Source organism: Terrabacter lapilli (assembly GCF_039531305.1).
In the GTDB taxonomy this organism is placed as follows: Bacteria; Actinomycetota; Actinomycetes; order Actinomycetales; family Dermatophilaceae; genus Terrabacter; species Terrabacter lapilli.
The window spans coordinates 468,782-526,452 of sequence record NZ_BAAAPU010000003.1 but is presented as its reverse complement, the minus strand read 5'-3'; the positions used below and the strand labels follow the sequence as shown (position 1 = coordinate 526,452).

General features: G+C 72.6%; 52 protein-coding genes (1 of these 52 cut by a window edge). 13 read left to right on the top strand and 39 right to left on the bottom strand.

The genetic code is table 11. The annotated features are described in order from the left end of the window. Together ABD241_RS03805 and mctP are read left to right on the top strand one after the other, a co-directional pair. Positions 1-105, top strand: the 3' end of a protein-coding gene (locus tag ABD241_RS03805) for a DUF3311 domain-containing protein (protein WP_344058578.1). Its footprint begins 207 nt before the window's first position; 105 of the gene's 312 nt are visible here — the last part of the coding sequence; its start codon lies beyond the left edge, outside the window; the stop codon is at positions 103-105. Continuing rightward, on the top strand, positions 102-1,790 hold the full coding sequence (mctP, locus tag ABD241_RS03800) for a monocarboxylate uptake permease MctP (RefSeq protein ID WP_344058576.1): 1,689 nt from the start codon (positions 102-104) through the stop codon (positions 1,788-1,790). Before ABD241_RS03805 ends, mctP begins: the two co-directional genes overlap by 4 nt. A gap of 89 nt (positions 1,791-1,879) precedes the next feature. Here the strand turns inward: mctP and ABD241_RS03795 are convergent, their stop codons facing one another. The 11 genes from ABD241_RS03795 to ileS all read right to left on the bottom strand — a co-directional run bounded on the left by ABD241_RS03795 (position 1,880) and on the right by ileS (position 14,177). Next, positions 1,880-3,016 carry an FUSC family protein gene (locus tag ABD241_RS03795; RefSeq protein ID WP_344058574.1) on the bottom strand — a complete coding sequence of 379 codons (1,137 nt, stop codon included), beginning with the start codon at positions 3,014-3,016 and terminating at the stop codon, positions 1,880-1,882. Between the two features lie 69 nt (positions 3,017-3,085). Beyond that, positions 3,086-5,068, bottom strand: a complete 1,983-nt coding sequence (gene mrdA / locus ABD241_RS03790; RefSeq protein WP_344058572.1) for a penicillin-binding protein 2 — start codon at positions 5,066-5,068, stop codon at positions 3,086-3,088. A 56-nt stretch (positions 5,069-5,124) separates the two neighbouring features. Then, a complete protein-coding gene (locus ABD241_RS03785; protein WP_344058570.1) occupies positions 5,125-5,625 on the bottom strand; it encodes a rod shape-determining protein MreD in 501 nt (166 codons plus the stop codon). After that, positions 5,622-6,452, bottom strand: coding sequence for a rod shape-determining protein MreC (gene mreC, locus ABD241_RS03780; RefSeq protein ID WP_344058567.1), 831 nt, complete (start codon positions 6,450-6,452; stop codon positions 5,622-5,624). The genes ABD241_RS03785 and mreC overlap by 4 nt, the downstream gene beginning before the upstream one ends. A gap of 4 nt (positions 6,453-6,456) precedes the next feature. Then, positions 6,457-7,491 carry a rod shape-determining protein gene (gene mreB, locus ABD241_RS03775; RefSeq protein ID WP_425580668.1) on the bottom strand — a complete coding sequence of 345 codons (1,035 nt, stop codon included), beginning with the start codon at positions 7,489-7,491 and terminating at the stop codon, positions 6,457-6,459. Positions 7,492-7,509: 18 nt separating this feature from the next. Continuing rightward, the gene (gene ndk, locus ABD241_RS03770) at positions 7,510-7,938 is read right to left on the bottom strand and encodes a nucleoside-diphosphate kinase (protein ID WP_344058565.1); all 429 of its coding nucleotides are present in this window, start codon (positions 7,936-7,938) and stop codon (positions 7,510-7,512) included. Further along, the gene (locus ABD241_RS03765; protein WP_344058563.1) at positions 7,935-8,354 is read right to left on the bottom strand and encodes a DUF4233 domain-containing protein; all 420 of its coding nucleotides are present in this window, start codon (positions 8,352-8,354) and stop codon (positions 7,935-7,937) included. Before ABD241_RS03765 ends, ndk begins: the two co-directional genes overlap by 4 nt. A 13-nt stretch (positions 8,355-8,367) precedes the next feature. Then, complete coding sequence (locus tag ABD241_RS03760) at positions 8,368-8,814, bottom strand: hypothetical protein (RefSeq protein WP_344058561.1); 447 nt, start codon at positions 8,812-8,814, stop codon at positions 8,368-8,370. 100 nt (positions 8,815-8,914) lie between these two features. Beyond that, a complete protein-coding gene (locus ABD241_RS03755) occupies positions 8,915-10,306 on the bottom strand; it encodes a bifunctional folylpolyglutamate synthase/dihydrofolate synthase (protein WP_344058559.1) in 1,392 nt (463 codons plus the stop codon). Further along, on the bottom strand, positions 10,303-10,890 hold the full coding sequence (locus tag ABD241_RS03750; protein ID WP_344058557.1) for a GNAT family N-acetyltransferase: 588 nt from the start codon (positions 10,888-10,890) through the stop codon (positions 10,303-10,305). The genes ABD241_RS03755 and ABD241_RS03750 overlap by 4 nt, the downstream gene beginning before the upstream one ends. Beyond that, the gene (gene ileS, locus ABD241_RS03745) at positions 10,887-14,177 is read right to left on the bottom strand and encodes an isoleucine--tRNA ligase (RefSeq protein WP_344058555.1); all 3,291 of its coding nucleotides are present in this window, start codon (positions 14,175-14,177) and stop codon (positions 10,887-10,889) included. Before ileS ends, ABD241_RS03750 begins: the two co-directional genes overlap by 4 nt. Positions 14,178-14,562: 385 nt before the next feature. On the opposite strand from ileS, the gene ABD241_RS03740 reads away from it, so the two are divergent. Beyond that, complete coding sequence (locus tag ABD241_RS03740; protein WP_344058553.1) at positions 14,563-15,096, top strand: NUDIX hydrolase family protein; 534 nt, start codon at positions 14,563-14,565, stop codon at positions 15,094-15,096. Between the two features lie 82 nt (positions 15,097-15,178). On the opposite strand, the gene ABD241_RS03735 is transcribed toward ABD241_RS03740, so the two are convergent. The 10 genes from ABD241_RS03735 to ABD241_RS03690 all read right to left on the bottom strand — a co-directional run bounded on the left by ABD241_RS03735 (position 15,179) and on the right by ABD241_RS03690 (position 28,318). Then, positions 15,179-17,170, bottom strand: coding sequence for a TIGR03960 family B12-binding radical SAM protein (locus tag ABD241_RS03735; protein WP_344058551.1), 1,992 nt, complete (start codon positions 17,168-17,170; stop codon positions 15,179-15,181). A 165-nt stretch (positions 17,171-17,335) separates the two neighbouring features. Next, positions 17,336-19,192 (bottom strand): AMP-dependent synthetase/ligase, encoded by a 1,857-nt coding sequence (locus tag ABD241_RS03730; RefSeq protein WP_344058549.1) that lies wholly within the window; start codon positions 19,190-19,192, stop codon positions 17,336-17,338. Between the two features lie 184 nt (positions 19,193-19,376). Continuing rightward, positions 19,377-20,573 (bottom strand): rod shape-determining protein RodA, encoded by a 1,197-nt coding sequence (gene rodA / locus ABD241_RS03725; protein ID WP_344058547.1) that lies wholly within the window; start codon positions 20,571-20,573, stop codon positions 19,377-19,379. A gap of 13 nt (positions 20,574-20,586) precedes the next feature. Then, entirely contained in the window at positions 20,587-21,558 is a 972-nt protein-coding gene (locus ABD241_RS03720) for a bifunctional riboflavin kinase/FAD synthetase (RefSeq protein ID WP_344058545.1), read from the bottom strand. 56 nt (positions 21,559-21,614) lie between these two features. Beyond that, positions 21,615-22,565, bottom strand: coding sequence for a tRNA pseudouridine(55) synthase TruB (truB, locus tag ABD241_RS03715; protein WP_344058543.1), 951 nt, complete (start codon positions 22,563-22,565; stop codon positions 21,615-21,617). Continuing rightward, positions 22,562-23,065: a 30S ribosome-binding factor RbfA gene (rbfA, locus tag ABD241_RS03710; RefSeq protein ID WP_344058541.1), complete on the bottom strand. Its 504-nt coding sequence runs from the start codon at positions 23,063-23,065 to the stop codon at positions 22,562-22,564. The genes truB and rbfA overlap by 4 nt, the downstream gene beginning before the upstream one ends. Positions 23,066-23,241: 176 nt before the next feature. Then, a complete protein-coding gene (infB, locus tag ABD241_RS03705; protein WP_344058539.1) occupies positions 23,242-26,145 on the bottom strand; it encodes a translation initiation factor IF-2 in 2,904 nt (967 codons plus the stop codon). Between the two features lie 102 nt (positions 26,146-26,247). After that, entirely contained in the window at positions 26,248-26,586 is a 339-nt protein-coding gene (locus ABD241_RS03700; RefSeq protein WP_344059512.1) for a YlxR family protein, read from the bottom strand. A gap of 104 nt (positions 26,587-26,690) precedes the next feature. Next, positions 26,691-27,737 (bottom strand): transcription termination factor NusA, encoded by a 1,047-nt coding sequence (gene nusA, locus ABD241_RS03695; RefSeq protein WP_344058537.1) that lies wholly within the window; start codon positions 27,735-27,737, stop codon positions 26,691-26,693. Beyond that, positions 27,737-28,318 (bottom strand): ribosome maturation factor RimP, encoded by a 582-nt coding sequence (locus tag ABD241_RS03690; protein WP_344058535.1) that lies wholly within the window; start codon positions 28,316-28,318, stop codon positions 27,737-27,739. The genes nusA and ABD241_RS03690 overlap by 1 nt, the downstream gene beginning before the upstream one ends. 132 nt (positions 28,319-28,450) lie before the next feature. Between ABD241_RS03690 and ABD241_RS03685 the strand changes: the two genes are divergently transcribed. From ABD241_RS03685 to ABD241_RS03660, 6 genes are all read left to right on the top strand, one after another. Then, complete coding sequence (locus ABD241_RS03685) at positions 28,451-29,473, top strand: hypothetical protein (RefSeq protein WP_344058533.1); 1,023 nt, start codon at positions 28,451-28,453, stop codon at positions 29,471-29,473. Then, positions 29,470-30,435, top strand: coding sequence for an aminoglycoside phosphotransferase family protein (locus tag ABD241_RS03680; protein WP_344058531.1), 966 nt, complete (start codon positions 29,470-29,472; stop codon positions 30,433-30,435). Before ABD241_RS03685 ends, ABD241_RS03680 begins: the two co-directional genes overlap by 4 nt. Before the next feature lie 114 nt (positions 30,436-30,549). Next, entirely contained in the window at positions 30,550-31,962 is a 1,413-nt protein-coding gene (locus tag ABD241_RS03675) for an MATE family efflux transporter (RefSeq protein ID WP_344058529.1), read from the top strand. A gap of 80 nt (positions 31,963-32,042) precedes the next feature. Further along, positions 32,043-32,891: an archaetidylserine decarboxylase gene (gene asd / locus ABD241_RS03670; RefSeq protein ID WP_344058527.1), complete on the top strand. Its 849-nt coding sequence runs from the start codon at positions 32,043-32,045 to the stop codon at positions 32,889-32,891. A 69-nt stretch (positions 32,892-32,960) separates the two neighbouring features. After that, a complete protein-coding gene (locus ABD241_RS03665) occupies positions 32,961-34,931 on the top strand; it encodes a thioredoxin domain-containing protein (RefSeq protein WP_344058524.1) in 1,971 nt (656 codons plus the stop codon). Between the two features lie 89 nt (positions 34,932-35,020). After that, the gene (locus ABD241_RS03660) at positions 35,021-35,839 is read left to right on the top strand and encodes a response regulator transcription factor (RefSeq protein WP_344058522.1); all 819 of its coding nucleotides are present in this window, start codon (positions 35,021-35,023) and stop codon (positions 35,837-35,839) included. A 60-nt stretch (positions 35,840-35,899) separates the two neighbouring features. Here ABD241_RS03660 and ABD241_RS03655 read toward each other — a convergent pair whose 3' ends face one another. The 7 genes from ABD241_RS03655 to ABD241_RS03625 all read right to left on the bottom strand — a co-directional run bounded on the left by ABD241_RS03655 (position 35,900) and on the right by ABD241_RS03625 (position 43,242). Continuing rightward, positions 35,900-36,352: a hypothetical protein gene (locus tag ABD241_RS03655; protein WP_344058520.1), complete on the bottom strand. Its 453-nt coding sequence runs from the start codon at positions 36,350-36,352 to the stop codon at positions 35,900-35,902. 458 nt (positions 36,353-36,810) lie between these two features. After that, the gene (locus tag ABD241_RS03650; RefSeq protein ID WP_344058518.1) at positions 36,811-37,614 is read right to left on the bottom strand and encodes an FAD:protein FMN transferase; all 804 of its coding nucleotides are present in this window, start codon (positions 37,612-37,614) and stop codon (positions 36,811-36,813) included. Between the two features lie 42 nt (positions 37,615-37,656). After that, positions 37,657-38,199: an FMN-binding protein gene (locus tag ABD241_RS03645; protein ID WP_344058516.1), complete on the bottom strand. Its 543-nt coding sequence runs from the start codon at positions 38,197-38,199 to the stop codon at positions 37,657-37,659. A 51-nt stretch (positions 38,200-38,250) separates the two neighbouring features. Then, positions 38,251-39,672 (bottom strand): ferredoxin reductase family protein, encoded by a 1,422-nt coding sequence (locus tag ABD241_RS03640; RefSeq protein WP_344058514.1) that lies wholly within the window; start codon positions 39,670-39,672, stop codon positions 38,251-38,253. A gap of 167 nt (positions 39,673-39,839) precedes the next feature. Next, entirely contained in the window at positions 39,840-40,622 is a 783-nt protein-coding gene (locus ABD241_RS03635) for a TSUP family transporter (RefSeq protein ID WP_344058512.1), read from the bottom strand. After that, the gene (locus tag ABD241_RS03630; RefSeq protein WP_344058510.1) at positions 40,619-41,467 is read right to left on the bottom strand and encodes an HAD family hydrolase; all 849 of its coding nucleotides are present in this window, start codon (positions 41,465-41,467) and stop codon (positions 40,619-40,621) included. Before ABD241_RS03630 ends, ABD241_RS03635 begins: the two co-directional genes overlap by 4 nt. Then, positions 41,464-43,242 (bottom strand): proline--tRNA ligase, encoded by a 1,779-nt coding sequence (locus tag ABD241_RS03625; protein ID WP_344058508.1) that lies wholly within the window; start codon positions 43,240-43,242, stop codon positions 41,464-41,466. Before ABD241_RS03625 ends, ABD241_RS03630 begins: the two co-directional genes overlap by 4 nt. A gap of 173 nt (positions 43,243-43,415) precedes the next feature. Here ABD241_RS03625 and ABD241_RS03620 point away from each other — a divergent pair, with 173 nt between their 5' ends. Continuing rightward, positions 43,416-44,219 (top strand): methyltransferase domain-containing protein, encoded by an 804-nt coding sequence (locus ABD241_RS03620; RefSeq protein ID WP_344058506.1) that lies wholly within the window; start codon positions 43,416-43,418, stop codon positions 44,217-44,219. A 58-nt stretch (positions 44,220-44,277) separates the two neighbouring features. Continuing rightward, a complete protein-coding gene (locus ABD241_RS03615; protein WP_344058504.1) occupies positions 44,278-45,126 on the top strand; it encodes a GNAT family N-acetyltransferase in 849 nt (282 codons plus the stop codon). Here ABD241_RS03615 and ABD241_RS03610 read toward each other — a convergent pair. The 8 genes from ABD241_RS03610 to ABD241_RS03575 all read right to left on the bottom strand — a co-directional run bounded on the left by ABD241_RS03610 (position 45,110) and on the right by ABD241_RS03575 (position 52,933). After that, the gene (locus ABD241_RS03610) at positions 45,110-45,526 is read right to left on the bottom strand and encodes a DoxX family protein (RefSeq protein ID WP_344058502.1); all 417 of its coding nucleotides are present in this window, start codon (positions 45,524-45,526) and stop codon (positions 45,110-45,112) included. The two genes, ABD241_RS03615 and ABD241_RS03610, sit on opposite strands and share 17 nt — an antisense overlap. Before the next feature lie 25 nt (positions 45,527-45,551). Beyond that, complete coding sequence (locus ABD241_RS03605; RefSeq protein WP_344058500.1) at positions 45,552-46,397, bottom strand: GNAT family N-acetyltransferase; 846 nt, start codon at positions 46,395-46,397, stop codon at positions 45,552-45,554. A gap of 69 nt (positions 46,398-46,466) precedes the next feature. After that, the gene (locus tag ABD241_RS03600; protein WP_344058498.1) at positions 46,467-47,192 is read right to left on the bottom strand and encodes a nucleoside/nucleotide kinase family protein; all 726 of its coding nucleotides are present in this window, start codon (positions 47,190-47,192) and stop codon (positions 46,467-46,469) included. A gap of 1 nt (position 47,193) precedes the next feature. Beyond that, positions 47,194-48,354, bottom strand: coding sequence for a flavodoxin-dependent (E)-4-hydroxy-3-methylbut-2-enyl-diphosphate synthase (gene ispG, locus ABD241_RS03595; RefSeq protein WP_344058496.1), 1,161 nt, complete (start codon positions 48,352-48,354; stop codon positions 47,194-47,196). Between the two features lie 59 nt (positions 48,355-48,413). Continuing rightward, positions 48,414-49,760, bottom strand: a complete 1,347-nt coding sequence (locus ABD241_RS03590) for a M50 family metallopeptidase (protein WP_344058494.1) — start codon at positions 49,758-49,760, stop codon at positions 48,414-48,416. A 64-nt stretch (positions 49,761-49,824) separates the two neighbouring features. Then, positions 49,825-51,030 (bottom strand): 1-deoxy-D-xylulose-5-phosphate reductoisomerase, encoded by a 1,206-nt coding sequence (gene dxr / locus ABD241_RS03585; RefSeq protein WP_425580667.1) that lies wholly within the window; start codon positions 51,028-51,030, stop codon positions 49,825-49,827. Between the two features lie 19 nt (positions 51,031-51,049). Beyond that, on the bottom strand, positions 51,050-51,571 hold the full coding sequence (locus ABD241_RS03580) for a pyridoxamine 5'-phosphate oxidase family protein (protein WP_344058490.1): 522 nt from the start codon (positions 51,569-51,571) through the stop codon (positions 51,050-51,052). A gap of 81 nt (positions 51,572-51,652) precedes the next feature. Continuing rightward, positions 51,653-52,933, bottom strand: coding sequence for a hypothetical protein (locus ABD241_RS03575; protein ID WP_344058488.1), 1,281 nt, complete (start codon positions 52,931-52,933; stop codon positions 51,653-51,655). Between the two features lie 75 nt (positions 52,934-53,008). Here ABD241_RS03575 and ABD241_RS03570 point away from each other — a divergent pair, with 75 nt between their 5' ends. Next, entirely contained in the window at positions 53,009-53,491 is a 483-nt protein-coding gene (locus tag ABD241_RS03570; protein WP_344058486.1) for a guanyl-specific ribonuclease, read from the top strand. Continuing rightward, a complete protein-coding gene (locus ABD241_RS03565) occupies positions 53,488-53,835 on the top strand; it encodes a barstar family protein (protein ID WP_344058484.1) in 348 nt (115 codons plus the stop codon). The genes ABD241_RS03570 and ABD241_RS03565 overlap by 4 nt, the downstream gene beginning before the upstream one ends. 96 nt (positions 53,836-53,931) lie before the next feature. Here ABD241_RS03565 and ABD241_RS03560 read toward each other — a convergent pair whose 3' ends face one another. The 3 genes from ABD241_RS03560 to ABD241_RS03550 all read right to left on the bottom strand — a co-directional run. Next, positions 53,932-54,948, bottom strand: coding sequence for a DnaB-like helicase C-terminal domain-containing protein (locus ABD241_RS03560; RefSeq protein ID WP_344058482.1), 1,017 nt, complete (start codon positions 54,946-54,948; stop codon positions 53,932-53,934). 71 nt (positions 54,949-55,019) lie between these two features. Continuing rightward, positions 55,020-56,483, bottom strand: coding sequence for an NAD-dependent succinate-semialdehyde dehydrogenase (locus ABD241_RS03555; RefSeq protein WP_344058480.1), 1,464 nt, complete (start codon positions 56,481-56,483; stop codon positions 55,020-55,022). An 86-nt stretch (positions 56,484-56,569) separates the two neighbouring features. After that, positions 56,570-57,671: saccharopine dehydrogenase family protein (locus ABD241_RS03550; RefSeq protein WP_344058478.1), on the bottom strand; the 1,102-nt coding region annotated here is incomplete at its 5' end.

The window sequence follows — 57,671 nt, the reverse complement described above, 5'->3', positions numbered from 1 at the left end:
TACCGCATCGTCCTCAAGGCCCGGCCGCACGTGCCGATGAACCCCGAGGGTGACGAGTTCCTCGACGACGACCGCGTCGACCCGCGAGAGGACGGCCTCCGATGAGCGCACTCGTCCCGGCCCTGGGCCCGGCCGCCTCCGGCAACACCGGCGGCGTCAACGTCGTGGCGCTCAGCGTCCTCGTCTTCTTCTTCGTCGTCGTCGCCGGAGCCGGCTTCTGGGCCGCCCGCTGGCGTCGCCCGGCCAGCATGGAGAGCCTCGAGGAGTGGGGCCTCGGCGGACGCTCCTTCGGCACGTGGATCACGTGGTTCCTGCTCGGCGGTGACCTCTACACGGCCTACACGTTCGTCGCGGTGCCCGCGGCGATGTTCTCGGCCGGCGCCGTCAGCGGCTTCTTCGCCGTGCCGTACACGATCGTCCTCTACCCCATCATCTTCGTCTTCATGTCGCGGATGTGGTCGGTCTCGCACCGGCACGGCTACGTGACCCCGGCCGACTTCGTCCAGGGACGCTCCGGCTCGCGCAGCCTCACGCTGGCCGTCGCGGTCACCGGCTTCATCGCGACGATGCCCTACATCGCGCTGCAGCTCGTCGGCATCCAGGCGGTGCTCGAGGTGGCCGGTGTCGGTGGCGGCGGCAACTGGCTGGCCAACGACCTGCCGCTCTTCATCGCCTTCCTCGTCCTCGCGCTCTACACCTACACCTCAGGGCTGCGCGCGCCGGCGATCATCGCCTTCGTCAAGGACATCCTCATCTACCTCGTCATCATCGTGGCGGTCATCTACCTGCCCTCGAAGGTCGGCGGGTGGGGCCACGTCTTCGACGCGGCGCAGGGCAAGATGGCCAAGACCAACCCGGCGACGGGCAAGCCTGCCGGCGTCTTCATCCCGAACGCCAGCCAGTACTGGGCGTACGCGACCCTCGCCCTCGGCTCGGCGATGGCGCTGTTCATGTACCCGCACTCGATCACGGCGACCCTCTCGGCCAAGAACCGCAACACGATCCGCAAGAACGCCTCGATCCTGCCGGCCTACTCCTTCCTGCTCGGGCTGCTGGCGCTGCTCGGCTGGGTGGCCATCGCCGCCGGCACCAAGCCGATCGGCCTCAACGGCAAGCCCAACCCGCAGCTCGTCGTGCCGCAGCTCTTCGAGGACTTCTTCCCCTCGTGGTTCGCCGGCGTCGCCTTCGCCGCGATCGCGATCGGCGCGCTCGTGCCCGCCGCGATCATGTCGATCGCCGCGGCCAACACCTTCACGCGCAACATCTACAAGGCGTGGATCAAGCCGGACGCGACGGTGCAGCAGGAGGCGAAGGTCAGCAAGCTCACCTCGCTGGTCGTCAAGGCCTTCGCGCTTATCTTCGTCCTGACGCTCGACAAGCAGAACGCCATCAACTTCCAGCTCCTCGGTGGCATCTGGATCCTCCAGACGTTCCCGTCGGTGGTGTTCTACCTCTACACGCGCTGGTTCCACCGCCGCGCCCTGCTCGTCGGCTGGGCCGTCGGCATGATCTACGGCACGTGGACGGCATACGGCGTGGCGAGCCCGCAGACTCCGCACTTCGGCGGCTCCATCGCCAACATGCCGGTCGTCGGGCAGCTCGGCTACATCGCGGTGACGGCCTTCGCCATCAACGTCGTGGTGGCCGCGGTGCTGACGCTCGTCTTCCGCGCCGTCAAGGCCGACGAGGGCCGGGACGAGACCATCCCTGCCGACTACTTCGCCGACGCCGGTGACCCCCGTGTCGAGAAGGTCGCCGTCGGCCCGCACGAGTACACGCCCTCCGCGTAGTCGGGGTTCCCACCGGAGAGCACGTATGCCGCAGGGCCGGGTCCGCACGGACCCGGCCCTGCGTGCGTCTCCCCGCCGGCCCGACGAGGTCAGGGGCGGCGCTCACGCTCCGGAGGGAGGGCGGCGATGGCGGCGTCGACGTCGAGGCCCGTGACCTGGAGCAGGTCGACGACGGTCGACCGGATCTGGGCCAGCACCGTCTCGGTCGCGAGGCTCGGCGTGCGCGGCACCTCCCCCGTCGCCGCGGCGACCTCGAGCAGCGCGGAGCGCCCGACGTCGGGCGAGGCGTTCTCCGACAGGGCCCGCCCCATGACGTCCGTGGCCGAGGCGAGGTCGAGGAGGAGCTGGTCGTAGCCGGGAGGCATCGACTCGCCACGGCCCACCGCGATCGTCACGCGACGCACCAGGACGCGGGTGCTGCGCATCGCACGGTCGAGGGGCTCGACGAGGTCGACCATCTTGCGGACGCCGGGCGCGTGGTGGCGCTTGAACGGTGACGAGGTCAGCACGGAGAGTCCCTCGTCCGCTGCGGTCCGCAGCTCGCGCAGCAGCGACTCGGTGCCCCGCGCCGATGCCAGCACCTCCGCGGCGCCCTCGACGTCACCCTCGCGGGCACTCTCCGCCGCGCGCCGGAGCAGCTCCCCGATCTTGCGCACCACCTGCGCCGCTGCGACGCGCGGGCGTCGCAGCGGAGCCTGCGGGACGACGCTGGCCGCGACGAGGGCGACGGCGCCACCGATGAGGGCGTCGGTCCACCGGCCCAGGGCCTGGCCGGGGCTGGCCACGAGGGCGACGATCACGGCGCTCTGCACCGCCGACTGCGTGACGATGACCGGACTGCCGTCGAGCAGGGTCGAGATCGCCATGGCGACGAGGACGACCGCGGTGATCTGCCACGGTCCGCTGCCGGCGTAGTGGACGAAGAGGTCGGCGGTGAAGACGCCGACCGCGACGCCGACGCCGACCTCGAACACGCGGCGCAGCCGCTGCCCGTAGGACATCCCGAGGCACACCACGGCCACGACGGGCGCGAAGAACGCCGTCCGGTGGCCGAAGACGTCGGTCGCGAGCCACCAGGCCACGCCGGCGGCGACCGCGGACTGGACGATGAGGAACCGTCGGGAACGCAGCCGGTCGAGCCGGTTGCGGGCGCTGAGCCGGCTGCGGTCCCAGGCGCGGTCGAGCGCCTCGATGACGGGTGCGTCGCTTCGCAGGTAGTCGTCCACCTCACGCCTCTCGGTCCGTGCTGCCGCGTCCCGTGGAGGCGGTCGGGTCGGCCAGCAGGTGGTGTGGGCTCACAGCCCCAGGGCAAGGATCGCATCGAAGATCTGCCGGACGGCAGGGGCTGCCACCTTCGAGCCCGAGCCGCCCTGCCCGACGACGACCACGACGGCATACCTCGGCTTCGTGGTCGGGCCGTAGCCGGCGAACCACGCGGTGGCCTTCTTGCCGAAGACCTCACCCGTGCCGGTCTTGCCCGCGACGGGGTAGCGCTCCATCGGGAAACCCTGGAAGGCGGTGCCCGCCGAGCCGCCCGGTCGCGTGACGTCTGCCAGGGCAGAACGGACGTATGCGGCGACGTCGGGCCTCAGCGGGACGGTGGCCACCCGCTTCGGCGGGATCGGGGTCGTCGCTCCGCCGGCCGTGCGGAAGGCTGCGGCCACCTGCGGCTGCCAGATCGTGCCGCCGTTGGCGATGGCGGCATAGACGCCCGCCATCTGCAGGATCGTCACGGCCGTGTCGCCCTGGCCGATCGAGAAGTTCACGGCGTCGCCCGCCCGGTACTGGTAGCCGGCCGTGCAGTTCTCCACCGCCAGCCGCTTCAGGTAGTCGGCCCTCGCCCGGTCGCCGCTGGCGACCTCCGGGTAGCCGGTCTTCGCCCGCCTGCACGTCTCGTCCCGGGTGGCGAGCCAGTACTGCTCCTTCCACGCCCGGTCGGGCACCCGCCCGGCGGCCTCCCCCGGCAGGTCGACCCCGGTCCGACGACCGAGGCCGAAGGCCCTGGCCATCGCGACGAACGGGTCCGAGGCCGAGACGGGAGCGGCCAGGCCGCCCTGAGCCAGCCACGCGGCATACGCGAGGCGGTAGAAGACGGTGTCGCACGAGACGACGAGGGTCTTGTGCAGGTCGATGGGGCCGTAGCCCCGCGACTCGTAGTTGTTGAAGACGTGGCCGCCGATCGTCACGCTCGGTGAGCAGTCGAAGGTGCCGTGCAGGTCGGCCCCGGCGTTGACCGCCGCCGGCACCGACACGACCTTGAAGGTCGACGCGGGCGGGAACGTCTCGCTGGTCAGCCGCGACCGCAGCGGCGTGCCGCGACGGTCGTCGGTCAGGCCGGCCAGGTCGCTGCTGCTGATGCCGCCGGCGAAGAGCGACGGGTCGTAGGTGGGATAGCTGGCGGCGGCGAGGACGGCCCCGCTCGTCACGTCGACCACGACGGCAGCGCCGGAGTCAGCCGGCAGCTTCTGCGCGCGGGCCGAGCCCACCGCCCGGGCGAGGGCCGCCTCGGTGCGCGCCTGGAGCCGGGCGTCGAGGTGCGTCACGACGTCGCGGCCCGGGACCGCCGGGGTCGTGCTCACCGTGCGCGTGACGATGCCGCGCGGGTCGATGGCCACGACCGTGGCGCCGTTGGCGCCTCGCAGGACGGCGTCGTACTGGGCCTCGAGGCCGGCACGCCCCACGACGTCCTCCGCGTCGATCCTCCCCCTGCCCGCCGCCACCTGGTCGGCGGAGGCCGGGCCGACCCAGCCGAGCAGGTGCGGAGCGAGGGCGCCCTCGGGCTCGGGATAGTCGCGGGCGGGCTCGCTCGTGACTCCGACGCCGGGGAACTTCTCGGGCTGCTCGAGCAGGGTCAGGGCACGTCGGGGGTCGACGCCGGTCGCGAGCGGGATCGGGACGTAGGGCGAGCCGTTGAAGCAGGCGGGCGCGGGCGGCGCGCCCGCGGTGCCGCACAGTGCGGTCTTGCCCCAGAGCCGCTCGAAGGGCAGGCCGAGGGCTGCTGCGACGCGGGTGACGAGGCCGCGGCCACCGTCCTTCGCGTCGACGAGCACCGACCGCTGCACCGTCACGGCGGTCTCGAACGCGTTGGCGACGAGCGGGCGCCCGGTCCGGTCGAGGATGCGCCCACGGAGGGCGTGGTCGGTGACGGTTCGGGTGTTGACGGTCGTGGCCGCGCGGGCGAGCTGCGGGCCCTGCACGAGCTGCAGCTGCCCCAGGCGCCCGAGGAGCAACCCGAACAGCGTGACGAGCAGGACCAGCACGACGCCCGTGACACCCACCGAGGGCCGCGCTACCCGGCGACGCCGACGAGGCGCCCGGCTGCGCAGGGTGCCCCTCACCCGAGCCTCCGCCGTACGAGCCCGCAGTCCACGGAGAGCAGCGCCGGCAGGAGCACCGCCCCCGCGACCATGGTGGCCACGAGCCGTCGCGCGGTCCCGAGCAGCTCCACGTCGCCGTCGGCGAGCACCGCGGCGGCCACGTGGGCGACCACCGTGGCCAGCGCTGCGACGAGCAGCGCGGCCAGCGGCCTCAGGGGCGAGCGCGACGACGGGCTCCTGAAGAGCCCGGCGGCCAGGCCGGCGGCCATGAGCACCAGCGCCGTCAGCCCGAGCGGCCTGCCGCCGGGCGGCACGAGCTCGACGACCCAGCCGGCGAGCAGGCCCACCAGCGCACCGTGGACCGGACCGCGCAGGACCGCCGTCGCGACGACGCCGACCAGCACGAGGTCGGGCACCAGGGGCGCCGCCACGCCGAGCCTGGGCAGCACGGTGGCCACGAGCAGCGCCGCGACGAGGACGTATGCCGTCCGCAGAAGTCCCAGCAGCGTCGGCCTCACCGAGCGCCTCCGGCTGTCGGGGCGGGCCGGGGCGCCGAGCGCGTGGAGGGGAGGATGACGGCGACGACGTCGATGGCGTCGGGGTCGACGGCCGGACGGACCGTCGCCGTTCTGGAGCCCTCGCCCCGGTCCGGGTCGACGTCGGTCACGGTGCCGACGACGATGCCCGCGGCATACGGCGTGTCGTCGACGCTCCCGAGCGTGCGCACGAGGTCACCGACGACCGGTGCGGCGGGCTGCACGAAGGACAGGCGCAGCGTCCCCCGCGGGCGCGCCTGCGAGTCCCCGGGTGCCGGCGCGGCGACGGTGCCCAGGGTGCCGGCCGCCCCGACGCGCACCGCCACGACCGAGCCCGCGCTGCCGAGCACCTGCACGTCGCTCGTCCAGGGCGAGACCTCGACCACCCGACCGACCAGGCCGTCCGCCGCCACCACGGTGGAGTCGGCGCGCACGCCGTCCCGTGAGCCGACGTCGAGGGTCACGCTGCGGCCCCCGAGCTGGCCCACCTTGGTGGCCACGACCAGGGCCGCCACGACGGCGTGCCCGGCGGCCGACCTCGACCCGAGGAGCTTCTCGAGCCGGCCGAGCTCGTCGAGGCGGTGCTGCTGATCGGCCACGAGGGCGGTCAGGCGGGCGTTGTCACGCTCGGCTGTGGCCTGGTCGGCGCCCGGGGCCGCCGAGAGGAGTCGCTGGACCGGCCCGAGGGCGAGGCCGCCCACGCGGCGGACTGCGTCGACACCGCCCCAGCCGGCCAGGTCGGCGACGAGGAGCACGAGGGTCAGCGAGGCGAGCACGACGAGGAGGCGGCGGCGGGACGTGGAGGTCATGCGACTAGAGGCGGTGGTCCCCGACGAGGAGGCGCTCGAGGCCGGCGAAGTCGTCGACGCACCGCCCGGCGCCGTGGGCGACGGCACGGAGCGGGTCCTGCGCGACCTGGACGGGCACGCCGAGCTCGTGCCGCATCCGCTCGTCGAGGCCGCGCAGCAGTGCTCCCCCGCCGGTGAGGGTGATGCCCCGGTCGAGGATGTCGCCGGCCAGCTCTGGCGGGCAGACGTCGAGCGTGGCGCGGACGAGCTCGATGATCTGCAGGACCGGCCCCTCGATGGCGCGGCGTACCTCGGCGGAGCCCACCTGCACGGTCTTCGGCAGCCCGGTGACGAGGTCGCGGCCGCGCAGCCGAGTGGTCAGCTCCTCACGCAGGGGGAAGACCGAGCCGACCGCCACCTTCAGGTCCTCGGCGCTGCGCTCGCCGAGCAGCAGGGAGTACTCGCTCTTGACGTGGCTGACCAGCGCCTCGTCGATCTCGTCACCGGCGACGCGCAGGGAGCTCGACGTCACGATGCCGCCGAGGCTGATGACCGCGACGTCGGTGCTGCCGCCGCCGATGTCGACCACCATGCTCGCGGCCGTCTCGTGCACGGGCAGGCCGGCGCCGATGGCGGCCGCCATGGGCTCCTCCACCATGTAGACGCGGCGCGCACCGCACCGGGTCGCGGCGTCCTCCAGCGCGCGGCGTTCGACGCCCGTCACCTCGCTCGGGACGCACAGCACCATGCGGGGACGCACGAGCCGCGAGGCGCCGACCAGGTCGATGAACCAGCGCAGCATGCGCTCGGTCTCGTCGGCGTCGGAGACGACGCCGTCACGCAGCGGGCGCACGGCCCGGATGGTCCCCGGCGCGCGTCCGAGCATCTCCTTGGCGCGCGTGCCGGCGGCGACCAGGCGTCCGGAGCCGACGTCCACCGCGACGACGGAGGGCTCCTCCACGACGACACCCTGACCACGGACGTGGATCAGGGTGTTGGCGGTGCCGAGGTCGATCCCCAGGTCACGCCCGAGCGGGCGCAGCCGGGGTCGGGAGGTCATGCCCAGATTGTGCCCCGATCAGCCCGCCAGATCGGGGAACCAGATGCCGATCTCGCGTGTGGCGGACTCGTGGGAGTCGGAGCCGTGCACGATGTTCTGCTGCACCTTGGTGCCCCAGTCGCGCCCGAGGTCCCCGCGGATCGTGCCGGGCGCCGCGTCGGTGGGGTTGGTCGCGCCGGCCAGGCTGCGGAAGCCCTTGACGCAGTCCTGGCCCTCGATGACGACCGCGGCCACCGGGCCGGAGCTCATGAACTCGACGAGCGGCTCGTAGAACGGCTTGCCCTCGTGCTCGGCGTAGTGGGCGGCCAGCTGCTCACGTGAGGGGGTCAGCACCGACAACGCGGCGAGGCGGTAGCCCTTGCCCTCGATGCGGCGCAGGACCTCTCCGGTGAGGCCGCGCGAGAAACCGTCGGGCTTGACGAGGACGAGGGAGCGTTCGGTGGTCACCCGTCCACCCTATCGGCCGGGTCAGGAGGCCCCGCCGCGGCTTCGCGACGGGCCATCTCGGCGTCGATGGGGGCGCCCTTGACGAGGCAGGTGACCCACAGCGCGAGGAAGAAGAGGCCGACGACCAACATCATCGGCACGACGAGCGCGCTGAGCAGGGTGAGGGCCTGGACGACCCATCCCAGCGTCACGCCCCACGGGCGTCGCATGAGTCCCGCGGCGACGATGCACAGCGCGCCGAGGCCGAAGCCCACGACCAGGTATGCCGTGCCGGCGCCGTTCGCCTGGTCGGTCGCCGCGACGGCGCGCGCCACGAGGGCACCGAGGAGGATGCAGATGGACTGGCCACCGAGGACGGTCGCCAGCATCCGGAAGGTGAACTTGCCGGTGCGGCCGTAGAAGATGATCGATCGCATGTGATGGTCTGCCTCAGTAGTCCTGGGCGGTGTCCCAGGTGCGGATGATCGCCTGCGCCTCGGTCCCGCTGGCACCGGTCGCCTCGGCGTAGAGGCTCATCGCGTCGGACCGTCGCCCGGCCAGGATGAGCTCGCTGATGCGGTCCCGGGCCTCCTTGGTGAGGCGCCCCTCGGTGAACGAGGCGGCGGCGTCGCGCACGCCCGGGCCCTGCCCCGGCACGAACCAGCCGTCGACGGCGCGCTTGGCGTCGGCCAGCGGCGCGCCGGTGGCCTCGCGGTAGATCTTGATGGCGTTGATCTTGTGCCCGGCACTCAGCTCGCGGCTCACCTTCGCCCGGACGGTGTCGGTCAGGCCCACCAGCTCGCGGTCCGGGTCCTTGCGCCCCATGACACGTCCCCAGACGACGACGGCCACCACGACGACGACGAGGATGAGCACGAGCTTCACCAGGGGGTGCATGCAGGCCAGCCTACGGGCGCTGCCCGTGGCGCCGGACCACGCCCGTGGCCCGGCGCCCACCCGGGCGCCGTGGCCGGCAGCCCCCCGATCCGGCCCGCCCTCAGACGTCGGTGAGGCCGAGCAGCATGCGCACCTCGGCGGCGGTGATCACCGACCCGGTGGCGATGACGCCGGCGCCCATGCCGTCGGACTCGGCGAGCGTCACGGCCTGCTCGAGCGCGTCGGGCAGGTTACGCACGACGGTCACGCGCGACTCGCCGAAGAGCTCGACCGCCAGGGCGCCCAGCTGCTCGGGCCGCATGGCCCGCGGCGACGAGCTGCGGGTGATGACGACGTGGTCGAGCACGGGCTCGAGCACCTCGAGCATCCCCGTCGCGTCCTTGTCGGCGACGATGCCGACGAGGCCCACCAGGCGGGTGAAGGCGAAGGACTCCTCGAGGGCCGCCACGAGCGAGCGGGCGCCGTGCGGGTTGTGCGCGGCGTCGACGAGCACCGTCGGCGACCGGCGGACGATCTCGAGCCTGCCGGGCGAGGTCATCGCGGCACAGGCGGCGGTGAGGACCTCCGCGTCGATCGGCTGCTCGCCGCCCCCGAGGAACGACTCGACAGCGGCGACGGCGGTGGCGAGGTTGCTGGCCTGGTGCGCGCCGTGGAGCGGGAGGAACAGGTCGGCATACTCCCCCGCGAGCCCGCGGAGGGAGACCTGCTGGCCCCCGATGGCCACCTCGCGGGCGAGGACACCGAAGTCGTTGCCCTCGAAGACGATCCGCGAGCCGCCGACCTCCTCGACCCGGTCGAGCAGGACCCGCGCGACATCCTCGTCCTGGACGCCCGAGACGGTGACGGAGTCGGCCTTGATGATGCCGCTCTTCTCCTCCGCGATCGACACGACGTCGTTGCCGAGGAGGTTGGTGTGGTCGAGGTCCACCGGGGTGATGACGGCGACCTGCGCGTCGATGACGTTCGTCGCGTCCCAGGAGCCGCCGAGCCCTACCTCGATGATGGCGACGTCGACCGGGGCGTCCGCGAAGGCCGCGTAGGCGAGGGCGACGAGCACCTCGAAGAAGTTCATCCGTCGACCGCCCGACTCCAGCGACCGCGCGTCGACGATCTCGACGAGCGGTGCGATCTCCTCGTAGGCGGCGATGAACTTGTCGCGCGGGATGGGCTTGCCCGACAGGGTGATCCGCTCACGGATGTCGTGCAGGTGGGGCGACGTGAAGCGTCCCGTCGAGAGCCCGGTCTCGCGCAGGATCGAGTCGATCATGCGGCTGGTGGAGGTCTTGCCGTTGGTGCCGGTGAGGTGGATCGAGGGGTAGCTGCGCTGCGGGTCGCCGGCCAGCTCCATGACGGCGCGGATCCGTCCGAGCGACGGGCCGATGTCGTTCTCGGGGGCGCGGGCGAGGATCTCCTCCTCGATCTCGCGCATCCGCTTCATCTCCTCGAGGTTGCGCGCCGCCTCCACGGCGGCGGCGTCCGGACGGCCGTTCATGCCTGCTCCTCCCCGTCCAGGTCGCGGGCCATCCAGACGCTCTCGGGCAGGCCCGAGCCCGGCGTCTCGCGGTGGGTCTCGGTGAAGCCGTGCTTGGCGTAGAAGCGCGCAGCCTGCTCGTTGCCCTCGAGGTAGGACAGCGTGAGTCGCCGGTGCTCGCTCTCGACGGCGCGCCGGACGACGGCTTCGAACAGGCGCGTGCCGATGCCCTTGCCGTGGTGTCCGGGCAGCACGTAGAGCTTCCAGAGCACGACGGCGTCGTCCTGGTGGCCGTACGTCGCGACACCGACGACCTCGTCGCCCTCGACGGCCACGAGCGTGCGGCCCTTGCGGATCGAGTCGGTCACGACGTCGCTCGTCCACCACTTGGCCAGGCCCATCGCGACGTACTCGGGGCCGGCGATCGGCTCGTACGTCGCCAGCCACGTGCGGTGCCCCACGGAGAGCACCCCCGCGAGGTCGTCACCGACGGCGCCGCGGACCAGGACCTCCCCGCTCCCGGCGGTGGTCGGGGTCGTGTCGTGCTCGGGGGTCGTGCTCACGTCGGCGGCCTCCAGCTCGTCCTCGCGGTTCGTGGCGGTCATCGCTTCACCACCAGGATCCTGGCCTGGTGGTTGTCGCCGACGACCACGTCCGTCGGCGTGCCGGCGAGGCCGGCGGGCAGGGGGTGCTCGAGCCCGGCGGAGGCGAACTGCGTGGCCAGCGTCTCGCCGACGATGAGGTCGCGGTGCGTGACCGTGGCCTCGAAGACCTCGGGTCCACCCTGGACCGTCAGGCTGATGCGGTCGCTGACGTGCAGACCCGTGTCACGGCGGGCCTGCTGGACCGCCCGGACGAGGTCGCGGGCCAGGCCCTCGGAGGCCAGCTCGGGTGTGACCGTGGTGTCGAGCACGACGAACCCGCCGGACGGCAGCATGGCGGTGGCGCCCGCGCCGTCCGACTCGCCGGCGACGACGGTCTCCAGGGTGTACTCGCCCTCCACGAGGGAGAGGCCGCCGGAGGTCACGGTGCCGTCGGCCGACACGGACCAGTCGCCGGACTTGCTGCCCTTGATCGCGAGCTGGACGTCGCGGCCCAGGCGCGGACCGGCCGCACGCGCGTTGACGGTCAGGCGCTGGCTCACGCCGAAGTCGGACTCGCTGGCCGTGGCGACGTCGACGAGGGTGAGCGCCTTCACGTTGAGCTCGTCGGAGATGATGCCGCGGAACGGCTCGAGGCGCTCCGGCTCGCTCGTCACGACGGTGAGCTCGGCGAGCGGGAGGCGGGCGCGAAGGCCGCGGGCCTTGCGCAGGCTGGAGCCCGTCGAGCAGATCTCGCGCGCCCGGTCCATGGCGACGACGAGCTCGTGGTCGGCCGGCAGGTCCTCGACCTTCGGGTAGTCCGTGAGGTGCACGGAGCGCTCCCCCGTCAGGCCGCGCCAGATCTCCTCGGTCACGAGCGGCAGCAGCGGCGCCGTCGCCCGGGTCACCGTCTCGAGGGCCGTCCACAGCGTGTCGAACGCGGCGAGCGACTCCTCGCTCTCGCCGCCCCAGAAGCGGTCGCGCGACCGGCGGATGTACCAGTTGGTCAGCACGTCGAGGAAGCCGCGCATCGTGTCGCAGGCCGCGGCGATCTCGTACGCGTCGAGCTGCCCGGTCATGTCGCCGACGAACTCGCGCAACTTGGCCAGCAGGTAGCGGTCGAGCACGTCGGTGGACGTGGTCGAGCGCCTGGCCTCGTAGCCCTCGCCGCCGCGCGCGGTGTTGGCGTAGAGCGCGAAGAAGGACCACGCGTTCCACAGCGGGATCATGACCTGGCGCACGCCGTCACGGATGCCCTGCTCGGTGACGATGAGGTTGCCGCCGCGCAGGATCGGGCTGCTCATGAGGAACCACCGCATGGCGTCGGCGCCGTCGCGGTCGAAGACCTCGCGGACGTCGGGGTAGTTGCGCAGCGACTTGCTCATCTTCTGGCCGTCGGAGCCCAGGACGATGCCGTGGCTGACGCACGTCTTGAAGGCGGGTCGGTCGAACAGCGCGGTGGCCAGGATGTGCAGCGTGTAGAACCAGCCGCGGGTCTGGCCGATGTACTCGACGATGAAGTCGCCCGGGAAGTGGTGCTCGAACCACTCGGCGTTCTCGAACGGGTAGTGCACCTGGGCGAAGCTCATCGAGCCGGAGTCGAACCACACGTCGAGCACGTCCTCGACGCGGCGCATGGTCGATCGGCCCGACGGGTCGTCCGGGTTGGGTCGCGTCAGGCTGTCGATGAACGGACGGTGCAGGTCGGTGACCTCGACGCCGAAGTCACGCTCGAGCTCCTCGAACGAGCCGTAGACGTCGACGCGCGGGAACTCGGGGTTGTCGGACTTCCACACCGGGATCGGGCTGCCCCAGAAGCGGTTGCGCGAGATGGACCAGTCGCGGGCGTTGGCCAGCCACTTGCCGAACTGGCCGTCCTTGATGTGCGAGGGCGTCCACTCGATCTCCTGGTTGAGCTCGAGCATGCGCTCCTTGATCTTCGTGACCTCGACGAACCACGACGAGACCGCCATGTAGATGAGGGGCTCGCGGCAGCGCCAGCAGTGCGGGTAGCTGTGGTCGTAGGTCTCGCGGCGCAGCAGCACGGTCCCGGGCGTCACCGAGCCGGTCTCGCCCTCACCGCGGGTGGCGGCCTTGAGGTGGTCGATGATGTGGGCGTTGGCGTCGAAGACGTGCATGCCCTCGTAGTCGGTGACCGGCCAGAGGAAGCGGCCGTCGGGGCCGACCGGGATGACCGGTTCGATGCCCGCCGCGTCGGTGACGATCTTGTCCTCCTCACCGAAGGCGCCGGCGGTGTGCACCAGACCGGTGCCGTCCTCGGTGGTGACGAAGTCGGCCGGGAAGACGCGGTGCGCGCGCTCGTGCCCGACGTAGTAGGAGAACGGCGGCGTGAAGCCACGGCCCACCAGGTCGCTGCCCTTGAGGCGCTCGACGACGCGCTCCCCGAGCGTGGACCGGTCGACGTCGGCACCGAAGAGCTCCTTGGCGTAGGCCGCGAGGCGGGCCTCGCCGACGACGTAGCGCTCCGTCGTTCCCGTGACGTCGGACTCGACAACGACGTAGTCGATGTCGGGGCCGACCATGATGCCGAGGTTGGCCGGGAGGGTCCACGGCGTGGTGGTCCACACCAGGGCCAGCTCGCCGGTCTCGAGGCGCAGACCCACCGTGACGGCGGGGTCCTGGCGCATCTTGTAGACGTCGTCGTCCATGCGCAGCTCGTGGTTGCTCAGCGGCGTCTGGTCGTTCCAGCAGTAGGGCAGCACGCGGAAGCCCTCGTAGACCAGGCCCTTGTCGTGCAGCTGCTTGAACGCCCAGATGACCGACTCCATGTAGTCGGGCTCGAGCGTCTTGTAGTCGTGGTCGAAGTCGACCCAGCGGGCCTGGCGGGTCACGTAGTCGCGCCACTCGCCGGTGTACTTCAGCACCGAGCTGCGGCAGGCGTCGTTGAACCTGTCGATGCCGAGCTCGACGATGTCCTGCTTGGTCTTCAGGCCCAGCTGGCGCTGCGCCTCGAGCTCGGCGGGCAGGCCGTGGGTGTCCCACCCGAAGCGGCGTTCGACGCGCTTGCCCCGCATCGTCTGGTAGCGCGGGACGATGTCCTTGACGTAGCCGGTGAGCAGGTGGCCGTAGTGCGGCAGGCCGTTGGCGAAGGGCGGCCCGTCGTAGAACACGAACTCGTTGTCGCCGTCGGTGCCGGCGTCGCGGCCCTCGACCGACGCGATGAACGTGCCGTCCTCGTCCCAGTACTTCAGGACCCGCTGCTCGATCTCGGGGAAGCGCGGGTTGGACGGCACGCCGCCCGCCACGGGGTGGCCGTCGTCGTCGTTCGTGGTGACCTTGGGGTAGGTCATGCTCGTGGTCTCCTGCGGTCGCATCGTTGGTCACTCGCCTGCACGAGGACGACGTCTCCTGCCGGAGGTTGCCGCGGTACCACCCCGTTTGCCGCACGCACGCGCCCACGGGGGGCTGACGGCATACGGCCACTCTTGTCCAAGGCTGTGACGGGCCCACCCGTCCGGGTCTAGTGGGAGCTCGCGCTCTGTTCTTCCGGAGGCTCGCCGCTGATGACGGCTCGAACGCCTGTGCGCGCCAGTCTAGCCTGACCGGGCGCCCGGCCCGGGTTCGCACCTCGCCCCCTCGCAGTGCGCGGCGCCGGGCCCCGCGTGTCGTATGCCGTCGGCGCGCCGTCGGTGGACCGGCGGTCCCGGCGAGCAGGTCGTTTGGCAGGATGATCGCATGAGCGAAGTGGACACGGCAGGTGCGTGGCTGAGCCGCGAGGACCTCGACAGCGCCCGGGACCGGCTCCCGATCCTCTACGTCCACGCGATCCCCGTCCGGGTGGACGACCGCGGCACGGTCACCCACCTCGGGCTGCTGCTCCGCGCCGACAGCGACGGCGGCATCGGCCAGGAGGTCGTCGGCGGCCGCGTGCTCTACCACGAGCGCATCCGCGACGCCCTCGTGCGGCACGTCGAGAACGACCTCGGCCCCATGGCGCTGCCGCGGATCCCCCTGTCGCCGCAGCCGTTCACCGTCGCCGAGTTCTTCCCGACGCCGGGGGTCACCCCGTTCCACGACCCGCGCCAGCACGCCGTGTCGCTGGCCTTCATCGTCCCCGTGATGGGCGACTGCCGGCCGCAGCAGGACGCCCTCGACCTGTCGTGGGTCACGCCCGAGGAGGCGGCGTCCAGCTCGTTCCGCGGCGAGATGCCCGGCTCGCACGGGGTCCTCGTGCGCCAGGCCCTCGCCCACGTCGGCTACCCGGTCTGACCGGCGCCCCTCACCCGCCCGGACACCCGGCGCGGGCGGGCCAGGCACCCGGCATACGGCCCGGGCGGTCGAGGAGCCTGCGTCAGTGCTGGTGCTCGAGCAGGTCCTGACGACCCGAGCCGAGGACCGTGAGCGGCAGCAGCGTCTTGCCGGTGGGCCCGATCTCGATCTCGGTGCCCATCTGCGGGCACACGCCGCAGTCGAAGCACGGGGTCCAGCGACAGTCGTCGACCTCGGTCTCGTCGAGGGCGTCCTGCCAGTCCTCCCAGAGCCAGTCCTTGTCGAGGCCGGAGTCCAGGTGGTCCCAGGGCAGGACCTCGGCCTGGCCGCGCTCGCGCGTGGTGTACCAGGCGACGTCGACGGGCAGGTCGGCGAGCGCCTCGTCGGCGCAGCGCATCCAGCGCTCGTAGGAGAAGTGCTCGCTCCAGCCGTCGAAGCGGCCGCCGTCACGCCACACCGCCTCGATGACCCGGCCGACCCGGCGGTCGCCACGCGAGAGCAGGCCCTCGACGAGGCCCGGCTGGCCGTCGTGGTAGCGGAAGCCGATGGAGGAGCCGTAGCGCTTGTCGGCCCGGATGGCCTCGCGCAGCTTGAGCAGGCGGGCGTCGGTCTCCTCGACGCCGAGCTGGGCGGCCCACTGGAACGGCGTGTGCGGCTTGGGCACGAACCCGCCGATCGAGACGGTGCAGCGGATGTCGCGGCGCCCGGACACCTGCCGGCCGGTCTCGATGACCCGCTTGGCGAGCTCGGCGATCTGCAGCACGTCCTCGTCGGTCTCGGTGGGCAGGCCGCACATGAAGTAGAGCTTCACCTGCCGCCAGCCGGCGCCGTAGGCCGCGGCGACGGTGTTGATGAGGTCCTCCTCGGACACCATCTTGTTGATGACCCGGCGGATCCGCTCGGAGCCGCCCTCGGGCGCGAACGTGAGCCCCGAGCGGCGGCCGTTGCGGGTCAGCTCGTTGGCCAGGTCGATGTTGAAGGCGTCGACCCGCGTCGACGGCAGGGACAACCCGGTCTGCGTGCCTTCGTAGCGGTCGGCCAGGCCCTTGGTCAGGTCGGCGATCTCGGAGTGGTCGGCCGAGCTGAGCGAGAGCAGGCCCACCTCCTCGAAGCCGGTGGCGGCCAGGCCCCGCTCGACCATCTCGCCGATGCCCGTGATCGAGCGCTCGCGCACTGGGCGGGTGATCATGCCGGCCTGGCAGAAGCGGCAGCCGCGGGTGCAGCCGCGGAAGATCTCGACCGACATCCGCTCGTGCACCGACTCGGCCAGCGGCACGAGCGGCTGCTTCGGGTAGGGCCAGGCGTCGAGGTCCATGACCGTGTGCTTGGCCACGCGCCACGGCACCCCGGGGGCGTCGGCGGAGGGTGCCACCCGCTGGATGCGCCCGTCGGGCAGGTAGGACACGTCGTAGAACGCCGGGACGTAGACGCCGCCGGTGCGGGCCAGGCGCAGCAGCACCTCGCGCCGACCGCCCGGACGGCCCTGCGCCTTCCACTCCCCCACGATGTCGGTGACGGAGAGGACCGCCTCCTCACCGTCACCGACGATGGCGGCGTCGATGAACGAGGCGATCGGCTCGGGGTTGAAGGCCGCGTGGCCGCCCGCGACGACGATCGGGTCCTCGAGGCCGCGGTCCGCCGAGTGCAGCGGGATACCGGCGAGGTCGAGCGCGGTCAGCATGTTGGTGTAGCCGAGCTCGGTCGAGAAGCTGAGCCCGAACAGGTCGAAGTCGCGCACCGACCGGTGCCCGTCGACGGTGAACTGCGGCAGGCCCGCCTCGCGCAGCTGCGCCTCCATGTCGGGCCACACGGCATACGTCCGCTCCGCGAGGGCGTCGTCACGCTCGTTGAGGACCTCGTAGAGGATCATGACGCCCTGGTTGGGCACGCCCACCTCGTACGCGTCGGGGTACATCAGTGCCCAGCGCGTCGTCAGCTCCTCGCCGCCGGGGCCGTAGCCGCCGACGTTCCAGTCCTTGACGGTGGAGTTGAGCTCCCCCCCGACGTACTGGATCGGCTTGTTGACCCGCTCCAGCAGGGGCTCGAGGGCGTTGAAGAGTGACTCACCGGGCATTGGTCCATCGTACGGTGACGCGACCGGACCCCCGAAATGCCGAGAACCGCATAGTTCGGCGCGCGTCACGGCTGGACTGACGAGCGAAGCGAGCGCAGCGAGCGAGCCGAGGAGGGAAGGCGTGACGTCACGGCGCGCCGAACACGGCGAGCGGAGCGAGCCAGATCACTCGTACATGGCCTCCAGCTCGGCCCGGTGCTTCTCGGTGACGGCCTTGCGGCGCAGCTTCATGCTCGGCGTGAGGTCACCGGCCTCGACCGTGAGGTCCTGGTCGAGGATGGTGAACTTCTTGATCGTCTCCCACCGGTTCAGGCCGGCGTTGAGCCGGTCGATGTAGCCCTGCACGAGCGCCCGCGCCTGCGGCGAGGACACCACCTCGGCGTAGGGCCGGCCCTCGAGGCCCACGGTCGGCGCCCAAGCCGCCACGGCGTCCGGGTCGAGCGTGACGAGGGCCGTCGCGTAGTTGTGGCCGGCGCCGTGGACGAGGAACTGGCTGACGAAGGGGCACAGCCCCTTGAAGCGCGCCTCGATCTCGGCCGGCGCGATGTACTTGCCGCCCGAGGTCTTGAAGACGTCCTTCTTGCGGTCGGTGACGTAGAGGAAGCCGCGCTCGTCGATGCGCCCGATGTCGCCGGTGTGGAACCAGCCGTCGTCGGTGAGCACCTCGGCCGTCGCCTCGGGGTTGTTGTGGTAGCCGCGCATGACGCCGGGCCCCCGGACGAGGATCTCGCCGTCCTCCTCCGCGATGCGGACCTCGGTGCCCGGCAGCGGCCAGCCGACCGAGCCGTACTGGTACGCGCCGTGGTCGGGTGCGTTGACCGTGGTGCCGGACGACGTCTCGGTCAGGCCGTAGCCCTCCTGGACGAGCAGCCCCACCGACCCGAACCACCGGGCGACCTCGGCGTTGAGCGGCGCAGAACCGCTGATCATGAAGCGGACCCGCCCGCCGAAGCGCTCCTGCACCTTGTGCAGCACGAGCCGGTCGGCGAGGGCGTGCTTGGCCCGCAGCACCGCCGAGCCCTGCTCACCGCGCGCCAGGACGTCTCGCATCTCGCCGCCGACGGCGAGGGCCCAGTCGATGAGCCGCTTCTTGACGCCCGTCTCCGCCGCGAACATCAGCGCGATCCGGCCGTGCGCCTTCTCGAAGATGCGCGGCGGCCCGGCCATGAACGTCGGCCGGACCACGGCCATGTTGTCGACGATCTTGTCGACGCGCCCGTCGACGGCCGTCGGGAAGCCGATCTGCAGGCCCGTCGCGAGGAGCATCTTGCCGAAGACGTGCGAGAGCGGCAGCCACAGGAACTGCAGGTCGTCGCGGGTGAAGGTGCCGAGCGCGTCGATGACGGCGCCCTCGTAGACGACGCTGTCCTGCACCAGGCGCACGCCCTTGGGGCGGCCGGTCGTGCCGGAGGTGTAGATGACGACGGCCAGGTGCTCGGGACCCAGCTGGTCGATGCGCGAGTCGACGAGGTCGGGGGTCTCGGCGAGCCACTCGCGTCCGCGCCGGGCGAGCTCGTCGGTCGTGATCACCCAGCCGTCCTCGCTGCCGGCGCCGGACAGCACGACCACCTGGCGCACGCCCGGCACCTGCGAGCGCACGTGCTGCAGCTTGGCGACCTGCTCCTCGTCCTCGGCGAAGACGATCCCGCTGCCGGAGTCGGCGAGGATGTAGGCGACGTCCTCGGCGATGGTCGTCGGGTAGACGGTCGTGGTGGCCCCGCCGGCGCAGATGACGGCGAGGTCGGCGAGGACCCACTCGACCCGTGTGGTGGAGGCGATGGCGACGCGGTCCTCCAGCTGCACGCCGAGGCTGATCAGCCCGGCCGCCCACTGCTCGACGATCTCGTGCGTCTGCGCCCAGGTCAGCGTCGTCAGCTCCGTCGCCCCGTCCGCGAAGTACTGGTAGGCCGGCGCGTCGGGCGTGGCCCGCACCCGGTTGCGGAAGAGCGCGCCCACGCTGGGGGCGCGCCCGTCGAGGACGTCGTGGTCGACGTCGCGGTCGGCAAGTGCCTGGAGGGGCATGTGGACTCCTTCGTCACTGCGGTTCCCGTCATCGGCGCCTGCGGGCGACCGCCATGCCCGGATGATGTCAACAACCCCGGGCCGAGTCACGCATCGCCCGACCTTCCACATCGAAACGTGACCCTGCGCACGCCGTCTGCCGTGCCGTATGCCGTGTGGTGCGCCGGGTGCCGGGGGCCCGGGCTCAGCGGGTCGGGCGCCTGCGCACCGGAGGCCCCGAGACCGCGGCGACGTTGCCGACCAGCCCGAGTGCGATCCAGGAGGCGATGAGCGAGGACCCGCCGCTCGACACGAAGGGCAGCGGCAGCCCCGTCACCGGCATGAGGCCGAGGTTCATCCCGACGTTCTCGAACGCCTGCACGCCGAACCACACCGCGACCCCGGTGGCGACGAGGCGGCCGAACGCGTCGGCGCGCCTGGCCACGACGAGACAGCGGACCACGATGAAGCCGATCAGCACGACGAGCCCGCCGGCCCCGAGGAAGCCGAGCTCCTCGCCTGCCACCGAGAAGACGAAGTCGGTCTCCTGGAACGGGATGAACCCACCCTGCGTCTGGCGTCCCTCGAACAGCCCCTGTCCGGTCAGGCCGCCCGAGCCGATCGCGATCCGGACCTGGCGCGTCTGGTAGCCGATCCCCTGCGGGTCCAGGGTCGGGTCGAGGAAGGCGCGCAGCCGGTTGCGCTGGTAGCCCGAGAGCACCGGCGTGAGGAACGCGGCGGCGACGGCCGCCACGCCCGCCGCGACCACGCCGACGGTCCACAGCACCGGGGCCCCCGCGGAGGCGACGATGACCACCGACATGGCGACGAGCACGAGCGCCGAGCCGAGGTCGGGCTGGGCCAGCACGAGCAGGACGGGTATGCCGGCGACGACCCACGCGAGGACGACGTCGCGGTGGCGCTGGCGCAGGCCGCGCTCGGCGCGGTCGGCCAGCAGCATCGCGAGGCCGATCGCGAGGGCGACCTTCATCAGCTCCGACGGCTGCAGGCTGAACCCGCCGGGTAGCCGGATCCAGGAGCGCGAGCCGTTGACGGTGGAGCCGAGCGGCGAGACGACCGCCGCGAGCCCGAGGACGGCGAGCACGTAGACGACCGGGGCGGCGGCGCGGACCGTGCGCACGTCCAGCCGCGTCACCACGGCCGCGCAGCCGAGGCCGACCCCCAGCGCGACGAGCTGCTTGAGGCCCGCGCTGGCGCCGGCGGAGGCCCGGGTCGCCGACCACACGAGGACGCAGCCGAGCAGGGACAGACCCAGCGCACCGACGAACAGGCCCAGGTCGAGCCGCAGCCAGGCCGGGTCGGCGGTGCGCAGCCCCGCCCGAGCTGCCCCCTCTGCCTCTGCCCGTCGTGCGCGTACGGCCGGGCGGCCGCCGGCGGTCACGGGCCGGTCCTCGCTACGAGGGGACGATGGCGGAGAGGATCTCGCGGCACCGGGCGACGTCCTCGGCCATCTGGTCGACGAGCGCCTCGATCGAGTCGAACCTCAGCGTCGGGCGCAGGTGGGAGACGAACTCCACAACCACCCGCTCGCCGTAGAGGTCGAGGTCGGTGCGGTCGAGGACATAGGCCTCGACGCGGCGCTGGGCTCCGTCGAAGGTGGGGTTGCTGCCGACCGAGACGGCCGCCGGGAGGGTCCGGTCGAGGTCCGCGGGGTCGAGGTCGAGGCGCACGAGCCAGCCGGCGTAGACGCCGTCGGCCGGGACGAGGCCCTCGTGGTCCTGCGAGAGGTTGGCGGTGGGGTAGCCCAGCTCGCGCCCGCGATGGTCACCGTGCACCACGGTGCCGGTCACGCGGTGCGGCCGGCCGAGGATCTGGGCGGCGTGCGCGACGTTGCCGGCGAGCAGCTCGGCCCGTAGCTGCGTCGAGCTCCAGCGGGCCACCTGGTCCGAGCCCTCGCCGATGTCCTCGAGGGCGATCACCTCGAAGCCGTGCGCCGCACCGAGCTCGCGCAGCGTCTCGACGTCGCCGGAGTTGCGGACCCCGAAGCGGGTGTCCTTGCCGACGACGACGGCGCACGCGCCGAGCGCGTCGACGAACGTGCCGCGGACGAACTCCTCGGGGGTCTGCTGGGCGAACTCGCGGGTGAACTCGATGACGAGGACGGCGCCGAGGCCGACGGACTCGAGCGCGTCGAGGCGCTGCTCGAGCGACATGACCGCGGCCGGCGCCCGGTCGGGGTAGAGGACGGCGATCGGGTGCGGCTCGAAGGTGACGGCCACGGGGGTGGCACCGCGCTCGGCGGCCTCGCGGACGACGCGCGTCAGCACCTCCCGGTGTCCGCGGTGCACCCCGTCGAAGTTGCCGAGGGTGACGACGGTGCGCCCGAGATCGGCCGGGATGTCGTCGAGTCCGTACCAGCGCTGCACGGCGACCACTGTAGTGGCCGCGTCGTCGCCCGAGCCGCGCGGCGTGCCCACGCCGCTCACGCCTTCGCCGGCGCGGGCGCGAAGACCACCTTCGCCCGGGCGGTGGGGCGGGTCTCGTCGAGCACCGCCACGAGCTGACCCTGGGGGTCGATGGCCGCGACCGCGTCGGCGCCGGCGACCGCACTGGGGATGCGCTGGCCGTACCCGAGCGCCCGCGCCTCCTCGGCCGAGACGTCGTGCACGGGCAGCTGCGCGCGCGCCGCCTCCGCGACGGGAAGCAGGGGTATGCCGTCACGTCCCTCCGCCTCGGACGTGGCGGTCAGCTCGTCGAGCGACACCGCGTCGGCGAGGCCGAAGCGGCCCACACGCGTACGCCTCAGGGCCGTCAGGTGGCCGCCGACCCCGAGGGCCGTGCCGAGGTCACGGGCGAGGGCGCGCACGTACGTCCCGGACGACACGTCCACCTCGACGTCGACGTCGACGACCTCGACGGGCGGCCCGAGCTCCGGGGCGACCGTGCCCGGGCGCACCGCGAGCACGTCGAACCGGCTCACGGTCACGGGTCGGGCAGCGAGCTCGACCGTGTCGCCCTGGCGCACGCGGGTGTAGCTGCGGACGCCCTTGACCTTGATGGCGCTGACCGCGCTCGGCACCTGCTGGATGGTCCCGGTCAGGGCCGCCACCGCGGCCGGCAGGCCCGCCTCGAGGGCGGGCACGTCGGCGACGCCGACCGTCTGGGTCATCTCGCCCTCGGCGTCGTCGGTGAGGGTGGCGACCCCCAGGCGGATCGTGGCGACATACGACTTGTCGCAGCCGACGAGGAAGGTGAGCAGCTTGGTGCCGCGGTCGACCCCGAGCACGAGAACCCCCGTGGCCATGGGGTCGAGGGTGCCGGCGTGGCCGACCCGGCGCGTGCCGCAGAAGCGGCGGGCACGGGCGACCACGTCATGGCTCGTCCAGCCGGCCGGCTTGTCGACGACGAGCAGGCCTCCGACGTCCTCGCTCATCGGGCGTCGACGTCGGCGCCCCGCTCGGAAGCGGTGTGATCGCGGACGTCGGTGCCGGCGTCGGTGTCGTCGTCGGAGCGGTCGACCGGCTTGCGGTACGGGTCCGGGTCGCCGGCCGGCTTCGCGTTCGCGGCGGCCCGGGCCAGCTCCTCGTCGCGGGCACGGGTCTGGGCCACGAGGTCCTCGAGGTGCGCGGCGCCCTCGGGCAGGGCGTCGGCGATGAACTCGATCGAGGGCGTGAGCCGGATGCCGATGCCCTTGCCCACGGCCGAGCGGATGCGGCCCTTGTTGGCCTCGAGCACGTCGGCGGTCGCCTGGCGCTCCTCGGTGCTGCCGAAGACGGTGTAGAACACCGAGGCGTGCTGCAGGTCGCCCGTGACCCGGGCGTCGGTGATGGTGACGAAGCCCAGGCGTTCGTCCTTGACGCGGAACTCGAGGTACTCGGCGACGATGACCTTGATCCGGTCGGCGATCTTGCGGGCGCGGGCGGGGTCAGCCATGACTGTCTCTGCTTTCGTGTGGCGTTCGGTGGGGCGAGCCGAGTGGCAATCACCCTAGTCGCGGGCACCGGGGAGGGCGCAGTCCGGTCCGCGACGTCCGCGGGGCCCGGAGGGCTCCCGCAGACGGCGGCGGCGCCGACCCCCGTGGGGACCGGCGCCGCCGATGCAGCCAGCGCTCAGGCGCGCGGCTTCTCGCGCATCTCGTAGGTGGCGATGAGGTCACCGAGCTGCAGGTCGTTGTACGACCCGAGGTTGATACCGCACTCGAAGCCCTCGCGGACCTCCGTGACGTCGTCCTTGAAGCGACGCAGACCGGCGATCTCGACGTTCTCCGACACGACCACACCGTTGCGGGTGATCCGCGCCTTGGAGCCGCGCTTGATCTCGCCGCTGCGCACGATCGAACCGGCGATGTTGCCGAACTTGCTCGAACGGAAGATCTCGCGGATCTCCGCCGTGCCGAGCTCGACCTCCTCGTACTCCGGCTTGAGCATGCCCTTCAGCGCAGCCTCGACCTCGTCGATGGCCTGGTAGATCACCGAGTAGTAGCGGATCTCGACGCCCTCGCGCTCGGCGTAGTCGGCGTTCTGGCCCTCGGCCCGGACGTTGTAGCCGATGATGACCGCGTTGGAGGCCATCGCGAGGTTGATGTTGTTCATCGTGATGGCGCCGACGCCGCGGTCGATGATGCGCAGGTCGACCTCGTCGCCGACGTCGATCTTGAGCAGCGCGTCCTCGAGCGCCTCGACCGAACCCGACACGTCACCCTTGAGGATGAGGTTGAGGGTCTCGACCTTGCCCGCCGCGAGAGCCTCGTTGAGGTCCTCGAGCGAGATGCGCTTGCGGGCCTTGGCGAGCACGGCCTGGCGGTCCGCGGCCTCGCGACGCTCGGCGATCTGGCGGGCCGTACGGTCGTCCGGCGCCACGACGAACGTGTCACCGGCGCGCGGCACCGACGAGAGACCGAGCACCTGGACCGGACGCGACGGACCGGCCTCGTCGACGTTCTTGCCGTGCTCGTCGAGCATGGCGCGGACGCGACCGTGGGCCGAGCCGGCGACGATCGAGTCACCGACGTGCAGCGTTCCGGTCTGGACGAGCACCGTCGCCGTGGCACCGCGACCACGGTCGAGGTTGGCCTCGATCGCGACACCCCGGGCCTCGCGGTCGGGGTTGGCGCGCAGGTCGAGCGCCGCGTCCGCCGTCAGGAGGACCGCCTCGAGGAGCGCGTCGATGTTCTGCCCCTGACGGGCCGAGACGTCGACGAACATCGTGTCGCCGCCGTACTCCTCGGCGATGAGGTTGTACTCGGTCAGCTGCTGACGCACCTTGGCCGGGTTGGCACCCTCGACGTCGATCTTGTTGACGGCCACGACGATCGGCACGTCGGCGGCCTGCATGTGGTTGAGCGCCTCGATCGTCTGCGGCATGACGCCGTCGTCGGCGGCGACCACGAGGATCGCGATGTCGGTCACCTTCGCGCCGCGGGCACGCATGGCGGTGAACGCCTCGTGACCCGGGGTGTCGATGAAGGTGATCGCGCGGTCGACGCCCTCGTGCTCACGGTGGACCTGGTAGGCACCGATGTGCTGGGTGATGCCGCCGGCCTCGCCCGCGACGACGTCCTCGTTGCGGATGGCGTCGAGCAGGCGCGTCTTTCCGTGGTCGACGTGACCGACGACCGTGACGACGGGCGGACGGGCCTCGAGGTTCTCGTCGTCCTCGCCCTCGATACCGGTCTCGAGGTCGATGTTGAAGGCGTCGAAGAGCTCCTTCTCCTCCTCCTCCGGGGACACGACCTGGATGTCGTAGCCGAGCTCGGCGCCGAGCACCTTGAAGGTGTCCTCGTCGAGGGACTGCGTCGCCGTCGCCATCTCACCGAGGTGGAACAGCACGGTGACGAGCGATGCCGGGTTGGCGTTGATCTTGTCGGCGAAGTCCGTCAGCGACGAGCCGCGACGCACGCGGATGGTCGTCTTGCCGTCGCCGCGGGGGACGGTGACGCCACCGAGGCTCGGGGCCTGCATCTGCTCGAACTCCTGGCGCTTCGCGCGCTTGGACTTGCGTCCGCGCACGGGACGACCGCCACCGCGACCGAAGGCGCCGGCCGTCGAGCCACGGCCACCGCCACCACCGCGAGGACCGCCGAAACCGCCACGGCCGGGACCGCCTGGGGCGCCACCGGGGCCGCCGCCGAAGCCACCACGACCACCGGCACCGGGGCCACCGCGGCCCGGGCCACCCGCCGGGCGCTGGCCCGGACGACCGACAGTGCTGCGCTCCGGCATCATGCCGGGGCTCGGACGGGTACCGCCCGGACGCGGACCGGCGCCGGGACCACCGGGACGAGCGCCTGCCGGGGCACCGGGGCGCGCGCCGCCGGCGGGAGCGCCGGGACGAGGGCCGCCGGGACCACCGGGACGCTGCTGCGGCCGCGGCATGCCCTGGCTCGGGCTGAACGGGTTGTTGCCCGGACGCGGACCGGCGTCGCCGCCGGGACGAGGTGCACGGGTCTGGCCCATGCCCTGGCTCGGGGCGAACGGGTTGTTGCCGGGACGCGGCTGACCGGGACGGGGTGCCGGACGCGGGGACGCGGGCACGCCGGAGGTCTGCTGGCCACCGTCACGGCTGGACTGCACCCGCGAGGGGGCGGGAGCCGACGCGGCGGGAGCGGCGGGAGCGGCGGGAGCCGGAGCCTTCGGCGCCGGAGCGCTGGGGGCGGGGGCCGACTTGGCCGCCGGAGCCGCCGGGGCGGGAGCCGCCGGGGCGGGCGCTGCCGGACGTGCCGGCGTGGCCGTGCCGGCCGACGACGAGGCCGCGGGTGCGGCCGGTGCCGGGGCAGGCTTGCGGGGCGCGGTGGGTGTCGCGCCGGTGGGGGCGGCCTTGGGCGCCGCCTGCTTGGTGTCGCCGCCGGTCGCGCCGTCCCGGGGGAACGTCTCGATGATCTTGCGGACGACGGGGGGCTCGATGGTCGACGACGCCGACCGGACGAACTCTCCCTGGCTCTTCAAATGTGCGAGCAGTGTCTTGCTCTCGACTCCGAGCTCCTTGGCGAGCTCGTAGACCCGGACCTTAGCCACATCTCTCCTGTTCCTGGTCCGGCCTGAACAGGATGTGGCCGAACCGTGGGTTATTGCTGGGGCTTGCTCATCGCTGAGTACTCATCGGGTGCTCATAGCGTTTCAACCCGCCTTGTGGTTCGTTGACTGATCTCTGACTGATCTGGTGCGTCCCGTTGCCGGGGTGGGCACCGATGCGTGCTGCTCGGGCCGGAGGCCCAGGTGCTCGGCCACCGCGCTCACGTCGACCGCGCCCTGCAGGCGCAGGGCTCGTCCGAACGCCTTGCGGCGGACCGCCATCTCGAAGCAGTCCGACGTCGGGTGCAGCCAGGCACCACGTCCTGGCAGCCGATGCCGTGGGTCGGGGCGGAGGGTGACCGGCGAGCTGTCGCCGGCGCCTTCGTCCGTCGCCGCGACCACTCGCAGCAGGGCCGACCAGCTATCCGATCCTCGACATCCCACACAGGTGCGGAATGGCTCGTCACGGAGTCCAGTCCGGTCGGCCACAGACAAGTCTACCGCGTCCGCGCCGCTCTCCGCTCCACCGGGGACCACCTGCCGCCGGCTCAGGCGTCGGCAGGCCGGCTGCCGCCGCCATCGGCCGGCGTCGCGGCCGCCTCGGTGTCGGGCCGGATGTCGATGCGCCAGCCCGTGAGCTTGGCGGCCAGGCGGGCGTTCTGCCCCTCCTTGCCGATCGCCAGGCTCAGCTGGTAGTCGGGGACGACGACCCGGGCCGTGCGCGCCGCCGCGTCGACGATCTCGACGGACTGCACGCGCGCCGGTGAGAGCGCCGCCGCCACGAAGGTGGCCGGGTCGTCGGAGTAGTCGACGATGTCGATCTTCTCGCCGCGCAGCTCGGTCATGACGGCCCGCACGCGCGCACCCATCGGACCGATGCAGGCGCCCTTGGCGTTGACGCCCGCGACCTTGCTGTGCACGGCGATCTTGGTGCGGTGCCCGGCCTCGCGCGCCAGGGCCGCGATCTCGACGGTGCCGTCGGCGATCTCGGGCACCTCGAACTTGAAGAGCGTGCGCACGAGGTTGGGGTGGGTGCGGCTCAGGCCCACCTGGGGCCCCTTGGGCCCGCGCTTGACGCTGACGACGAAGCAGCGCAGCCGCTCGCCGTGCACGTAGCGCTCGCCGGGGACCTGCTCGGCGAGCGGCAGGATCCCCTCGACGGTCCCGAAGTCCACGAGCACGTTGCGGGGGTCCTGGCTCTGCTGGATGATCCCGGAGATCACGTCGCCCTCGCGACCCTTGAAGTCGCCGAGGATGGCCTCGTCCTCGAGGTCGCGCAGGCGCTGCACGATCACCTGGCGCGCCGTCGAGGCGGCGATGCGGCCGAAGCCCTCGGGGGTGTCGTCGAACTCCGGGCCGGGCTCGCCGCGCTCGGGGCGCTCGCCCTCGGCGGCGGGCAGCAGCTCGCCCTCCTCACGCGCCCACACGATGACGTGGCCGGTCTTGCGGTCCAGCTCGACGCGGGCCAGCCGGTGGCTGCCGTCGGTGCGGTGGTAGGCGACGAGGAGCGCCTGCTCGATGGCCGGGATGAGCACGTCGAGGCTGATGTCGCGCTCCCGTTCCAGGGCGCGCAGGGCTGCGAGGTCGATGTCCATCAGTGGTGGTCCCCTTCCAGGGCGGACGTGTCGTCCGGTTCGTCGGTGTCGTCGAGGCCCGGCTCGGTGGCCGCCTCGGAGCGCTTGAACTCGACCTGGACGACACCGCGCTGCACGGCGTCGAGGTCGAGCTGAACGGGGTGCGCCGGGGTCTTCTTGGTGGCCGGCACCTCGAGGGTGAGCGAGTCGGTGCCCACCTCGACGAGCCGACCCGTGTGCGTGCCGTCGCGGTGGACGACCTCGAGGAGGCGGCCCACCTGTCGGCGCAGCTGGTCGCGGGAGGTCAGCGGGCGTCCGACACCGGGCGATGACACCTCGAGCACGTAGGGGCTCGAGCCCATGACGTCACTGGCGTCGAGTTCGTCGCTCACCGCTCGCGTCGCGTCGGCCACCGCGTCGAGCGACAGCGGTGCGACGACGCTCCTCGCGTCCGACTCGTCGACACCGCTGATGTCGGAGTCGACGAGGACGCGGACGAGACGGCGCTTGCCGGCGGGAGACACGGAGACGTCCTCGACGACGAGCCCGAGGGGCGCGAGCACGGGCTCGAGCGTCGCTCTGATCTCCTGGGCCGTGCTCATGCGTCGACGCCTCCTGCTCTTCTCGAATCTCCGGTGCGACACCCCGAAGGGCGGTGCCGCCACCGCGTGCGCACCACTCTATCGGCGCATCGGGGTCGTCGCGGACAGCCGGGCGCGTGCGAAGATCTCGCCATGGACGGCGACACCCGTGTGCTCGGGTCACGGGCAGGCGGTGGCGGTGGACGTCCCACACGCCGGCTGCTCCTGCTCGGTGGCGCGGCGGCCGGTCTCGCGGTCCTGGTCGACCACGGCCTGCGCGTCGACACTCCTCCGCCTCCTCCACCGGTGCCGACCCGCCGTCCGGCACCGGACGAGGCCGTGCTCCTTGCCGCCATCGCCCGTCTCAGCCGTCTGGCGCGGGCGGCGGGCGAGGTGCCCACCGGGAGCCGGGCCGCTCTCGTGCAGCAGGTGCAGTCGCTCGCCGACCAACAGCTCCGCACGCTGCGCGGCCGGCTGACGAACGCCGGAGTGCCCACCGCGGTCATCGACTCCGCGGTCGCGGCGACCCCGACCGGCACCGCGTCCGCAGCCCCGTCCCCCTCCGAGACCGAGTCTCCGGCCACGGGAACCCCGTCCCCCACCACCGCTGCCGGCAGCCGGCCACGCACCCCCGAGGCGCTGGGACAGCTGATGCTCGACTCCCTCCGGCGCGACGACTGGGACGCGCTGGCGACCGCCACACCGGCCACCCGTCAGCTCCTGGCGACCGCCTACGCCGAGCGTCTGGCAGCGGCGCTGCTGCTCGGCGCGGAGCCGCCGGCACCTGCTCCCAGCCGCGCACGCCCCGACCTCATGGCCCGCACCGAGGCCCTCGCGTACGCCTTCGAGGTGGTCGCCGCCCAGAGCACCGGCGCCCAGCGCCGCGCGGCCGAGGCCACCCTGGCCCAGCTCACGCACCTTCAGGACGCCGTGGCCGGGACGACCCCGACGGAGCCCGCCGGGTGGTCGCTGCCCTACGCCGTGACGACGCCACCGGCGGCGCGACGCCTCGCCACCGACACCCTGTCCGCGGCGGTGGACGCGGCCGCAGCCTCTCTCCGTGCGGATGCCACGGCGGCCTCGCTCGAGGACACCGCGCACTGGAGTGCGCGCATCCAGGCCCAAGCCGTCGGCTGGGGCCTGCCACTGACCGCCTTCCCGGGAGCGACCCCTTGAGCTACGACCCGATGTACGACCTCATCCCCGCCTTCTTCGCGCAGGAGGTGAGCGGCTACGAGGCCGACGGCTACGTGTCGGGCGAGGACTGGATCGACGACCTCCCGGGGCTCATCACCGACCTGCTGGCCGAGTGGGAGCTCGAGCCCATCGGGAGGCCGGCCAGCGGGGTCTGCGCCGTGGCCATCCCCGTGCGCCTGCTCGGTGCCGGACGCGACGTGGTCGGCGTCAGCGGAGAAGGCATCCTCAAGATCACCTGGCCCCACCCCGAGGCGGCCACCGAGCACCTCGCGCTGCAGACCTGGAACGGCCGCGGCGCGGTCCGGCTCGTCCGGGCCGACCCCGCCCGCTTCGCGATGCTCCTCGAGCGGCTGCACCAGCGCGACCTCACGCGGGTCGACATCGACGACGCCTGCGGTGTGATCGGCGACCTGCTCGCCGTGCTGCGCGCCCCGGCACACCCGCGTGTCCCGAGCCTGACGGCATACGCCCTCCGGCAGGCACGGGAGCTCCGCGAGGCACCCGCCGCGCTCCCCCGGCGCTACCTCGACCAAGCCGCGGCGCTGGCGGCCGAGCTGGCCGACCGCTCCGCGGGCGAGGACCGCCTGCTGCACACCGACCTGCACTACACGAACGTGCTGGGCGCCTACCGCTCCCCGTGGCTGGCCATCGACCCCAAGCCGATGTCGGGCGACCCTGCGTTCGAGGTGGCGCCGGCCCTGTGGAACCGCGCCGACGAGCTCGGCACCGGCTCGCAGGTGCGGTGGTCGCTGCGTCGGCGGCTCGAGATCATCTGCGAGCGCGCCGGTATCGACGAGGCCCGGGCGAGGGCGTGGACCATCGTGCGCGAGGCCGACAACGCGGTCGACGCGGCAGAGCGCCTCTCCGGCGGCCGCGACGACCAGGCGACCCACGACCGCATCAGCCTGGCGGTGATGATCATCAAGGCGATGAACGACTGACGACGAGCACCGGAAGGCGGGAATGCGGCGCCGGATCAAATCGTTTCGACCCAGGGTCCTCCACGCCCTAGCCTTGTCCGGCACCCCCGCCTCGTTCGCCCGAAAGACGCCTGCATGCCTCGCCTCGCCATGCCCACGCTCCGTGGCCCCCGCCCGGACACCCCCGAGCCCACGCCCGCCCGTGAGATCGCGCGCATCGCCGTGCCGGTCAGCATGGAGTTCGTCCTCATGCTCGTGCTCAACTTCGTCAACCAGATCGTCGTGGGCGGCCTCGGGGCCACCGCCATCGCGGCGGTGGGGTTCTCCAACAGCCTGACCTTCATCCTGGCCGTCACCCTCGGGTGCTTCGGGACCTCCGTCAGCATCCTCGTCGCCCGCGCGCACGGCGCCGGGCGCCGGAGCGAGCTCGACCACACCGTCACCGCGGCCCTCCTCGTCGCGGGCGCGCTGGGCCTGGTCGTGTCCGTCGTGCCGTGGTTCTTCGCCGACCACCTGCTCTCCCTCGTCGGCGCGTCCCCCTCGGTCGCCGCCGTGGGCACCGACTACTTCCGCCTCACCGTCCTGGCCACGCTCCCGGTCATGCTCAGCGCGATCCTCTCCGGCGTCCTGCGCTCGGCCGGCCGACCCACGAGCCCGATGATCGCCACGATGGTCACCGTCGTCGCGAACTCCGCGATCGCGTACTCCCTCGTCGAAGGCGTCGGGCCGCTGCCCTCGCTGGGCGTCGCGGGCGCCGGCTGGGCGACGCTCGTCACGGCCGTGGCCAAGTCGCTCATCCTCCTCGGCATGACGCTCGGCCGGCGCGGTGTGGTCGGCTGGAGCCTGCCCGACTCCGTGCGACAGTGGCGCGCGGTCATCGTCCCGCTCGTCGTCCTCGCGCTGCCGCTGGGCGTCACGGAGCTGTTCTGGACCGTGGGGACCTTCCTCTACAACGTGGTCTTCCAGAAGCTCGGCGACGAGGCCCTCGCGGCAGCGCAGATCGTCACCACCATGGAGGGCGTCTTCATCGTCGGCAGCATCGGGCTGATGAGCGCCACCACCACCCTCGTGGGCCGCTCGGTGGGCCGTGGCGACATCCACGACGCCACGGCCTGGGTCCGCCGGCTGACCCGGGCGGGCCTTGGCACCGCGGCGGTCTTCGGGGTGCTCTTCGCGGCCTCGGTGCTGCTGCTCGACGTGCTCTTCGGGGAGGCCGGCCGCGACGTGCGCACGATGGCCGGGGTCGGCATCCTCGTCAACGCCGCCTTCCAGGTCGTCAAGGTGCGCAACATGATCGTGGGCGCGGGTGTCCTGCCCAGCGCCAACGACGTGCGCGGCGTCATCATGGGCGACGCCGTCAGCGCATTCGTCGTCGGGCTGCCGCTCGCCGTGCTGCTCGGCCTGCACACTCCCCTGGGCTACGTCGGGATCTTCGTCGCCCGCGTCGTGGAGGAGCTGGCCAAGCTGCTGATCTTCACGTGGCGGGCCAGGCGCATCCGCTGGGAGTCCCTCGTGACGGCGCGCTCCGACGTCGCCCCCGCGGCCTGAGACCAGCCGCCTGAAGTCAGCCGCGTGACGGCAGGCGGCGCGGCGGCATACGTGCTCGGCGACCTTGTTAGGGTCCTCAGGTGCTCGGACGACTCCTCATCCTCCTGCTGTCCGTGCTCCCCAAGCACGCCCTGAGCCGGGGCGCCGGGTGGGTCGCCACGCGGCCCATCCCCCGGCCCCTGCGCGCGCGCGTGCACCGGGGCTACAGCCGGGTCTTCGGGGCGCGGCCGGAGGAGGCAGCCCTGCCGCTCGAGGAGTACCCGACGCTCAACGCCTTCTTCACCCGCACGCTCAAGCCGGGGCTGCGCCCGGTGGCTGCAGCGGCGATCGTCTCCCCCGTCGACGCGACCGTCGGGGCCTACGGCGTGGTGCAGGCAGACACGCTCGTGCAGGCGAAGGGACGCGACTACTCGCTGACCGCCCTGCTCGGCGACCGCGAGCTCGCCGACCGGTTCGAGGGCGGCACGTACACCACGCTCTACCTCTCCCCCAAGGACTACCACCGCATCCACGTGCCGCTCGCCGGCGACGTCACCGCGGCCAGCTACATCCCGGGCGAGCTGTGGCCCGTCAACGTCGCGGCGGTCGCCAGCGTCGCCAACCTCTTCGCGGCCAACGAGCGCATCGTCGTCGAGCTCGACGCCGCCGGCGGCGGCCACCTCGCGGTCGTGGCGGTGGGGGCGACGATGGTGGGCATGACGCGGCTCGTCTTCGACGACCTGCACACCAACGCCCGGCGCCGTGAGCTCCAGCGCCGCCGCTACGACCCGCCGGTGCACCTCGGGGCCGGGGACGCCCTCGGGCACTTCGAGTTCGGGTCCACGGTCGTGCTCGTGTGCTCGCAGGAGGCGGGCACCATCGAGGAGCTCGCGCTGGGCGCCACCGTGCGCATGGGCGAGCGCATCGGCTCCCCCGCCCGTCCCGCCTGAGGCGGCTGCCGCCACTGGGTACGGGCAGGAGGTCCGCGCCGACCGCCGGAGCCGGGAGAGAGTGTCCCCATGACCAACCGTCTCGCCGAGGCCACGAGCCCCTACCTGCTGCAGCACCGCGACAACCCGGTCCACTGGCAGGAGTGGGGCGAGGAGGCCTTCGCGGAAGCGCGCCGGCGCAACGTGCCCGTCCTGCTCTCGGTCGGCTACGCCGCCTGCCACTGGTGCCACGTCATGGCCCACGAGTCGTTCGAGGACGAGACGGTGGCGGCGGTCCTCAACGAGCGGTTCGTGTCGGTGAAGGTCGACCGCGAGGAGCGTCCCGACATCGACGCCGCGTACATGTCGGCCGTCACCGCGACGACGGGGCACGGCGGCTGGCCGATGACGGTCTTCCTCACGCCCGAGGGCGAGCCGTTCTTCTGCGGCACCTACTTCCCGCGGGACCACTTCCTGCGCGTGCTGGCCGCGCTCGACGAGGCGTGGCGCACCCGTGAGCATGAGGTGCGGGCCTCGGGCACGCACATCGCCACCACCCTCGCCGGTGCCCTGCAGCCGCCGACCCCGTATGCCGTCGAGCCGGGCGCGCTGTCGAGCGCCGTGGAGCGGCTGGCGCGTGAGTTCGACGCCGTGGCAGGCGGTTTCGGCGGGGCCCCGAAGTTCCCGCCGTCGATGGTGCTGGAATTCCTGCTGCGCCACCACGCGCGCACGGGCGAGGCGACCTCCCTCGAGATGGCCAGTCGCACGCTGGAGGCTATGGCCCGCAGCGGCATGTACGACCAGCTCGGGGGCGGCTTCGCCCGCTACGCGGTCGACGCCCGCTGGGTGGTGCCGCACTTCGAGAAGATGCTCTACGACAACGCCCTGCTGCTGCGCGCGTACACGACGTGGTGGAAGGTGACCCGTGACCCGCTCGCCGAGCGGATCGTCAGGGAGACGGCGACCTTCCTGCTGCGCGACCTCGGCACCCCGGAGGGTGGCTTCGCCTCGTCGCTCGACGCCGATGCCGCCGGGGTCGAGGGACTGACGTACGCGTGGACGCCGGCGCAGCTGCGCGACGTCCTCGGCGACGACGCCGAGCAGGCCGCGGAGCTGTTCGTCGTCACCGACGAGGGCACCTTCGAGCACGGGGCCTCGACGCTGCAGCTGCCCGCCGACCCGACGGACCTCTCGTGGTTCCAGGGGGTGCGGTCGCGCCTGCTCGCGGCTCGCGCAGACCGCCCGCAACCGGGCCGCGACGACAAGGTGGTCACGTCGTGGAACGGACTGGCGGTCTCGGCCCTCGCGGGAGCCGGCGCCGCGTTCGAGCGCCCCGACTGGGTGGAGGCGGCGCGCCGGTGCGCATCCCACCTGCTCGAGGTGCACCTGGTGGCGGCCGAGCTGCGACGCGCCTCGCGGGCCGGAGCCGTCGGGTCCGCGCGGGCGGTGGCCGACGACCACGGCAACCTCGCCGAGGGGCTGCTCGTCCTCCACCAGGTGACGGGTGAGACGACCTGGCTCGACGCGGCGCGCCACGTGCTGGACGCCGCACGGGCGTTCGCCGCCGACGACGGCGGGTTCCACGACACCGCGTCGGGCGCCGAGTCGCTCTACCTGCGCCCGCGCAGCGCAGCCGACAACGCCGAGCCGGCCGGGCAGTCCGCGCTCGCCGGCGCGCTGGTCACCCTGGGTGCGGTGACCGGCGACGCGCGGGCCCTGGACGACGGCGCCCGCGCGACGGCTGCGGGCCTCGGACTCGCCGTGCGGGAGCCGCGCTTCGGAGGCTGGTCGCTGGCGGTCGCGGAGGCCCTCGTGGCCGGCCCTCTGCAGGTCGCCGTGGTCGGGCGGGGCGAGGAGGCAGACGCGCTGGAACGCGTGGCCCGTCGCTCCCCCAGCCCCGGCCTCGTCGTGGTCCGCGGGGAGCCCGACGCCCCAGGTTCCCCGCTCCTCGCCGACCGTCCCCTCGTGGAGGGTCGGGCCGCGGCCTACGTCTGCCGCGGGATGGTCTGCGACCTGCCGGCCACCACACCCGAGGCGCTGGCGGCCCAGCTCGACGCCTGAAGGCGAAGATCTCGCCACCTGGGGCGCGGCGACCTGCCGACTATCCCGATCTGGCCGGCGCAAGCCGCGCATTCTGCAACAATCACGGCATGATGAGCCCCGCCCGCACCGCCGTCGTCGTCGAGGACGACGACGACATCCGTGAGCTCATCACCCACAGCCTGACCATGCAGGGGTTCGAGGTGGCCGCGGCCGCCTCCGGACAGGCGGGCCTCGAGCTCGTCGTGTCGCAGGACCCCGACCTCGTCACCCTCGATCTGGGCCTGCCCGACCTCGATGGCATCGAGGTCTGCCGCCGCGTCCGCGACGTCAGCCAGGCCTACGTCGTCATGATCAGTGCCCGCACCGACGAGATCGACCGACTCATGGGGCTCGAGATCGGCGCCGACGACTACCTCACCAAGCCGTTCAGCCCGCGCGAGCTCCAGGCTCGGGTCAACGCGATGTTCCGCCGGCCTCGCACCAACGGCACCAGCCCTTCCGTGTCCGCGCCGGGCGACGGCGCCAACGGCTCGTCCGCTGCGGCGATGCAACCGGTGGCCGCCACGTCGACGGCCACGTCGACCGCCATGTCGACGTTGGATGCGGGGCCCGCGCTCGTGCGCCACGGCCGCATCACGGTCGACCCCGAGGGCCGGGTCGCCACGGTCGACAGCCAGGAGGCCGACCTCACCCGCACCGAGTTCGACCTGCTCGCGACGCTGCTCAGCGCGCCGCGGCGCGTCTGGTCCCGCGCGGTGCTGCTCGAGAGCCTGTGGGGGCCCGGGTGGTCCGAGGAGCACCTCGTCGAGGTGCACGTGGGCAACCTGCGTCGCAAGCTCACGCGACTCGGCCCCGCGGGCATGCGGGCGCCGATCCGCACGGTGCGTGGCGTCGGCTACCGCATGGAGGAGCCGGACGCGTTCTGAGCGCCGCTCCGGTCGCTGGACAGTCGTCGGAGAGTCGCTGAAGACCTGCGGCGCCGGGAGCTAGGCGAGGGCCGACAGGACCGGGCGCTCGAGGTGCGACCGGAGCGCGCAGCGGGCGCCGTCGGCGAGGCCGAGCAGGGAGCTGCCCCGTTCGCGGGCCAGATCGAGCTCACCGCGGCGCACGGCGTCGATGACGTGCAGCACGGCGGCCTCGAGGACCACCAGGCCCACCGTCGCCGACGAGACCCGCAGGCTGAGCAGCACGTCCATGGCCGCGGCCTCGTCGCGCCGGGCGAGGGCGGAGCTGGCGCGAGCCAGGCGCGTCTCGAGCATCCGAAGGTAGGTACCGGCGATGGAGCGGGCGAGGTCCTCGCTCTCGAGCTCGCACGCCAGGCGGCTCAGCGCCGCGGGGTCGAGCTGGTCCGGGGGCGCCTGGGTGCCGGCGGTCGCCCGGCCGGAGCAGCCGCTCACTCGCCCGGCTCGTCTGCCACGCATGCGCTCGTCGGCGTTCATGGCCGGCTCAGTGCCCTCGGCCCGGCCGTGGCGCCTCGGGTGCCCGGCCTGCTTCGGCTGCCTGGGCTGCCAGGGCTGCCAGGGCTGCCAGGGCTGCGGTCAAACGGAGCGGGGCGGACCAGCCTCCCACCAGCTGTTCCGCCCCGCTCCGGTTCCCTCCCCCCACCGAGATCCTCGAGTGGGCCCGCCGTCCGTGGAGGCTGTCGTGACCGCGCACCGGCACTGCAGGGTCAATGCGAGTGCTGCTGGTCATGACGCCCCCACGGATCGGCGGGCTCTCGCCCGAAGGTCTTCGTCAGCAGGCGGTTCCCCCACCGGTCCTGCTGACAGGGACAACTCTGCCGCGGCGATTGCAAGGGCCCACCCCGCTTGGGCGCACGGTTTGCTCAAGAAACCTGCAAGCCTTCCCGTCGCGCGACCGACTCGGAGGTCAGGCCCGCCGTCGCACCGGGCTCGGCTCAGAGCGTGGTCGAGGTGTAGCCGGCCGCGTGGGCGGCGAAGGCCTCACGGGTGTCGGCCGAGCCGACGAAGAGGGCCGTTGCCCAGATGTCGGCCCACAGCAGGGTGGGCCCGGTCACCGTCACGGAACCCGGACGCCCGACCATCTCGCCCGATGCGGGGTCGTAGAGGTGTGCCCCGCGGGCCGCCGTCCCGGAGGTGGCCACCGCACCGCGGACCAGGGTGAGGGTGTGGCCGATCCGCCGGCGGTCGAGGGGATCCTCGACGCCCACGCGCCACACGATCGCGTCGGGTCCGGTGGCCGGCAGGCTCGGGTGCGCACCGACGAGCACGTCGCCGCCGGCGTTGATGCAGAACGAGACCCGCTCGAGCTCGAGCAGCGGCGCCGAGGCACGGTCGACGGCCCAGCCCTTGACGAGACCGGTGGGGTCGAAGGCCAGGTCACCGTCGCCGGTCGGCAGCAGCGTGGTGAAGGCGCCCCGGGTGGCGGCCTCCGCCTCCTGGCCGATCCGCAGCGCCTCCTCGAGGAGCGGGCTGCACCCGGAGATCGGCACCTCCTCACGGCGCAGGCGCATGAGGTCGGAGTCCGCACGGTAGGTGGAGAAGATCTGGTCCATCTCCCGCAGCATCGCGAAGGCCTGCGCGACCGCCTGCTGGGCCTTGGCGCCCTCCACCTGGCCGCCGCGAAGGTGGATCGAGATCGGGATGCCCATGATCTGCTCCACCCAGGCCCGGCGCGCAGGCACGGGCGCGAGCTGGGGTTTGGTCGGCACGTTGACGGGGCCGTCGAGGGGGCTGCTCATGCTCTGCTCCGGGTCCGGTTCGGTCCGCTGGGCCCGGCGGGCTCAGAGGTGCGCCTGGTCGATGGCCGACTGCAGCGACTGGGTGTAGCCCTGCCAGGTGTAGGTGGCGCCGGAGACGACGTCGATCTGCGCCGACTGCGCGCTCACGGCCTCCTGGTTGTAGACCGGCACGGCCATCGAGTTGATCATCTCGTCGTGCCGGTCGCTCATCGGCACCTGGAGCACGTCGGCCGCGGTGATATTGCCGTCCTTGACGGTGATCTGCACCTGCACGTTGCCGTAGCGGGTCATGATCGCGTCGCCCGAGTACGTCTTGGCCGTGCTCGAGCTGCTGGACGAGGACGTGGCCGACGAGGAGCCCGACGACGAGCCGGACGGCGCGGTCGGGTCCTGGCCGGCGGAGTCGGCGGACGAGGCCGCCGACGAGCCCGAGGAGGAGCCGGTGCTGTCGGAGCTCTTGCTCGTCGTGGTGACCTGGCGGCTCTCGGCCGCCACGATGGCGGTCGAGCTGCGGGAGGTGTTGTAGCTGAAGAGCAGGACGAGCACGGTCAGGGTGCTCATGGCCCAGAGGACGATGCGACGCATGGTGGGGCTCGATTCGTGGAAAGGGTTCGTGACGGGTGCAGACGTGCGGACTCAGTACGTGAAGCGCTCGTGGTGGACCGCCTGCGGCGGCACGCCGGCCTCGTGCGCGGCTGCGATGACCGTGTCCATCCAGCCCGGGTTGCCGCAGACGTAGACGTCTCGCTCGGCGATGTCGGGAACGATCCGTCGCAGCGCCTCGGCGTCGCCGAGGTGCCCAGCTTCGACGGGCAGCCAGCTGTCCCGCTCGCGGTTGCGGTGGCCGACGACCGCCACGACCCGCCCACCCTTGGCGCGGGTCAGGTCGAGCAGCTCGTCCGCCAGGACGATGTCGGACTGGCTGCCGACGCGGTAGATGACGACGACACCGTCGGGGGCGGCGGGCAGCTCCTCGAGGATCGCGCGCAGCGGCGTGATGCCGATGCCGGCGGCGATGAGGACCGTCTTGCCAGCGGTGCGGACCCCGGTGTGGAGCCGGCCGTACGGCCCCTCGACCATCACCTTCGTCCCCGGACGCAGACCGGCGAGCCGAGCGCTGGAGTCGCCGACGGCCTCGGCGGTGATCCGCAGCGACCGCCCGTCGGGCGCCGCCGAGAGCGAGTACGGGTTGCCCCTGGACCAGCCGGAGCCGTCGAGGAAGCGCCACTGGAAGAACTGGCCGGCCCGGACGGGCAGGCGGTCGAGACGGCGGCCGCGCATCACGACGGACGTGACGGTCGGCGACTCCTGCACCACCTCGGTGACGACGAGGCGGTGCCGCGCGGAGCGCACGACGGGAAGGCCCACCCGGTAGACGAGCACAGACACGAGGGCGAACGCGTACAGCCCCCACCAGAAGACCGCGGCGACGGTGCTCGACTTGAAGTCCTGGCCGGTCCAGAGCTGGTGCGGCAGGGCCAGGCCCGCGCCGAGGTAGGCGTAGAGGTGGAGCAGGTGCCAGGACTCGTAGCGCAGGCGCGCCCGCGCCTTCTTGACCGAGGTGACGACCACCATGACGAGGGCGACGCTGCCGGCGAGCGCGAGCAGCATGCCGGGCGAGTGCAGCACCTGGTCCACGAACGTGGCGACGATGCCCAGGTCGGTTCCGGCGCTGTAGCCCACGGTGACCAGCACGATGTGGGCGACCATGAGGTTGAACGAGGTGAAGCCGACGACGCGGTGCACCCGGGCGAGCTCGTCCTGTCCCCAGGCCTGCTCGACCAGAGGGATGCGGGCCATGAGGAGCACCTGCAGGAGCATCAGCACCGACGCCACGAGGCCGGCGAGGCGACCGATGTTCGTGACGCCCTCGCCCAGCGAGCCGAACGCGGTCAGGCCTCCGCCGGCGACCCAGAGGGCCACGACGAAGAGGCTGACGCCCCAGGCGAAGACGGCGGAGGCGTCCCTCCACCAGCGAGGGGTCGGCGCCAGGCCCCGGTGCCGCGTGGCCGCGGGAGCCGTGCGGCCACGGCTGTCGGGGAGCACGAGTGAGGTCATGGCACTCAGAGTCGAGCGCGATGCTGTGCATGTGCTGTGGCCCGGTTCGTACTGTCGTATGAGGCGGGGGGCCTGTCGGGGCGAGCCCAGCGCGACCGCGCCTCGACCGGCCTCCGGCGCCCTTTCCGAAAGAGGGTGGACCGCGCATGCCGGGTGGCCGGCGTGCGCTACGGCCACCAGCCGAGGAGGCTGCCGCCGATCTTGACGATGAAGGCGCTGACGATGGCGACGAAGAAGGCCCGGACGAAGCCGCTGCCGCGGGCCACGGCGGTGCGTGCGCCGACGTAGCCCCCGAGCAGGTTGGCACCGGCGATGACGACGCCGACCTTCAGGATCACCAGCCCCATCGGGGCGAAGACGGTCAGAGCGCCGAGGTTCGTGGCGAAGTTGGCGATCTTGGCCTTGGCGCTGGCCTCGAGGAAGTTGTAGCCGAGCAGGCCCACGAGCGTGAAGACGAGGAAGCTGCCGGTGCCCGGGCCGAGCGCGCCGTCGTAGCCGCCGATGACGAAGCCGGTCAGCATCGCGAGCACCGTGTGCCGCGCCCCGTGGAACCGGCGGATCGACTCCCTGCCGAGGTCGGGCTTGAACAGCGTGTAGGCGCCGACGAGGACGAGCAGCACGAGGATGATCGGGTTGAACGCCGACTTGGGGATGTGCAGCCCGACGAGAGCGCCGCCGATCGAGCCGAGGTAGGCGACCGCCGCCATGGGCAGCGCGGTGCGCAGGTCGGGCCTGACGCGCCGGTAGAAGGTCACCGAGCTCGTCGCTGTCCCGAAGATCGAGCCGAACTTGTTCGTCGCGAGCAGCTGGGCGGGCAGCGCGCCGGGCAGCCCGACAAGCAGGGCCGGGAGCTGGACGAGCCCTCCTCCGCCGACGACGGCGTCGATCCATCCGGCGACGAAGGCTGCGGCTGCGAGGAAACCGAGGGTCGTGAGCGTGGGGTCGCTCACGCCCGGTCGACCGCCATGGCCTCCGAGTCCGACGGCGCCCCGGCGTCCGCATCGTCGGCGTCGTCGGCCTCGTCGGTCCGCGCCTCGTGGTTCCAGAGCGCCACGATGCCGGCGACGTCGAGCAGCTCGTCCGCGACGGCGTCCGGGCGCGCGACCACGGCCGTCCGCTGCCCGGCCGGGATGTCGGAGTGCGGTACGAGGATCGCCCGCATCCCGACCTGGTGCGGCCCGTGGACGTCCTCGAAGAGCCGGTCGCCCACGTAGACGGCGTTCTCGGGGGCGACACCGAGGGCGTCGCAGGCACTCCGGAACGCGTCCGGGTGCGGCTTGACCACGTGGATCTCGGACGAGTAGACGTCGGCGTCGAGCAGGTGGAGGACGCCGTCGCGTTCGAAGACCTCACGGTGGTAGTCGCGGGTCCAGATGGTGTTGGAGAGGACACCGATGCGGATCCCCCTGCGGCGCAGCGACTCCCAGAGCGGGCGCACCTGCTCGTCGGTGTGCGTGTGCGGCTCCCAGAACCGCTGGTACGCGGCCAGCGCCAGGTGGTGCCGGTCGTGCGCCGGGTCGACGCCCGCCTCCTCGAGGATGGCGGCGAGCGACGCGCTCTCGTGCGTCTCGCGGCCGCGGCGCCAGGCCCGCTCCTCGGCTTCGTGGATGCGCATCGCCAGGGAGTCGGCCTCGGCCAGGTCCTCGACGGGCATGTCCGGGTCCTCGACCGGGAGGCCGTGGACGGTGCGAGCGAAGACCCGCCACTGCTGCGGCAGGTCGACCTCGTGCCACGGCGTCAGCGTGCCGCCCCAGTCGAAGACCACCGCCTCGACCGGGCGTGCTGATGCGGTCACGAGCGCTCGACCTCTGCCGTCACCTCGGCGACGAGGGCCGGCACGACGTCGTCCACGGCGACCTCACGGCGCTCGCCGCTGCGGCGGTCCTTGATCTCCACCGTGCCGCCGGCCAGGCCTCGGCCGATGACGAGGATCGTCGGGATGCCGATGAGCTCGGAGTCCTTGAACTTCACGCCGGGGCTCACGCCCTTGCGGTCGTCGACGAGGACCTTCAGGCCCTGCGCCTCGAGCTCGCGGGCGATCTCCTCGGCCTTGACGAAGAGGGCGTCGTCCTTGCCGGCGGCGACGATGTGCACGTCGGCCGGGGCGAGCTCCCGCGGCCAGATGATGCCCGACTCGTCGTGGTTGCCCTCGACGACACAGGCGACGGCCCGCGAGACGCCGACGCCGTAGGAGCCCATGACGACGGTGACGAGCTTGCCGTTCTGGTCGAGCACCTTGAGGTCGAGCGCCTCGGCGTACTTGGTGCCGAGCTGGAAGACGTGGCCCATCTCGATGCCGCGCGCCGCGGAGAGCGTGTGGTCGCAGCTCGGGCACGGGTCGCCGGGGCGCACCTCGGCGGCCTCGATCGTGCCGTCGGCGGTGAAGTCGCGACCGGCGACGAGGTCGATGACGTGCTGGCCGGCGACGTTCGCGCCGGTGACCCAGCGGGTGCCCTCGGCGACGCGGGGGTCGAGCAGGTAGCGGATGCCGCTGGTGCCCTCGAGGCCCAGCGCACCGGGTCCGATGTAGCCCTTGACGAGCGCCGGGTTGGCGGCGAAGTCGGTCTCGGTGAAGGCCTCGACCTCCGCCGGCTCGACCTGCGCGCCGAGGCGCTTCTCGTCGACCTCACGGTCGCCGGGCACGCCGATGGCCAGCGGCTCCCGCGTGCCGTCGGGGTGCACGAGCATGACGACGACGTTCTTCAACGTGTCGCCGGCCGCCCAGGGTCGGTCCTCGCGCGGGAAGCGCTCGTTGAGGTGTGCGACGAGCGTCTCGATGGTGGGGGTGTCGGGGGTGTCCTCCGCGTGCGCGGCCGGGACGCCGTCCCAGCCGACCGGGCTGGGGGCGGGCACGCGTACGGCCTCGACGTTGGCGGCATACCCGCAGCTCGTGCAGTGGACGTAGGTGTCCTCGCCGACCTCGGCGGTCGCGAGGAACTCCTCGCTCTTGCTGCCGCCCATGGCGCCGGCCATCGCCTCGACGATGACGTAGTGGAAGCCGAGGCGGTCGAAGATGCGGACGTAGGCCTCGCGGTGCAGCTGGTAGCTCTTGTCGAGGCCCGCGGCGTCGACGTCGAACGAGTAGCTGTCCTTCATGACGAACTCGCGGCCGCGGAGCACACCGGCCCGGGGACGCGCCTCGTCGCGGAACTTCGTCTGGATCTGGTAGATCGACAGCGGCAGGTCCTTGTAGGAGCTGAAGAGGTCCTTGACCGCGAGGGTGAACATCTCCTCGTGCGTCGGCCCGAGCAGGTGGTCGGCGCCCTTGCGGTCCTGCAGCCGGAAGATGTTGTCGCCGTACTCGGTCCAGCGTCCCGTGGCCTCGAAGGGCTCCTTGGGCAGCAGGGCGGGGAAGAGCAGCTCCTGGGCGCCGATGGCGTCCATCTCCTCGCGGACGATCCGCTCGACGTTGCGCAGCACCCGCAGGCCGAGGGGCAGCCACGTGTAGACGCCGGGGCTGACGCGGCGCACGTAGCCGGCACGCACGAGGAGCCTGTGGCTCGGGACCTCTGCGTCCGCCGGGTCCTCGCGAAGGGTTCGCAGGAACAGGGACGACATGTGCAGGGCCACCGGGACTCCTCGTGGGGCTATCGCTCGAGCGTGGTGCGGAAGGTGTTGCGGAACCTCGGAAGGATATCCGGGTCCACGGGCCGGCTCGCGAGGTGTTTGCGCCAGGGGTCGTGTCGGCGGTCGCGTGCCGGACGCGCGGACGCCCGAGCCCGCCCGCGGCGTACGGTCCCGGCATGGGCGACGTCTACCTGCACGGGCACCATGCGAGCGTCCTCGCCTCGCACGGGGCGCGGACCGCCGCGGACTCCGCGGCCTACCTGCTCCCCCACCTCCGCGACGGCCTGCGGGTGCTCGACGTCGGCTGCGGGCCGGGCACGATAACTCTGGACCTCGCGGAGGCGGTCGGCCCCGCGGGCGTCGTCGTCGGCATCGAGAACGTCGAGGGCCCCCTCGTGGAGGCCCGCCGCAACGCGGCTGCGCGCGGCGACGAGCGGACGCAGTTCCAGCGGGCCGACGTCATGGCCCTGCCGTATGCCGCCGCGTCCTTCGACGTCGTCCACGCCCACCAGGTGCTCCAGCACCTTGCCGACCCGGTCGGTGCCCTGAGCGAGATGGCGCGGGTGGCGCGCCCGGGTGGCCTCGTCGCGGTGCGGGACGTCGACTACGACTCGATGGTGTGGCACCCGGCCTCGGCGGGCATGACGCGCTGGCTCGACCTCTACCGGCGGCTCGCACGGCTCAACCACGCCGAGCCCGACGCCGGACGCCACCTCGTGGCGTGGGCGCACGCCGCCGGGCTCGGGCACCTGACCCCCTCGGCGTCGCTCTGGACGTACGCGACGCCCGAGCAGTGCAGGTGGTGGGGCGGGGTCTGGGCGCGCAGGGCGCTCGAGTCGACGTTCGCGACGCAGGCGCTCCAGCGGGGTCTCGCGACGCGCGAGGAGCTCGAGGACATCAGCGCGGCCTGGCAGGCGTGGTCGGGTCACCCCGACGCGTGGTTCGCGATGACGCACGCCGAGCTGCTGGCACGCGTCTGATCGGCCGGGGGCCGCAAACGGCTCGCGGCGGCGGTGCCCCGTTTGCCACAGTTGCCGTATGTCGCCCGCCGCCTGCGCGTTCACCCTCCTCACCGACCCGGCAGACGCCCTGACCCGCTTCGCCCCGCTGGTCCAGCGCGAGCCGGAGGCCCTCAGCGTCGTCGCGAGCGTGACGCAGTCACTGGTTACGGACCCTGGTCGCTACGCCCACCCGCGCTGGTGGGCCGGCTCCACGCCCTCGGGCGAGGTCGTTGCCGCCTTCATGCACACGCCGCCCCACCCGCTGCACGTCGCACTGGCCACGAGCGACGAGGCGCGCGACCTCGCGGCCCTCCTCGCCGAGGCGGGGGACGACCTCCCGGGGGTCGGCGGCGAGCGGGCTGCGGCGGAGGCCTTTGCCCAGGAATGGACGGCGCGCACCGGGGCGACGGCCGCGGTGGCCATGCGGCAGGGCCGCTACGACCTCCCGGCTCGGCCCCGGGTGCCGTTCGAGGTGCCGGGCCGGTTCCGCGTCGCCACCGCCGCCGACACCCTCCTCCTCGACGGCTGGCACCAGCAGTTCTTCGACGCGATCGAGGGCGCCGGCCGCGCCGCACCACCGCTGACGCGGCACCTCGCCGACGGCCGCGTCGGCCTGTGGGAGGACGCGGGAGAACCGGTCTCGATGGCGTACGCCTCGCCGGCGAGCGGCGGCGTCACCCGGATCTCGGGCGTGTGGACACCGCCGGAGCTGCGCGGGCGCGGCTACGCCAGCGGTGTCGTGGCGGCGCTCAGTGCGGCCCGGATGGACGCGGGTGAGATGTGCATGCTCTACACCGACCTGGCCAACCCGACGTCCAACGCCATCTACTCGGCGATGGGCTACCGCCGTGTCGGCGACAGCATCAGCATCACCTTCGGGCGATGACGCCCCCTGCCCGCAGCGCGGTGCGGATCATCGGCCACTGCAAGGGGAGCCGGAGCACGGTCGCGGCGAGGTAGCCGCGACGGCGCGGGTCGGACGGGTGGCGGTCGAGGCGACGCTTGGCGCCCGTCGCCATGGCGACGTTGGCCGGGAAGACGGCGACGAGGAGGACGGCAGAGGCGATTCCCGCGGCACGCCGCGTGCGAGGCACGAACATCGTTGCAGCGCAGGCGAGCTCGGCTGCGCCAGAGGCGTACACCAGGGCCCGGTGTGCCGGCAGCTGCTTGGGGACGATCGGCTCGAAGATGCGAGGGCGGACGAGGTGCAGGGTGCCCGACACGAGGAAGAGGGCGGCCAGCGCGACGGCGTCCTTGCCCAGCGGTGCATTCGTCTCGGGCTTCATGACCCCACCCTAGGGCGGCGGTGCCTCAGAGCAGGACGGTGGTGAACGAGCCGACCTCGTGGAACCCGCAGCGGTCGTACGTCGCTCGTGCGGGCGCGTTGAAGTCGTTGACGTAGAGCGACACCTCGTCGGCCAGGCCGTCGAGCACCTGCTCGACGACGCTCGCCATCGCGGGCACCGAGAGCCCTCGGCCTCGCAGGCGCGGGTGCAGCCAGACGCCCTGGACCTGGGCGCACCCCAGTGCCAGGGAGCCGACGTCGGCCTTGAACACGACCTCGCCGTCCTCGACCTTGACGAAGGTGTGCCCGGCCCGGATGAGAGCGGCGATGCTCGCGCGGTAGCCGCGGTCGGAGCCGAAGTAGGGCGGGTAGCCGATCTCCTCGGTGAACATGTGCGCCGCCGCGGGCAGCACGAGCTCGACCTCGTCGAGACGCGCGGGACGGATGTCGGACTCGAGGGCCAGACCCAGCGACGAAGGCCGGGTGGTCGTCGTCAGGAGCGGCTGGCGGGTGCGGATGGCACGAGCGGGGCCCCAGCTCGGGCCGAGGAGCTCCCAGAGCCCGGCCACCTGCGCGCTCGGGCCGAAGATGGAGGCGCACTGGCGCCGCATGCGCATGATCCGCGACGCCACCGCGGCCACACCCTCGTCGTCGAGCTCGACCGGCACGACGTTGGCGCTCACCCACGCCAGACCACGCAGCTGCCCGTCGGTCCAGTGGCCGAGCAGCGCTCCGGGGGACGACCGCAGGGACCCCTCGAGGATGCGCGCCGCGACGAAGGCGTTCGCCACCCGGTCGCGCGCACAGAGGGCGAGCGCGACATCGTGGTCGGCCGCGGAGAGCGGCCGCACGGGAAGCCGTTGGCGAAGCACCTCCCCAGACTGCCTGCCCGCAGGCTGGGTGTCACCTTGGCGCGCCCCACGCCGGTGCACCGAAGGGGCTCACCCGGACATTCCCGGCCGCTGGGGAGCTGTACGCGTACGGCCGGCACAGCGACGCGCGTGCAGCACCGGCTCCGCCAGGTCGGTGTTGTCGAGCACCCAGGTCGCCCGCGAGCGAGGCTCGGCGGCTGCCAGGTAGAGCCGCTGGCCCCCCACGTAGCGCAGGTTGGACTCCGACTCGGGGTCGGCGTCGTGGTCCCCCGGGAAGCGCCCGTTGCCGCGCGGCACCGACACCGCGAAGGGGACGTCGACGAAGACGGCGGCGTCCCACACGTCGACGAGCTCGGGGCGCTGGAGGAAGATCCCGTCGACGAGGAGGACCGTGTCGGCGCGGACGGCGACCGGCTCGGGACGGACCGGCCGGTCGGCGTCCACGTCGTTGACCGCAGGGATGACGGGCTCGCCGCGGCGGAAGGGCTGGATCACCGCACGACGGAACGCGTCGTAGTCGTAGGAGTCCTCGTAGAAGGTCTCCGGACCACGGCCCCGGGCGACCCGCTGCGCCCGGGGCCGGTGGAAGCCGTCGATGGAGACCCGCACGACGTGGCGCGGGACCTCGAGCCCGGCGATGACCTCGGTGAGCTGGTCGGCGAGCACCGTCTTGCCGGCGCCGTCGACCCCGTCGACCGCCACGGCGACCCTCTCCCCCGGCCCCAGGGCGACGACCTGGCGCGCGAGCTCGCGCAGGACGGCGAAGCGTCGGCTCGACGGGACGGGCGGGCGCACCTCAGCCGACGGTGACGCTGGGGGCCCCGGCGGACTCGTCGTCGACCGGCTCGCCCATCTCCTCGGCGAGGCGCATGGCCTCCTCGATGAGGGTCTCGACGATCTGCGCCTCGGGCACGGTCTTGATGACCTCGCCCTTGACGAAGATCTGGCCCTTGCCGTTGCCGGAGGCCACGCCGAGGTCGGCCTCGCGGGCCTCGCCCGGACCGTTGACGACGCAGCCCATGACGGCCACGCGCAGCGGCACGGTCATGCCCTCGAGACCCGCGGTGACCTGGTCGGCGAGGGTGTAGACGTCGACCTGTGCACGGCCGCACGACGGGCACGAGACGATCTCGAGCTTGCGCGGGCGCAGGTTGAGGCTCTGCAGGATCTGGATGCCGACCTTGACCTCCTCGACGGGCGGGGCCGAGAGGGAGACCCGGATCGTGTCGCCGATGCCGCGCGAGAGCAGCGCCCCGAAGGCCGTCGCCGACTTGATCGTGCCCTGGAAGGCGGGGCCGGCCTCGGTGACACCGAGGTGCAGCGGCCAGTCGCCGCGCTCGGCGAGCAGCTCGTAGGCGCGGACCATGACGACGGGGTCGTTGTGCTTGACCGAGATCTTGAAGTCGTGGAAGTCGTGCTCCTCGAAGAGCCCGGCCTCCCAGACGGCCGACTCGACGAGCGCCTCGGGCGTGGCCTTGCCGTACTTGGCCAGCAGCCGCCGGTCCAGGCTCCCGGCGTTGACGCCGATGCGGATGGAGACGCCGGCGTCCCTGGCCGCGCGGGCGATCTCCTTGACCTGGTCGTCGAACTGGCGGATGTTCCCGGGGTTGACGCGCACGCCCGCACACCCCGCGTCGATGGCCGCGAAGACGTACTTCGGCTGGAAGTGGATGTCGGCGATGACCGGGATCTGGCTCTTGCGCGCGATCGCCGGAAGGGCTTCGGCGTCGTCCTGGCTCGGGCACGCCACGCGCACGATGTCGCACCCTGCGGCCGTCAGCTCGGCGATCTGCTGCAGCGTCGCGTTGATGTCGGTCGTCGGCGTCGTGGTCATCGACTGCACCGACACCGGGAAGTCGCTGCCCACGCCCACCTTGCCGACCTGGATCTGGCGGGTCTGGCGCCGGGGGGCGAGGACCGGCGGGGGTGCGGACGGCATACCGAGGGAGACGCTCATGCAGCCATTATGTCCCGGCGCACCGCGGTTCCCGAGGGGCGCTCCCCCGGGCCTCGGGCTCAGCCGAAGAGCTTGATCGGCTTGACGATGTCGGCGTAGATGAGCAGCACCGACATCGTGATCAGCACGAGCGACATGCCGTAGGCGATGGGCAGTCCCTTGGCGACGTCGACGTAGCCGGGGTCGGGCCGGTGGCGCAGCCGCGCCCAGCCGCGCTTCACCGCCTCCCAGACGGCTCCTGCCACGTGGCCCCCGTCGAGCGGGAGGAGCGGGATGAGGTTGAAGACGAAGAGCGCGAGGTTGAGCGAGGCGATGAGCAGGATGAGCTGGGCGAGCTTGAGCCAGTTGCCGCCCTCGTCAGCCGGGATGTCGAGTGCGGCGACCTCGCCGCCGATGCGCCCGACGCCGACCACGGAGATCGGCCCGTTGGGGTCGCGCTCCTGCGAGCCGAAGGCCGCCTGGAAGACGCCTGCCATCTTCTGCGGGATGTTGACGATGATCGAGGCGGTGTCCACGACACGGTCCCAGACGAAGCCGGGCGCCTGCGTGATCGGGGTCCGGACGAGCTCCTGCCCGGGCGTGATGCCGGCGAAGCCCACCGGCGCGAGGACGGGCTTGCCGTCCTTGGCGACGGGGTTGCCCTTGGCGTCGTAGGTGGCCCGCTCGATGACGGCGGGCTTGATGGAGATGCTGACCTTCTGGTCGCCGCGCTGGACCACCCATGTCATCGGCTGGCCCTTGCTGTCGCGGATCGCGGCCGTGACCTCGTCCCAGGAGCTGATCGGCCTGCCGTCGACCGACAGGATCCGGTCGCGCTCCTGCAGGCCCGCGGCCTTGGCGGGGGCCACCGGGTCTCCCGGCTTGCACTGCGGCTGCGGCACCTGGAGGGTCGGGGCGCTCTGCGGCACGCAGGGCGAGAGCAGGCCGACCTTGGGGGCGACCTGCGGCAGGCCGTAGAGCGTGATGACGCCCGTCAGCAGCACGGCTGCGATGAGGAGGTTCATCAGCGGGCCGCCGAGCATGATGACGATCTTCTTGCCCGGGCTCAGCCTGTAGAAGACGCGGTCCTCGTCGCCCGGCTTGACCTCCTCCATGGAGTCGGCCCGGGCCTGGTCGACCATCTGGCTGAACCGGCCGGTCGAGAGCGTGCGCAGCTCACCGGGCTTGTCGCCGGGGCGCGGTGGGAGCATGCCGATCATCCGGACGTAGCCGCCGAGCGGGATGGCCTTGATGCCGTACTCGGTCTCGCCCCGCTTGCGGGACCACACCGTCGGTCCGAAACCGACCATGTACTGGGTGACCTTGACCCCGAACCTCTTCGCCGGCACGAGGTGGCCGATCTCGTGCAGCGCGATGCTGAGCGCCACGCCAACGACGACGACCAGGACCCCTAGGAAGAACAGCACCTGCCCATTGTCACATCCACTTCCTGTGATCCCGGTTCGATGCGCCAATGGGCGCTCTGTGACCTCAGAGGGCGCGTCCGGCGCCGGCCCGGGCCCAGGCGTCGGCGGCCCGCACGTCGTCGAGCGTGAGGTCACGCACCCGCGAGGCGGGCTCGGCGGCATACGCGTCGACGACCCGGGCCACGGTGTCGACGATGTCGACGAAGCCGATCCGGCCGTCGTGGAAGGCGTCGACGGCGACCTCGTTGGCGGCGTTGTAGACGGCCGGCCACGTGCCGCCCGCCTCCCCCACCCGGCGCGCGAGGGCGACGGCCGGGAAGGCGTCGTCGTCGAGCGGCTCGAAGTCCCACGACTGCGCCCTGGTCCAGTCGACGGGCACGTCGGCGTCGGCGATGCGCTCGGGCCAGCTCAGGCCCAGGGCGATGGGCACGAGCATCCGGGGCGGGCCTGCCTGGGCGATCGTCGAGCCGTCGACGAACTCGACCATCGAGTGGATCATCTGCTGCGGGTGCACGACGACGTCGATGCGCTCGAACGGGATGTCGAAGAGCAGGTGGGCCTCGATGACCTCGAGCCCCTTGTTGACGAGCGTCGCGGAGTTGGTCGTGATGACCCGGCCCATCGAGAAGTTCGGGTGGGCGAGCGCCTGCTCGGGTGTCACGTCGGCGAGCTCGGCCCGGCTGCGGCCGCGGAACGGACCCCCGCTGGCGGTGACGACGAGCCGCCGCACCTCCTCGACGCGGCCGCCCCGCAGGCACTGCGCGATGGCGCTGTGCTCGGAGTCGACCGGGACGATCTGGCCCGGTGCGGCGAGCGCCCTGACGAGCGGGCCGCCGATGATGAGCGACTCCTTGTTGGCCAGGGCGAGCGTGGTCCCGGCGCGCAGGGCGGCCAGCGTCGGCTCGAGCCCGATCGCGCCCGTGATGCCGTTGACGACGACGTCGGCGTCGCGGCCGGCGAGCGTCGTGCTCGCCTCGGGCCCGACGAGCAGCTCGGGGTCGTATGCCGTCACGCCGGCTGCGTCGGCTGCGTCGGCGACCGCCCGGGCCAGGCTCTCCTGCGTCGCGCTCGCCGCCGCGACCACCGGCACGCGCAGGGCGACGGCCTGCTCGGCGAGCAGGCCCAGGTTGGAGCCGGCGGAGAGGCCGACGACCTCGAAGCGGTCGCGGTTGCGCTGCACGAGGTCGATCGCCTGGGTGCCGATGGATCCGGTGGAGCCCAGCAGGACGATGCGGCGGGGACGCGCCGAGGTGAGTGTCACGCCCGGCATTCTTGCGCAGCGGCGGCCGCTACGTCGTGACGCCTCTCTCGCGGAGCAGCTCCTCGCGCCGGAACGCGTAGGAGACCGCCCAGGTCATGCGCAGGCGGTACATCCGGATGTCGTCGCCCCAGGAGAAGGGGCTGCTGCCGTAGTGAGCCGTCCAGTGGGCATCGACCTCGTCGCGTCCGGGACCGGGCTCGATGAGCTCGGCGTAGCCGTGGCTGAAGACCGCGAGCTCCTCGCCGTCGATGTGGGCGACGCTGACGGCCGGCCGGCGCTCGAGGTGCCTGGCCTTGGCCGAGGTGCCCGACGTGCCGAAGGTCCACGTGCCGTGCAGGAAGTGGCCGTCGAGGGCGCTGATGCGCGGCTCGCCGGACGCGGTGACCGTGGCGACCGACAGGACCTTCACGCCGGTCAGCAGGGCGACGAGCTGCTCGGCGGTGAGGGTGCGCTCGTCGTTGATGATGCCGCGCAGGTGGCCGGTCGCCCGCGCGTGGGACGCGTCGAGCAGCGCCTGAAGGGCTGCCGTCTCCTCGGGTGTCTCCAACATCCTCCGACGCTAGCGCCGGGCACCGACGGCCGGATGGGTTCGCTCGTGCTCGATCAGGCAGGGCCGCTCCGCGCCGCCCACTCACCACCAGAGCAGGTCGGTCTCGGTCGAGAAGCCGCCGTCGCCCCAGGTCGGCCAGGGCCCGAGGTCGTAGCCCGCCGCCGGCGCCGCGACGTGCGGGGGCGGCAGCAGCACGCTCGACGGCACCGCGGCCGGGACCGGCGGAGGCAGGTCCGGAACCCGGTCCCGAGCCGGGTCCGGGGCCGGGTCCGGGGCCGGGCCCGGGTCCGCCACCCGGTTCGCCGGCTGGCCGGGTGGCAGGAAGCCGGTCCGCGGGTCCCGCCGCGGCGCGACCTCGGGGGCCTCGGCGAGGCTCTTGACGACGGACAGCCGGGCCCGGATGAGCCCCGCGAGCGCCGATGCGTCCACGACGCGGCCGTCACCGGCCGGCAGCCAGCCGGTGACGGTCTCGGTGAGGCGCGCCCCCAGCTCGCCCGGCTCGATGGTGGTGACGACGTCCGCCTCGTGCGCCGAGGTGAGGTCACGCTCGACGGTCCGCGCCGGTGCCGTGGCCTCGACGACGAGCGACACCGAGACGGCACGTCGGCCGTCGTCGCGGCGGTGGACGGCGACCACGTGCTCTCGCCCCGGCTCGTCGGCGAGGTCCAGCCGCACCACCTGCTGCAGCGACGGCTTGAGCAGCTGCTCCGAGGACGGCTGCCGCAGCACCTCCCACAGCCGCTCGGGCGGGACCCCGACGTCGACCGACACCGTCTGGTGCACCGGCACGACCGCGCGGGCGCCCCCCGACGTCCCGCCATGGCCGATGAGGGAGTCTGTGGCCGCGTCGTCCGCCGGCCCGTCGGAGGCCGGACCCCGGGTCCGCCCGCGCGGGATGCCTTCGACGTCGGCCTTCAGCCCGAGCAGCGCGCGCGCCAGCCAGGCCCGGGCGAAGTCGGCGCCCGGGTCGGTCGGCGCCAGGCCGGACAGCTGCTGCGCGACGACACATCCGCCGTCGAGCGGTTCCAGGGTCGTGGTGAGGGTGAGGTCGGCGCCGCCGTCCTGCGAACGGGAGACGACGCGCACCCCCGGCTCGAGGTCGACGAGGGTGCTGAGGCCGGCCCAGAGCCGCCCGTTGGGACGCCGCCACACCGCGACGAGCTCCGGCGGCTGCAGCGGCACGACGCGGACGCAGTCGACCCCGAGCTCCGCGCCCGCACCCGGCGCCACGAGGTGTGGCCAGACCTCCTGCGGCGCGCGCTCGACGAAGACGCGGTGACCCACGTCGCGCACGACGACGGCCGGCGCCGGCTCGGAGCGACGGCCGGCCCGGTCCCCGAACAGCCCGCGCAGAAGGCTCACGCCCGAGAGTCTGCCGCCGAAGGCCGGACGCGTCAGGAGATTCGCGGCATTGCGCCCGCGCGGCACAATGGCCGGGTGAGGACACGCGGGTCACGGCAGGCGGCGCTGTCCGTGCTCGCCGTCGTCGTCGTCGTCCTCGCCTGGCTGGTCGTACGGGCTTCGCAGGCCCCCACGGCGCCCCAGCCCTCCGCCGGCAGCGTCGCCGCCGCCTCGACGGGCCCGGCCCCTCACGCCTCCGCCGGTGACGGCGGGCGCACGGATCCCGTCTCCGGGGCGCCCTGGGTCGCCGAGTCGGTCCTTCCGCCCGAGGCGCGCCACACGCTCGCGCTGATCCGCGCCGGCGGGCCCTTCCCCTACCCGCGCAGCGACAACCAGACCTTCGCCGACCGCGAGCGGCTGCTGCCGGCGGAGCCGCACGGCTACTACCGCGAGTTCACCGTCGTGACACCGGGATCCGCCGATCGTGGTGCCCGCCGCATCATCACGGGCGGCAGCGGTGAGAAGTACTGGACCGCCGACCACTACGCCTCGTTCAGCCGCATCCGGGAGGGGACATGACGACGTTCCTCGGCAGGCACAGCGAGCCGGACGACCACATCGAGCAGCTGCGGTGGCTGGGTCGCGACGTCCGCATCGTCTCGGGCGGCGAGGACAAGGAGAGCGTCCTCGACGCCTTCGCGCGGGACCTCGCGCTCCCGGACTGGTTCGGTCGCAACTGGGACGCCCTCCTCGACGCCCTCAGGGACCTCGACCCCTCCGACGACGAACCGATCGAGCTCGTCTGGGACCACGCGGCGAGACTGCGCGAGCGGGACCGCGTGACCTACGAGACCGTCGTCGACATCCTCGAGCAGGTGGCCGACGAGCGCGGTGACCTCAACGTCACCGTCGTCACCCGCTAGCGACCGCCGGGCGACAGTGCCGTATGCCGTCACGCCGACCGCCGCTTGACCGCGCGGGCGCGGGGTGCGCCGCGGGACGGCATACGCCCTCGGAGCTCAGGAGACGAAGACGCGGTCGTCGATGAGGCGCTCGTTGACCTCCTTGCCCTCCCGGTCGAAGCGCCCGTGCTCGAAGTCCTTGGCGAACTCGAGCTCGACGTGGGCCTTGCCGTGGCGGTTCTTCTCGATGCTGACCACCGACCAGGCGCGGAAGCGCTCGATGTTGCCGAGGTTGTAGAGGAGGTGCTCGCGCGAGACGACGTCGACCTTGTCGTTGACGATGAGGACGACGTCCGCCTCGAAGGCGAGCGCGGACGACCCGCGCAGGTCCTTGGCGCGCATGCGGTGGCCGGAGGCGAGAGCGTCCTTGTCGGCGGCGGAGATCGCGACGACGGGCACTCGTGCGGACAGGGCGAGGTCCTTGAGCCCCTCGGCCGCCGCGGTGACCCTCTCGTCCTCCCCACGCCGGTCGACCGGCACCTTCTGGATGTAGTCGAGCAGCACGAGCGGCGCCTGGCCGGTCGTCTCCGTCACCCTGGCGACCGCCTCGCGGACCCGCTCGAGCGTGGTCGTGACGCCCGAGGACTCGTGGATCTGCAGCCGGTCGCCGTAGCCGGCGAGCGCGGCGTACGCCTGGGCGCCTCCGCGCAACCCGCCGAGGAGCGACTGCAGCGACTCGCCCCGGTCGGCGGTCTCGAGGACGCGCCGTACGTCGATGACGCCCGCCACCTCCCCCGGGTCGGCCTCGGCGGCCTCGAGAGAGATGAGGCGCTCGAGGAGGGTGTGGCTCTCGTGCTCGAAGGAGAAGACGAGGGCGCTGGCGCCGGCGGCCACGGCGTTGCGTGCGACCTGCATCCCGAGCGTGGTCTTCCCGTGGCCCGCGGGGCCGCCGAGGAGCACGAGCTCGCCCGACCGCAGGCCCCCGGTGAGCACGGCGTCCAGCACCGGGAAGCCGGTCGACCAGACCCGGGCTCCGGCAGGTGTGCCGCGTCGCAGGACCTCGTCGGTCTCGCTCAGCAGCGCGTCCAGGGGCCGCAGTGGCCCCGCATCACGATGACCGTCTGGTGTCCCCATGCGCCGATTGCACCACAACGGGTGCTGGGCCCGAGGCCGGTTCCCGCATTGTCCGAAATGCCCCCCTGGGGTCAGAGAGCGATGCCGACGTACTTGGTCTCGAGGTACTCGTCGATGCCCTCGAAGCCGCCCTCGCGCCCGACCCCCGACGCCTTGACGCCGCCGAAGGGCGCGGCCGGGTTGGAGACGATGCCCTGGTTGACGCCGACCATGCCGAACTCGAGCGCCTCGGAGACCGTGATGGCGCGCGTGAGGTCGTTGGTGAAGACGTAGGCGACCAGGCCGTACTCGGTGTCGTTGGCCATCCGTACCGCCTCCTCGTCGGTGGTGAAGGTCGAGACCGGGGCCACGGGGCCGAAGATCTCCTCACGGGTGAGGTCGGCGTCCTCCGGCACGTCGGTGAGCACCGTCGGCTCGTAGAACCAGCCGGCGCCCTCGCGGGCGGACCCGCCGACGACGACTCGGGCGCCCTTCCCGACGGCGTCGTCCACGAGCGCGGAGACCTTGTCGCGGGACTTCTCGTCGACGAGTGGGCCGACGTCGACGCCCTCCTCGGTGCCACGGCCCAGGGTCAGCGCCCCCATCCGCTTGCCGAGCTCGGCCGAGAACTCCTCGGCGATCGACTCGTGCACGTAGAAGCGGTTGGCGGCCGTGCAGGCCTCGCCCATGTTGCGCATCTTGGCCAGCATCGCGCCGGTGACGGCCTTGTCGACGTCGGCGTCGCCGAAGACGAGGAAGGGCGCGTTGCCGCCGAGCTCCATCGAGACGCGCAGGATCTGCTCGGAGGCCTGCTCCATGAGCTTGCGGCCGACCGGCGTGGAGCCGGTGAAGGTCAGCTTGCGCAGGCGTGGGTCGCGGATGAGCGGCTCCATGACCTCGCCGGTGCTGCTCGTGGTGACGACGTTGAGGACGCCGTCGGGCAGGCCGACCTCCCGCAGCAGGTCGGCGAGGGCGAGCATCGTCAGCGGGGTCTGGCTGGCGGGCTTGACGACCATGGTGCAGCCGGCGGCGATGGCCGGGCCGATCTTGCGGGTGCCCATGGCGAGGGGGAAGTTCCACGGGGTGATCATCAGCACCGGGCCGACCGGCTGCTTCATCGTCATCAGGCGTGTGGCGCCGTTGGGAGAGGTCGCGTAGCGGCCGCCGATGCGGACCGCCTCCTCGGAGAACCACCGGAAGAACTCGCTGCCGTAGGCGACCTCGCCGCGCGACTCGGCGAGCGTCTTGCCCATCTCGAGCGTCATGAGCATGGCGAACTCGTCGGCGCGCTCGGTGATCTTCTCGTAGGCCGCCCGGAGGATCTCGGCACGGTCGCGCGGTGCCGTGCGGGCCCAGGCCGCCTGCGCGGCGACCGCCGCGTCCAGGGCCGCCTTGCCGTCCTCGACGCTGGCGTCGGCCACGTGGGTGAGGACCTCCCCGGTGGCCGGGTCGTCGACCGCGAGGGTCCTGCCCCCGCTCGCGTCACGCCACTGACCTGCGATCAGCAGCCCCTTCGGGACCGACTCGAGCACTGACTCCTGCGTCACCGTTGCCATGCCTGAAACCCTATTCCTGTCGTCGTGGTCGTCATCGTCGGCCTCCTGGGCCCGGCGGCGCGGGCCGCCGGGAGCAGTGCCCTCGCTCAGCGTTCGTCCATTCCCCACGGGGAGCCGTAGCCCTCCGGCCTGGGCGCGGCCAGCAGGTCGAGGAAGGGCACGGCGTCGAACGCCTCGGGCCCGAGGACGCCGGCGCCCTTCCACGTGCCCCGGGCGAGCAGCTCGAGGGCGATGACGGGGTTGAGCGCGGTCTGCCACACGACGCACTGGGCGCCGTAGGCCGCCATCGTGTCGGCGTTGTCGACGACGTGGTGGAGGTACGTGCGCCGGGGCCGGCCGTCCTTCCCGGTGCCGGTGACGAAGAGGCCCGCGCAGGTCTTGCCGGTCATCCGGGGCCCGATGGTGGCCGGGTCGGGGAGCACCGCGGCGACGACGTCGCGGGGCGAGACGGCGACACCCTTGACCGTGACCGGCTCGGTGCGGTCGAGGCCCAGGGAGTGCAGGACCTTGAGGACGGTGATGAACTCGTCCCCGAGGCCGTACTTGAAGGTGACCCGCCGGGCGTCGACCCAGCGCGGCATGAGGAGGACCTCCTCGTGCTCGACGTTGACGCACTCGACCGGACCGATGCCCTGCGGGAACTCGAAGACCTCCGGCTCGCTGAACGGCGGGGTGGTGAACCAGCCCCGCTCCTTCTCCCAGACGACCGGAGGGTTGAGGCACTCCTCGATCGTGGTCCACATCGAGAAGCTCGGGGCGAAGATCTCGTTGCCCTCGTCGTCGTGCACCACGAGGTTCGCGCCGTCGCGCGTTCCGAGCTCGTCGATGTCCGAGAAGAGGTGGTCGGCGGCGTAGCGGGCGAACACGTCGGAGAGCCCCGGCTCGACCCCGATGCCGACGAGCGCGAGCCGCCCCTCGGCCTCCCACTCCCCTGCCACCGCGAACTGCTCGTCGCCGAGCTTCACCCCGGTGACGGCATACGGCTGCTCCGGGTGGGGACGCGAGAGGCTCATCGCCATGTCGAGGTAGTCGGCCCCGGCCGCGCGAGCGCCCCCGAAGACGGACATCGTGAACTTGGGGTCGACGGCGTTGAGGACGTGTGTCGCCTCGTGCTCCCGGGCGAGCGCCGTGACGGCCGCGGCGTCGGACGCGTCGACGCGGGCCGCGACGAAACGGCTCTCCCCCGGG

Coding starts and splice junctions, on each gene's coding strand:
- mctP (WP_344058576.1), top strand. CDS start 102: ATGAGCGCACTCGTCCCGGCCCTGGGCCCGGCCGCCTCCGGCAACACC.
- mreC (WP_344058567.1), bottom strand. CDS start 6,452: ATGACCTCCACGTCCCGCCGCCGCCTCCTCGTCGTGCTCGCCTCGCTG.
- mreB (WP_425580668.1), bottom strand. CDS start 7,491: ATGACCTCCCGACCCCGGCTGCGCCCGCTCGGGCGTGACCTGGGGATC.
- ABD241_RS03765 (WP_344058563.1), bottom strand. CDS start 8,354: ATGCGATCGATCATCTTCTACGGCCGCACCGGCAAGTTCACCTTCCGG.
- ABD241_RS03760 (WP_344058561.1), bottom strand. CDS start 8,814: ATGCACCCCCTGGTGAAGCTCGTGCTCATCCTCGTCGTCGTCGTGGTG.
- ABD241_RS03755 (WP_344058559.1), bottom strand. CDS start 10,306: ATGAACGGCCGTCCGGACGCCGCCGCCGTGGAGGCGGCGCGCAACCTC.
- ABD241_RS03750 (WP_344058557.1), bottom strand. CDS start 10,890: ATGACCGCCACGAACCGCGAGGACGAGCTGGAGGCCGCCGACGTGAGC.
- ileS (WP_344058555.1), bottom strand. CDS start 14,177: ATGACCTACCCCAAGGTCACCACGAACGACGACGACGGCCACCCCGTG.
- ABD241_RS03740 (WP_344058553.1), top strand. CDS start 14,563: ATGAGCGAAGTGGACACGGCAGGTGCGTGGCTGAGCCGCGAGGACCTC.
- ABD241_RS03735 (WP_344058551.1), bottom strand. CDS start 17,170: ATGCCCGGTGAGTCACTCTTCAACGCCCTCGAGCCCCTGCTGGAGCGG.
- ABD241_RS03730 (WP_344058549.1), bottom strand. CDS start 19,192: ATGCCCCTCCAGGCACTTGCCGACCGCGACGTCGACCACGACGTCCTC.
- truB (WP_344058543.1), bottom strand. CDS start 22,565: ATGAGCGAGGACGTCGGAGGCCTGCTCGTCGTCGACAAGCCGGCCGGC.
- rbfA (WP_344058541.1), bottom strand. CDS start 23,065: ATGGCTGACCCCGCCCGCGCCCGCAAGATCGCCGACCGGATCAAGGTC.
- nusA (WP_344058537.1), bottom strand. CDS start 27,737: ATGGACATCGACCTCGCAGCCCTGCGCGCCCTGGAACGGGAGCGCGAC.
- ABD241_RS03690 (WP_344058535.1), bottom strand. CDS start 28,318: ATGAGCACGGCCCAGGAGATCAGAGCGACGCTCGAGCCCGTGCTCGCG.
- ABD241_RS03685 (WP_344058533.1), top strand. CDS start 28,451: ATGGACGGCGACACCCGTGTGCTCGGGTCACGGGCAGGCGGTGGCGGT.
- ABD241_RS03675 (WP_344058529.1), top strand. CDS start 30,550: ATGCCTCGCCTCGCCATGCCCACGCTCCGTGGCCCCCGCCCGGACACC.
- ABD241_RS03665 (WP_344058524.1), top strand. CDS start 32,961: ATGACCAACCGTCTCGCCGAGGCCACGAGCCCCTACCTGCTGCAGCAC.
- ABD241_RS03660 (WP_344058522.1), top strand. CDS start 35,021: ATGATGAGCCCCGCCCGCACCGCCGTCGTCGTCGAGGACGACGACGAC.
- ABD241_RS03655 (WP_344058520.1), bottom strand. CDS start 36,352: ATGAACGCCGACGAGCGCATGCGTGGCAGACGAGCCGGGCGAGTGAGC.
- ABD241_RS03650 (WP_344058518.1), bottom strand. CDS start 37,614: ATGAGCAGCCCCCTCGACGGCCCCGTCAACGTGCCGACCAAACCCCAG.
- ABD241_RS03645 (WP_344058516.1), bottom strand. CDS start 38,199: ATGCGTCGCATCGTCCTCTGGGCCATGAGCACCCTGACCGTGCTCGTC.
- ABD241_RS03640 (WP_344058514.1), bottom strand. CDS start 39,672: ATGACCTCACTCGTGCTCCCCGACAGCCGTGGCCGCACGGCTCCCGCG.
- ABD241_RS03620 (WP_344058506.1), top strand. CDS start 43,416: ATGGGCGACGTCTACCTGCACGGGCACCATGCGAGCGTCCTCGCCTCG.
- ABD241_RS03615 (WP_344058504.1), top strand. CDS start 44,278: ATGTCGCCCGCCGCCTGCGCGTTCACCCTCCTCACCGACCCGGCAGAC.
- ABD241_RS03610 (WP_344058502.1), bottom strand. CDS start 45,526: ATGAAGCCCGAGACGAATGCACCGCTGGGCAAGGACGCCGTCGCGCTG.
- ispG (WP_344058496.1), bottom strand. CDS start 48,354: ATGAGCGTCTCCCTCGGTATGCCGTCCGCACCCCCGCCGGTCCTCGCC.
- dxr (WP_425580667.1), bottom strand. CDS start 51,030: ATGCCGGGCGTGACACTCACCTCGGCGCGTCCCCGCCGCATCGTCCTG.
- ABD241_RS03580 (WP_344058490.1), bottom strand. CDS start 51,571: ATGTTGGAGACACCCGAGGAGACGGCAGCCCTTCAGGCGCTGCTCGAC.
- ABD241_RS03565 (WP_344058484.1), top strand. CDS start 53,488: ATGACGACGTTCCTCGGCAGGCACAGCGAGCCGGACGACCACATCGAG.
- ABD241_RS03560 (WP_344058482.1), bottom strand. CDS start 54,948: ATGGGGACACCAGACGGTCATCGTGATGCGGGGCCACTGCGGCCCCTG.
- ABD241_RS03555 (WP_344058480.1), bottom strand. CDS start 56,483: ATGGCAACGGTGACGCAGGAGTCAGTGCTCGAGTCGGTCCCGAAGGGG.